The organism is Ancylobacter sp. 3268, assembly GCF_031456575.1.
Lineage (GTDB): Bacteria > Pseudomonadota > Alphaproteobacteria > Rhizobiales > Xanthobacteraceae > Ancylobacter.
In genome coordinates this window covers 54,730-110,880 of the sequence record NZ_JAVDUX010000018.1, presented here as the reverse complement: position 1 = coordinate 110,880, position 56,151 = coordinate 54,730, and the positions used below count along the sequence as shown (strand labels likewise).

The window sequence follows — 56,151 nt, the reverse complement described above, 5'->3', positions numbered from 1 at the left end:
GAACCTGTCCATCGGGATCAAGAATCTTGGCGATGCCTTGGGCCGACTGAGAAACATTTCTTATGGCGTCTACTACATCGTCTTTCTGGCGGAGTACGCGCAGGCCCTCGCGAAGGCCGGCGAGTTTGAACGTGCCGATGCCTGCCTGGCAGAAGCCCTGGCGCGCTCCGAGGAGAACGAGGAAGGCTGGTTCGCCTCCGAACTTTTCCGCCTCGCCGGCGAATTCGCCGTTCTAGCCAATCGCCAGGACGCCGCAGGCGAGGCAGAGCCTCGACTGATGAAGGCGCTGGCGATCGCCCGGGAACAGGAAGCCGTGTTCTGGGAGATCAAGGTTGCGGTCAGCCTCGCGCGCCTCTGGCAAGCACAGGGGCGCCCAGCTGAAGCCATCGCTCTCCTTTCGCCGCTGCTCCTTCGCTGCGGGAAGGAGGTCGACCAACCAGTGGTGCGGGAAGTCGCGTTTTTGTTGGACGGATTGGCACGCGGCCACTCAGCGTAGATTCATAACCGCGCTCCCTCCGAGCGGCGATAATTTGCAAAGTTTTACACGCGCCTTTGGAAGCCGCTGCTACCTTCCCGAAGGTCAGCTCAGTGTACGAGGAGTCCACTGGCATGAAACCTTTTGAGTGGCGATTCATGACCCAGCTCGAACGTCCAAGCCCCCTGATCGTGGACGAGGCGGCCGCACCGAAAGGCCCGGGCGCCGCTTATGGGTTGCCGGTAGGCAGGACGACACCCACATCCCCTGCGAATGTCGAACTGCATCGCCAGATGGCGGACGTGCTCACCGCGATCATGATGCAGGCTGAAGCAGTGCGCCGCAATTCCGTCAACTCGCGAGTAAACGAAGCCGCCATCACGGCCTCCTGCGAACATATCGTCGAATGCGCCAAACGAGCCTGGCAGTTGATCGCCGAGCAATCGGATTCGTCCGAAACCCGCCTGTGAACGAGAGACCGACCACTGGCCAGCTATACGGCTCGCACGGTGCCGCATCGTTGGCTCGGTCGGACAGGGGAATGAGCTTCTACGACTGGTGAGAGAGCAATCCAGGCGATTCTCAGAGATGGCGAGCCACCTCTGACTGTTGAGGTCGACAGCGATGTATTATGGACGCGAGGCCATTGTGCCGTATCGCTTCTCGCCGGCAACGGCAGGGATGGGAGCGGACCTCATCCGACTTATCGATGCCCTACCCGAACTCGTCTGGACCTCGATGGTTGACGGCACCTGCGGTTTCGTGAACCGACGCTGGTGCGACTATTCGGGTTTGACGGCGAACGAAGGGCGCGCGAGCGGCTGGATGTCGATCATACATCCCGATGAGCTTCCCCATATACGTACGATCTGGGCTGCCGCCGTTGCCGCCCGCATACCTGCCGAGTTCGAGGCATGCCTGCGCCGCTACGATGGGGTTTATCGACGTTTCAGCATCAAGGCGGCACCCTATTATGACGGTGCGGGGCGGCTCTCCGGTTGGTGCGGGATCAATTCCGACATCGAGCACCAGAGGCACGCGGAGGCCCAGCTCGCCGCCGAGAAAAGGTTGCTGGAACTGGTCGCCCAAGGAGAGCCCCTCTCGGATATTCTGCACGAACTCTGTTACGAGGTCGAAAGTCTCGGGCCGGGCTCCATGTGCAGCATTCTGTTTTCCGATGCAGGCGGGCAGCGCTTCCGCGTCGGTGCCGGCCCCAACCTTCCCCCGCCCTACAACGCCGTCCTCGACGGATTGAGGGTCGACCCGACCTTCGGGCCCTGTTCTCTGGCGATCGCCACGAAGTCCACCATCGTGGTTACCGACCCGCCCAACGATCCACGCTGGAGCACCTCGGCCTGGCCCGGCATGATGAGCGAGTTCGGCCTCGCGTCCTGCTGGTCAGCTCCGATCCTCGGAAGCCGAGGCGAGGTGCTCGGCATCTTCGCCATTTACCGGCGTCAGCCGATGGGACCGACCAGCGACGAACTGGAGCTCATCGACCGCTTCGCCAAGCTTGCGGGCATTGCCATGGAGCGAGCGCAATCGGATGCTCAGCTCACCGCCAGCTCTACCGAGCTGCTCAGAACGAACCATTTCCTGGCTGGCGCGCAACGGCTCAGCAAGACCGGCAGCTTCTCCTTGGAGCCGTTATCTGACACCCAGGTCTGGTCGGAAGAGAATTTCCGCATCTGGGAATTCGATCCCACCATCCGTCCGACGATGGACATGGTACTCGCAGCCATCCACCCGGAGGATCGAGCCTATGCCTTCGCAGTCTTCTCGGCGGCGGTCGAGGCCAAGCGGGATTGCGAAGTCTTCTATCGGATTGTGACGCCGCACGCGGGAGTGAAGCACCTGCACACGGTAATGGAGGTCATCCCAGACATCGCAGATCGCATCGTCTATCTGGGAAGCACCCGGGACATCACTGAAAACAGGCTCGCCGAAGCCGCGCTAAGAGCGTCCGAAGCCGATCTGAACCACGCCCGGATGGAGCTTGTGCATGTGTCGCGCGTAACCGCGCTCAGCACCCTGACCGCCTCGATCGCGCATGAGGTGAATCAGCCGCTCACCGGCATCGTCACCAACGCCAATACCTGCCTGCGCATGCTTGATGCGGATCCTCCGAACCTGGAAGGTGCCCGGGCCACGGCCCAACGCACCATTCGTGACGGCAATCGCGCCTCCGAGGTCATCCAGAAGCTGCGGGCGCTCTTCACCCGCAAGCCGCCGTGCCTCGAAAGCGTCGATCTCAACGGCGCCGCTCTCGAAGTGCTCGCCTTATGCTCCAGCGAATTGCAGCGACGGCGCGTGATCGTGCGTACTGCGTTGAGCAACGATGTTCCTTCCATACTGGCCGACCGTGTTCAGCTGCAGCAGGTCATCCTGAACCTCGTTCTGAATGCCGCCGACGCCATGGCAGACGTGCAGGATCGGTTGCGCGAACTGCGCGTTTCCTCCTCCATCGAGCCAGATGGCTCGACGCTGTTCTCGGTCAAGGACGTCGGCATTGGGATCGACCCGGCGAACGTCGACAAACTGTTTCAGGCGTTTCACACCACCAAGACGAATGGCATGGGCATTGGCCTGTCGATCAGCCGCTCCATCATCGAGGCCCATGGCGGGCAGCTCTCAGGGCAGCCGAACGAGGCCGGCTCGGGTGCCACTTTCTCCTTCTCAATTCGCGGCGAGCGGCGGGCACTCAGGGGGCTGCAGGATCGGAGCGCCGAAGACGGCACGAAAGCACCGCGCGCTTCCCTTGGCGGTCACCCGTTTGTTCGGGCAGGCGAACTGACGGCGGGCCGTTTGGCGTAGCCCTGCCGGCCTATGCCTCCGCCGACGGCAGATAACCGAGAAGCTCGTGCGTGGTCAGGATGGCGTGTGCGAAGGTCGGGCCGTTCAACTCATGGGCCGCGTGCATCATCTCCATCGAGAATGCGGCGGTCGCGTCCCGAACCAGCGTGACGTGAAAGCCCAGTTCCATCGCATAGCGGCCGGTGGATTCGAGGCAGGTATTGGCAAGAAGCCCGATGAGTATGACATGGGTTATGCCATGCTGCCGCAGTTGCTGGTCGAGGTCGGTATTGGCGAAGCCGCTCTGTGCCCAGTGTTCCTTGACGACGATGTCGCCCTTCTGCGGCGCGAAGTCCGGGTGCCAGTCGCCGCCCCATTCGCCGCGCGCGAAGGAATGCCGTTTCATGATGGCGCGCTGGGTTGGATTGGGATGGCACCAGCACTCGTAGTCGCCCGGCTCCCATCGCCGGTGCGGCACAATGAAGACTCTCACGCCCACCCGCCGCACCGCGGCATTGATGCTTTTGAGATTATCGATGAGGCCGACCGTTTCCGCGACCTCCTTAACGCGGGGCCAGATCTTGCCGCCCTCCGACAGGAAGTCGTTATAGGGATCGACAAACAGCAGCGCCGTCGAGCGCGGGTCATAGATGGGCGGTAACATTTCGGCTCTCCGGATTGGCGGTGTTTGGTTCAGTTGCCAAGCGCCGCGCGTTCGATGCTCGCGGCGAATAGCGGCGTCTCGCCCTTGTTGTGGGCGATCGACATCGGCTGACGCTGTGCGCGGAATACGTCGAACGGGATGCCCTGGCGGTCGAGGAACGCGCGGAACTCGTCCGTGGGCGTCGAGCGCACATGGTTGGTGAACTCGCATTTTCCGCCGTCGATCGCCTTGGCACTCAGCTCCCAGAGGATGTGGAGCGTCGTCCGTCCCGTGGGAGTGAAGACGTCGGAGATCGATTCGAGGATCAGGTGGTCCTTCTCGCCGAGGGTCTCGACATAGTGCTGAACCATCAGACTTCCGCCGATAACCTCGACATTGATCGACATGCGCCGGCCATCGGGCGTCGTGGTGAACCCTGCGGCGATGTGGGCGGGCGAGCAGTCCTGATAGTCCTTCTCACCCAGAGAGAAGCACCATTTCGGGATGTCGACCTTCTCGATCGGCGCGTTGATAATGGCGGTGAAGCTGGAATCGACGATTTCCATATCGCTCATGGCGTGTTCCTTCAGATTGTGGATGGCTGGCGCGAAGCGCCGCCGGAGATGAGGCGGCAAAAGCCCGTCACAGAAAGCCACTAACGAGGCGGGCGATATCGTCCGCTGCCGTATCGAGAGAGAAGTGGCCCGCTTCGAGAATGTGGATCTCGGCCTGCGGCACATCGCGGCGATAGGCTTCAGCTTCGGACAGGTCGAATGACGGGTCATATCGGCCCCACAGCACGAGAAGCCGCGGCTGGGTCCGGCGCAACCACGCCTGCCAGGACGGATAGGCGGCCACGTTGTTGCGGTAGTCGTAGAAGAGCTCGGTCTGGATGTCCGCCTGTCCGGGTTGGCTGAGAAAGGCGAACTCATCGGTCCACAGATCCGGATCGTAAAGCTCGGTACGCGGATCGCTGCCGACATGGCGCCGGCGGGTGGCCTCCAGCGAAAGCAGGTTGCCGCGCAGGGCTTCCTCATGGGCGGTACGGTCGGCCCAGAACACTCGGCGAGCGTCCCAGAGGTTGCTGAGGCCCGTTTCGTGCGCCACGGCATTCTGCACGATCAGCGCCTCGACCCGCTCTGGATGGCCCATCGCCATGCGCAAACCGACCGGACCGCCATAGTCCTGCATGAAGAGACTGTAGCGGGAGAGCGCCAGGCTCTCCGTGAACCTCGTCATGACGTCGGCAAGATGGTCGAAGGTATAGAAGAAGGCCGTAGGCGGCGGCGCCGCGCTGTGCCCGAACCCGGGATAGTCGGGGGCGATCAGGTGGTAGCGGTCCGCTAGCCGCTGCAACAGCGGCTCGTACATCCGCGAGGATGACGGCAGGCCGTGGAGCAGGAGAAGCGCCGGGGCCTCGCGAGGCCCCGCTTCGCGGTAGAAGATCGGCAGGCCGTCGACGTCGATCGTATGGTAGCTCGTCGGCCCTGCCGTCATCGCCGTCGGGCCAATGGCGCGACGGCAATCGGCCTCGATGGCGGCGTGCGGCGCTCTGCTCACCGGCGTTTCTCCTCGATCGGGGCCTGGTTTCAGACGTTCACCGTCGTCTCGACATCGATGTTGCCGTGCGTGGCGCGCGAATAGGGGCAAAGCGTGTGCGCTTCGTCGACCAGCGCCTGGGCCACGTCGCGCGGCAGGCCAGGCAGGTTCACGTTCAGCCGGGCGCTCAGCGTGTAGGCGCCATCCATCAGGCTGAGATCCACCTCGGCGTCGATGGTGAAGCCGGACGGAAGGACGACCTTGCCCTTGCGCGCAGCGATACCGATGGCGCTGTCGAAATAGGCGGACCAGCCCGCAGCGAAGAGCTGCTCGGGGTTGGTACCTGTGCCATGGCTTCCCGGCGGAGAGATGCGAATGTCGAGGTTGCCATCCGAACTGCGGGAGGTGCCTCCTTCGCGTCCTCCCGCGGTATGGACCTTGGCGGTGTACAGCAGCTTGGTCTGCGTGGTCATGGAGGCATCTCCTTAGGACGAACAATTGGGAACGAAGAGAACGAGGGGCCGACGCGATACGGGCACCCGAAGGTCTGCCGGGAGGCTCAGCCGCGAAGCGGCCGGAACGCGGCGCGAAGCTCGGCGCTAAAGGCGGCCGGCTGCTCCCAGGCGGCGAAGTGCCCGCCCTTGGGCAGACGGTTGAAATGGATGAGCTTGGGAAAGGCCTTTTCCGCCCAGCTCCTCGGCGCCGCATAGATCTCGTCGGGAAAGACGCTGACTGCCACCGGGATGGTGATGTGCTTCGGGGCGAAGAAGGCGAGCTTGTTTTCCCAATAGAGGCGAGCCGAGGAAACCGCCGTGCCGGTCAGCCAGTAGAGCGTGATGTTGTCGAGGATGTCGTCGCGCGTCAGGCCTTCGGGCGCACCATCGAAAACCCGGACGATGAGTTCGTAGCTGCGCGCGTCATGGTCGAGCATCCAGGCGGCCAGCCCGACCGGTGAATCCTCCAGCGCGTAGAGCGTCTGGGGGCGGTTCGCCATTTCCTGCGCGTAGCCGAGGCCATGCTTGTAGAAGAAGTCGAGCTGGGCATAAGCGTTCGCCTCATCCGGCGACAGGCCGGCAGGTGGCGCCCCGCCCGCGGCCAGCGCCGCCGCGATGTAATCGGGCACGGTCGCAGGCATGTTGGTGTGGATGGCGAGCAGTTCGGGCGGTGCCTGCACCGCCATCTGCTCGGAAACCGCATCGCCCCAGTCTCCGCCCTGGGCGACGAAACGGTTGTAGCCGAGGCGCTTCATCAGCACCGTCCAGGCCCGCGCGATGCGCTGGGGATCCCAGCCGGTAGCCGCCGGCTTGCCCGAGAAGCCATGCCCCGGCAGCGAGGGAATGACGACGTCGAAGGCATCCTCCGCCGTTCCGCCATGAACGGTCGGGTCGGTTAGCGGGCCGATGACCTTCAGCTGTTCGATCAGTGACCCTGGCCAGCCATGGGTGATGATCACCGGCAGGGCGCCGGGATGCTTCGAACGGACATGGATGAAATGGATCTCCAGGCCGTCGATCTCGGTCACGAACATCGGCAGCGCGTTCAACCGCGCCTCGACCTTCCGCCAGTCATGTTCGGCCTGCCAGTACTGGGCGAGTTTACGCATGGTGGCGAGTTGCACGCCCTGCGAGGCATCCTTGACCAGTTCGGGGCTCGGCCATCGCGTATTGGCGATCCGCCGGCGCAGATCGGCGAGCGCCTCATCCGGAAAATGTACCTTGAACGGCTTGATGTCGCTGGATTGGGCAGCGAGCGGCGATGGCATCATGGTGACGACTCCGGCGGCAGCGGCAACGGCCAGAAGGTCGCGCCGTGTGAGGGGGGACTGGATTTGCGGCATGACGGTTCTCCTCTGCGGCCATCGGCATGGCTCGGTGAGCAGGTTCGTCCGTCATTTTGGCCGGTCCGATGCCGCCGGCGATTGCACCTTGGTGTCGTCGATACCTTGATGTCAGTCGAGGGCGCGGTTGATCCGGCGCGTTTGACTTTCCAGGAGGTGGAAATCTTTAAATGGATACCAAGGTACTATGTGGCTTTGCCGCTCCAAGGGCGCATCCTGCCGTTGCAGGCGTGCGAAGGCGTCGCGCTTCGCAACGGACTTCGGATGGATCATGAAGACAGACTCTCCCTCTGTCGAAGGCCAACGGCTGCAACGCTGCGTCAGCAACATCGGGCGCCTTGTGGCGTTGCCCGCCCGCTGGGCGCGACACGAAACCGCACCGATCGCCGATGAGCTCGTCGCCAGCCTGTTCGGTATGCTGGAATTGGATTTTGCTTATCTTCGGTTCGCCACATCGGCGAACGACGTGCCAATCGAGGCGACGCGGCTCTCGCAATGGATCGGCAGCATCATCTCTTGGGAAGCGCTCGAGCCTCTTCTCTCGCCATGGTGGTCTCCCGCCGTGGAGAATTTTCCGAGCGAGCTCCGTCTTTCAGGGCACGATGTCCGGGTCCGGTCGCTTCGCCTCGGCTTTGCCGGAGAGATGGGCGTTCTGGTCGTGGGAGCGCGCCGACCGGACTTTCCGCATCGGACCGAGGATGTTCTTCTGAACGTTGCGGCCAATCAGGCAACCATCGGCCTCGAGGCAACCTCGCGACGGGCCGATGCATGTCGACCTGACATCACCCGGGGATCGCCGATCACCGGCTTGAAACCTCTCGTGGCCGAACTGGCGCATGATCTGAACCAGCCTTTGGCAGGCATCATGATCAATGCCAGCGCCGGCTTGCGCATGCTTGCAACCGACCCGCCGAATGTCGCAGGTGCGCGGGAGACGGCGCAGCGCACGATCCGCGACACCCAGCGCGCCTCCGAATGCATCGGGCGGCTTCGTACGCTGTGCGACAAGGTCGCCACGACATCGGCGGGTGTAGAAGCAGAGGCTGTCCTTCCGTTCTTACTTCCAACCGGCGCTGCGGGAGAGAACTGATGCCGCATCGCGAATATATCGCCGTCGTGGATGACGATGAATCCATCCGGGAAGCGCTACCGGACCTGATCGGCGTGTTCGGGCACAGGGCGCTGACCTTCCCGTCCGCCGAAGCCTTCCTGGCATCGGATCGCATCGACCAGACGAAGTGCCTGGTTCTCGATATCGCCATGCCGGGCATGTCCGGCGTCGATCTGCAATGCGAGTTGATACGGCTGGGGCGGGGGATCCCCATCGTCTTCATCACCGCGCATGGCGACGAAGAGTTCTGCCAGCACCTGCGCCGGACTGGATCCGTGGAATGTCTTCTAAAGCCGTTCACCGACACGGCTCTGCTCGACGCGCTGAATGCCGTGCTGCAGCCCGGGGCGCCAGCATGACGCGCTCCCCCTCGACACGTGGAGGCCTGACATGGAATTCCGGAACATGACGAGCGCAAAGGCGGGCCCAGTTACGAACGCCAATACCGCGCCGATCGTTTACGTGGTGGACGACGACATCTCGGTGCGGGAGGCGCTGGAAGCGCTGATCGAACAGGCGGGCTGGCGGCCACTCGTCTTCGCATCGGCACAGGCGTTCCTCTCCCATGCGCGCGCGAAGACGCCCAGCTGCCTGGTCCTCGATGTGTCGCTTCCCGATCTGAACGGACTGGACCTGCAGCAGCGGCTAGTCGCCGAGCGCAGCGATATGCCGATCATCTTCATCACCGGCTATGGCGATGTGCCCATGTCCGTGCGGGCCATGAAGGCCGGTGCCATCGAATTCCTGATCAAGCCATTCGGCGACGATGCACTGCTCGACACGATCCAGGGCGCCATCGAGCGCAGCAGCAAGGCCCTTGGGCACACGGCGGAGCTTCAGGCCCTGGAACAACGCCACGCCTTGCTCAGTACGCGCGAACGCGAGGTGATGGCACTCGTGGTTACCGGTCTTCTGAACAAGCAGGTCGGCGGCGAGCTCGGCATCAGCGAAATAACGGTCAAGGCGCACAGAGGGCGAGCGATGCGCAAGATGGGGGCTCGAACGCTTGCCGATCTGATTAATATTTCAGTGAAACTTGGAGTCCTTAAACGCGATTGATACCAAGGTGTCGCCGATACGTTGGCATAATAGAATTACACACCTCCCTCTGCCAATTGTTGCGTGCTCGATGAGCACAAGCATGGCAACAGGAGGCAATTGTGACCGAGAGCCAATTTTATCTTGAGAAGCGTTCGCCTGCATTCTGGCAAGTGACGTTTGACAATCCGCCCCTGAACATCTTCGGGCCGGAGAACCTCCCGCAGCTGAACGCCATCGTTACGGCCATCGAGACCGATCGGGATGTGAAGGTCGTCGTCTTCGACAGTGCCGTCGAGGGATATTTCATCACCCACTACAACTTCCTCGCCAAGCCCGAGGATACGCTCGGCCTGCCGCCGGGTCCGACGGGGCTGCCGCAGCTGCCGGACATGCTGGTGCGCATCAGTCGGGCACCCGTGGTGTCCATCGCCAAGATCCGTGGTCGGGCGACCGGTGTCGGCAGCGAACTCGCCCTTGCCAGTGACATGCGCTTCGCCATCCGCGAGAAGGCAATCCTGTCGCAATGGGAAGTCGGCGCCGGCCTCGTGCCAGGTGGTGGGCCGATGGCGCGGCTGCCGCGGCTCATCGGCCGCGGGCGCGCGCTCGAAGTCCTGCTGGGAGCCGACGATGTCCATGGCGATCTTGCCGAACGTTACGGCTATGTGAATCGCGCCTTCCCGGATACGGAGCTCGACGCCTTCGTCGACGGCCTCGCGAACCGCATCGCGACCTTCGACCGGCAGGCCATCGCGGAGACCAAGCGCTTGGTCAATATCGCCAGCCTTCCGCCGGATTCCGACATCGCGCCGGAATGGGATGCATTTCTCGGCTCGCTGAACCGACCCGCCGCGCAGAAGCGGATCCACAAGCTGATGGATCTCGGCTTCCACAAGCCCGGCGAACTCGAAACGCGGCTAGGCCACTATGTCGGCCAGATCGGCGCGTGAGGGGGCGGCTATGCACAGAAAAGTCGCCGTCGTCACCGGCGGCTCCCAGGGGATGGGGGCCGCTCTCGTCACTGCCTATCGCGCCCATGGCTACCGCGTCGTGGCGACGTCCCGCTCAGTGACGCCCTCCGACGATCCGGACGTGCTCTCGGTTGCCGGCGACATCGCCGACCCCAGCACGGCGGAACGCGTCATCTCCGAAGCCATCGCGCGCTTCGGGCGCGTCGATGCGCTGATCAACAATGCCGGAATCTTCATCGCCAAACCCTTCACCGAGTACACCGAGGCGGACTACGCGGCGGTGCTGGCGGTCAACACGGCAGGCTTCTTCCATATCACCCAGCGCGCCATCGCCGAGATGGAAAAGCGCGGCGGGGGCCATGTGGTCCAGATCACCACGACCCTGGCGGAACGGGCGGATGCACGGGTGCCCGCCGTACTCGCCGCGTTGACCAAGGGCGGACTGAACGCAGCCACTCGCGCGCTGGCCATCGAATATGCCACGCGCGGCATCCGCGTGAACGCCGTGTCGCCCGGTATCATCCGCACGCCCATGCACCCGCCGGAAACCCATGCAGCTCTCGATACCCTGCACCCGGTCGGCCATATGGGCGACATTTCCGACGTCGTGAACGCGGTGCTCTATCTTGAGACCGCTCCCTTCGTGACGGGCGAGATTCTCCATGTCGATGGCGGCCAGAGCGCGGGCCACTGACACCGACGGCAGCTAGCGGATAACCACCAACTCCCCGTGCCGCCCCTTATGGGGCGGTGCCAGCCATTGCCATTCGGCACACACCCGGAGCAGAGAGATGGCGCTTCATTCCGGCCATCCCGCCGCCATAGCGGGACTTTGTGCTGCCTGGCCCGAATACGCCGTCGAACCGATACTGCGTCATGTCCAGCATGGCTTCGCCCGCGATGAAGGCTGCGAGAGCTGGATCGCGCTCCGGCGCGAGGTCGACCAGTGTGCGCGGACGGGCGGCAGCCACGCGGACCGGGTCGCCCAATGGCTGCGCCATGGCTGGGATGGCGATCCGACACCCCCGGCGCATCCTGGACCGCTACCCCTCCATTGCCCGTAACAGCATCTTCACCGCCGCAGCCTGCGGCGACCTTGCCGAGGTCAAGGCGCGGCTTGCTCGCGATCAAGAAGAGGCCGTGCGGACGGGAGGACCCCGGGACGTGGACGGCGCTCTCGCATGTCGCTTACGGCTGCCTCGACGCGGAGAATGCGGTTGGCAGGGCACGGCTGTCGCTTGATGCCGGCGCTGATCTCAATGTCGGGTTCGACGCGGGATGGGGCGGCCTAGCGCGGAACCTTCACGAAGAGGTCTCTGAAACGGGACGGTTGGCAGCGCAGATACTGGTTGGCAGCGGCGACCTGACCGCCCAGCGCCGCGGCGGCATGCCAAGGCCAACGGGGATCGTAGAGGATGGTGCGCGCAAGTCCGACGAGATCGGCGTCGCCGGTGGCCACGATAGCCTCCGCCTGCTCGTAGCCGCTAATGAGCCCGACGGCCACGACCGGGATCGAGACCTGCGCCTTCACCGCGCGCGCCAGCGGGACCTGATAGCCGGGAGCGAGCGGAATCGCCTGCGCCGGGTGCAGGCCGCCGCTCGAAACATGGATGGCAGAGCAGCCCCGCGCTTCGAGCGCTTTGGCGAAGGTGATCGTCTGGTCCACGTCCCAGCCGCCTTCCACCCAGTCGGTCGCCGACACGCGCATCGTTACCGGGCGGTCGGCCGGGAACGCATCGCGCACGGCGTCGAACACCTCGAGCGGAAAACGCATGCGGTTCTCGAGAGTGCCGCCATAGGCGTCCTCACGTCGATTGGCGATCGGCGACAGGAATTGGTGAAGGAGATACCCATGCGCGCCGTGGATCTGGATGGCGTCGAGCCCCAGCCGGCCGGCTCTGGCGGCCGCCGCTGCAAAAGCGTCACGCACCCTCTTCAGGCCTTCGGCATCCAGTGCGTGAGGCGGCGCGTTGCTCTCGGCGAACGGGATTGCCGACGGTGCGACCGTCTGCCAGCCGTTCGGCGACGACGGTGCGATGTGCTGGCCGCCGAGCCAGGGCTTTTCGGTCGACGCCTTGCGACCCGCATGGGCAAGCTGGACAGCGATCGGTATGTCAGACCAGCGGCGCACGGCATCAAGCGTCCGGCCCATCGCGGCCTCGGTCGCGTCGTCGTAAAGCCCCACGTCGCCATAGGAGATGCGTCCCTCGGGAGCCACCGCGGTCGCCTCTATGATGAGCAATGCCGCCCCAGAGAGCGCTAGCTGCCCCAGATGGATGAGGTGCCAATCCGTCATGCGACCTTCTTCGGCCGAGTACTGGCACATGGGCGCGATGACAATCCGGTTGGCGAGCTTGAGCTTGCCGACAGCGAAAGGGGTAAAGAGCGTTGGGACGGTCAAAGGCTGCCTCTTTATGCTGCGGATGAGAGTCAGGCAGGCGCTGCCGCATCGCGATGGAACTCATCGCTAAAACGCCGCTCCTGCGCGTCGGCGGCTATGTGGAGCGTCCGACGTCGCTCGCTCGCCTCACGCAACCACAACCCACGCTACATCGAAAATGTCTCATGCAGCATCCATTTAGCACGGCAATCTTTCCCCGGTACATGCGGTGAGCCATGCCCGATCCATGCCCGCTGCCGGTGCTGCGGCTCGGCATTGTTCCGGTGAATCGGCTATGTCGGAGCGCGGTCGAGATCGGCCGTGAGGTTGCAGGGAAGAGAGGGACCATGTCCGACGAGATGCTGAACAGCCTGCGCGACGTGCTCGGCGAGGCCGGCGTGGTCACCGATCCCGAGCGGCTCGCGACCTATCTGGTCGACCAGCGCGATCTGGTGAAGGGACGCACTCCCGCGGTGCTGCGTCCCGCGACCACCGAGCAGGTGATGGCGATCATGCGCCTCGCCACCCGGCACCGCGTCGGCATCGTGCCGCAGGCCGGCAATACCAGCTATTGTGCCGGCGCGACGCCGGATCTTTCGGGCGACCAGTTCGTGCTCAGCCTCGAGCGCCTCGACAAGGTCCGCTCGGTCGATCCGCTCGACGCCGCGCTGTCGGTCGATTCCGGCGTCATCCTCAAGAACGCGCAGGAAGCGGCCGAAAGGGCAGGGCTGTTCCTGCCGCTGAGCCTCGGCTCGGAGGGAAGCTGCCGCATCGGCGGCGTCATCGGCACCAATGCCGGCGGCCTTTCCGTGCTGCGCTACGGCATGACGCGCGATCTGATCCTCGGGCTGGAGATCGTGCTGCCGGACGGCACCCTGGTCTCGGACATGAAGAAGCTGCGCAAGAACAATACCGGCTACGACATCAGGCAGAACTTCATCGGCGCCGAGGGCACGCTCGGCGTGGTCACCGGGGCGGTGCTCAAGCTCATTCCCACGCCGAGCCGCCGGGCGACGGCGTGGATCGCGCTGGCGCCGGGCGTGCCGCTGCCGGAGATGCTGGCGCTGGTGCGCCGCGAGACCAGCGAACTGGTCTCCTCTTTCGAGTTCATCACCGCGCGCTCGCTGGCGCTGGTGAGGGACCCGGGCGGACGCCTCAAGAGCGGCAGCGGCGGCGTCATCCTCGTCGAGCTGTCATCCTCCTCCCGGCACCTGCCGATCGACGAGGTTCTGGAAAGCACCATGGGCGAGGTGGCCGAGATGGGGTGGGCCGAGGATATCATCATCGCGCAGACCGAGGGCCAGCGGGCGGATATGTGGCAGATCCGCGAGACCATCCCCGAAGGCGAGAAGCGCGCCGGCGGCTCGGTGAAGCACGATATTTCCGTGCCGCTCAGCCGGACGGTGGATTTCCTCAAACAGGGCGGCGGCGCCGTCGCGGCCTATGACCCCCGCCTCGAATTGTCGGTCTACGGCCATGTCGGCGACGGCAATCTCCACTACAACATCCTGGTTCCCGCCGGCGAAGAGCGCCTCGCCTTCACCGATCGGATCGGCCGCGAGCTAGCGCCGACGCTTTACGACATCGCGGCGGAGATGGGCGGCACCTTCAGTGCCGAGCATGGCGTCGGGCGGTTCAAGCGGGCGCTGCTGCAGCATTATGCCGATCCCGGCCGCTACCGTGTGCTGCGCGGCATCAAGGGGCTGTTCGATCCGCACGGCGTGATGAACCCCGGCGCCATGGTGGATCCCACCGAAGGCTTGCCGTCCTAGACCGCCGGTATAGGCTCGAGGGCGAGCGCCGCGGCGCTCGTCTGCCGTGCCTGGAATGTGCAGGGAAATTCCATGATCGAAACGATATCGCTGATCCTGATTGCCGTGTTGGCGGTTCCGCTCATCGCCCTGGCGGCAGTGCTGCTTTATCTGCTGCTGGTCGGCGTCAGCGGTGTCTGGTGGGCGCTGAAGGGCAATGACTGATCCGGCGAGCACGCCGCAAAGCTAAGGCGTGCCGGCTCCCCCACTATTCGACGGAAGCCAGGCAGGGGTCGAGCATGACGTGGTGGTCGTCCACCCGGCTGTAGCCGCCGCCAAACACCACCATGTCGCCGCGCACCCGCCCATTGGCGCCGTAGGTGACGCACATCACCTGGATGTCGTCCGGCTCGCACATCAGCAGATAGGCCATGACGCCGTCGAAATGCACCCCGGTCAGCTTTCCCTTGATGCCGAGGGTGATCCGATCATCGGTTCCGGGCGCCCGGTCCGCCCAATGACGCAAAGTCTCGCAGGTGGCGAGCGTCTCCGGATACGCCTCGCCGAGGCCGAACGGACCGGCGGGATCGCAACATTGCTCTTCCGCCGATGACAGGGGCTGTGCCGCCAGCAGGAGAGCCGCGGCCAGCACTATCGGGCGGGCGACCCCTCTCGTGGTCTCCGGCGTCATCGGCTACGGCCGGTGAAGGGAATAGGGGCGACGACCTTGGCAGGCCGGGCGGCGCCAAAGGCAAGCCTCGCGATAGGAAGCGATCCGGGCGCTCGCATGTGTTCCCATCCGTGTTCAGTGGCCAGCGCGATGGTTGCCGGCGCCGGTGGGGCTAGCCGTCATACTCGGCGTCGGTGACCTTCTCCATCCAGTCGACCGCCTTGCCGTCGAGCCGCTCCTGGATGGCGATATGGGTCATCGCCACGGTGGAGGAGGCCCCATGCCAGTGCTTCTCGCCGGGAGGGAACCAGACGACATCGCCGGTGCGGATCTCTTCGATCGGCCCGCCCTCGCGCTGCACGCGCCCCACACCGGCGGTCACGATGAGCGTCTGTCCCAGCGGATGCGTGTGCCATGCCGTCCGGGCACCGGGCTCGAAGGTGACCGACGCGCCCGCCACGCGCGCGGGCGCCTCGGCGGAGAACAGCGGATCAATCCGCACGGTCCCGGTGAACCAGTCTTCCGGACCTTTGCCGGACGGCTGCGAGCCAAGTCGCTTGATGTCCATCATGCACCTCGCGCAATGCGACTCCACCGCCGCACCGCTTCTTCTATCCGTCACTGTAGACGCTTGCGATCGATCTGGTGAGCCCTTCGGCGTGCATGGACGTTTCGGCGAACAGCCGCAGTACGGCGAGGAGCAGGTACCCCCGATGATCCGCAACGTCTCCGGCGTCAGCGACACGGCGTGCAGCGTGAACACAGGCAGGCGGGAGGGAACTCGCCGGCATCGTCGACGGTGCGCACCGGCACCATCGATTATCGCGCCCTGGCGGACGACCGCTCATTGCGACCGAGATTGGGGAGGAACGCGGCGAGGATGCCGATCGCCGGCAGATAGGCGCATGCCTCGAAGACGAAGGAGATGCTTGTCCGGTCGGCCAGCACGCCGAGCACCGCCGCGCCGATTCCGCCGAGCCCGAAGGCCAGGCCGAAGAACAGGCCGGACACCATGCCGACGCGGCCCGGCATCAGGTCCTGCGCATAGACGACGATGGCGGAGAACGCCGACGCCAGGATCAGGCCGATGGCCACGCTCAGCACCAATGTCGCGACCAGTCCCACATAGGGCAGCACGAGCGAGAATGGCAGCACGCCGAATATCGAGCCCCAGATGATGGCCTTGCGGCCGATGCGATCGCCCAGCGGGCCGCCGATCAGCGTGCCGGCCGCGACGGCGGCCAGGAAGACGAAGAGGTAGAGCTGCGCCTGTTCTTCCGAGGTGCCAAAATGCTGCATGAGGTAGAAGACATAGAAGCTGGTGAAGCTGGCGAGATAGAACCACTTCGACACCAGCAGGCAGATCAGGATGGCGAGGGCGCCGAGGACCTTGCCTCGGCCGAGCCTGGCGGTGGCGACCGCCGGGGCGGTGCCTCGGCGCGCGTGACCGTTGGACTTGTACCAATAGCCGAGGCCGGCGAGCAGGATGATGCCGCCGAGGGCGGCGAGGGCGAACCATGCGAGGCTGGCCTGTCCGTGCGGCAATATGAACATCACCAGCAGAAGCGGCCCGAGGGCGCTGCCGACATTGCCGCCGACCTGGAAGGTCGACTGCGCCAGACCATGGGCGCCGCCCGAAGCCAGGCGGGCGATGCGCGAGGATTCCGGGTGGAAGATCGACGAGCCGATTCCGAGCAGCACCGCGCCCACAAGCAGCACGGAAAAAGAACCGGCAAAGGCCAGAACCAGCAGCCCCAGCAGCGACATGCTCATGCCGAAGGGCAGCGAATAGGGCTGCGGGCGATAGTCGGTATAGAGCCCGACGACAGGTTGCAGCAGCGAGGCGGTGACGTTGTACACCAGCGTCAGCAGCCCGATCTGAGCATAGTTGAGATCGAAATTGTCCTTGAACATCGGATAGGCGGCGATGAAGAGCGACTGCAGCATGTCGTTCAACAGGTGGCAGAAGCTGGCGGCGCCGAGGACGAGATAGGCAGCCCGGTTCTGCGCGGACCGTTCGGCAGCGATGTCGGACATGGCGAAAGCGGCCACCCTTGCTGGCGCCGCCGGACGGCGCATCGATGATGGGGCTGTCATAGCGGTTGGATCACGGCCCGCTACTGCGTTAAGGTCATTTTCTTACGCGAGTGGGCCAATGAACGCGAGCGATCGGGTCGAGAAGGCCTTCGTGGAGGTTGCCCGCCCGGTGATCGCGCTGGGCCGCGATTATTCCGACGGGCACATCGTCGCGCCGCATCATCATCGGCGCGACCAGCTGCTCTATGGCGCCACCGGCGTGGTGTTGGTCGCCACGGCCCAGGGCGCCTGGGTCATGCCGCCGGAACGCGGCATGTGGATCCCCGCCGGCATCGAGCATGACGTGCGCATCATGGGCACGGTCAGGATGCGGAGCCTCTATATCGAGCCGGGCGTGATCAAGCCCATGTCCGGCCATTGCCAGGTGCTGGGCATCACGCCGTTGATGCGCAGCCTGCTGGCCGAGGCGGTGACCATTCCGGCGGAATATGAGGAGCAGGGTCGCGACGGCGCGCTGATGGCGCTCATCCAGCACGAGGTCCCGCTGCTGCCGGTTCTGCCGCTGTCGCTGCCGCTTCCTGCCGGCAGGGCGCTGGCGCGGCTTTGCCGCGCCTTTCTTCTCGAGCCCACGCCGCATACGACGATCGAGGACTGGAGCGCCGCCATCGGCGTCAGCCGCCGCACTTTCACCCGGATGTTTCGCAGGGAGACCGGGTTGAGCTTCGTCGCCTGGCGCCAGCAGGCATGCGTAATGGCCGCGCTGCCGCGTCTCGCCGCAGGACATTCGGTGACTGCCGTCGCCATCGATCTCGGCTATGACAATCCGGCGGCCTTCACCTCGATGTTCAAGCGCATTCTGGGCACCCCGCCCGCCGCCTATATCGAGCGGCAGGCCTGAGAGGACGCATAGGCCACTGTCTTTGGCCTCGATGTCCACCCCTCAAAGGGGCTCCTGGTAGACGCCCCGCTGGGACATCGTCAGTCTTTAATGCGCGGGCACCGGTTGCTTGCCCTGCAATTGCTGGAAGCTGAAAGCATTGATCGGCCAGCCGGAGCCGCCGTTCTCGGCGAGATCGGCGAGTATCTCCCCGACGACGCTGGCGAATTTGTAGCCATGGCCGGAACAGGGCGAGGCGACGACGATATTCGGCTCGCCCGGAAGCTGGTCCAGCAGGAAATCTTCGCCCGGCAGCATGGTGTAGCGGCAGGTCGTGCTGGCGCGCCGTGCGCCGGCGGCCAGCGGCAGCCGGCGGGCGATGAAGTCGTCCAGCAGCGCCGTATCTTCCTCGTTGACGGGCGCGTTCGCATGGTCCGGGTCGCCAATGGCTTCACGGAAATGCGCGTGCTTGCCGACTTTCACGCCGGCGCCATCGAGCGCGGGAAAGCCGAAGAAAGAACCGACGGGTCCGGCATCGCGCAGAAACACCGGCATGGTGCCGAGCGCGGTGGCCGCCGCATCCTTCGGCTCGTACCAGGCGACGACCTGCCGGATCGGCGTCGCCAGCGCCGCCAGCGCCGGCACCAGTTCGGCGATCCACGGGCCGGTCGCCACCACCACGCGCCTCACCCGGATGCGCTCGGCGCCGAGCCGCAGGGTCACGCCGCCATCATCGGGTTCGAGCGCCGTCACGCGGGTCGCCATCCGCATGGCGGCACCATGCTGTCGCGCAAGCGCGAGATGCGCCGCCACCGCGGCTTCCGGGCGAAGGAAGCCGCCCTGTGCTTCGAGCACGGCGATTTCGTCGGGGTCAAGCGCGAAGGCGGGATAGCGCTGCGCCATCTCGCCCGCATCCAGCACCTGATGGTCGAGCCCATAGGCGCGGCAGGAGGCCAGCGTGCCGGAGACGATCGGGCTGTCGGGGCGGCCGATCTGCAATACGCCGGTGACGGTGAGAACGTCGGCGCCGGTGTCGCGCTCCAGTGCCCGCCAGTTGTCATAGGCGCGGCGCAGCAGCGGCACATAGCTCGGATCCTCGAAATAGCCGAGCCGGATGATGCGGCTGTCGCCATGCGAGGAACTGAGGCCATGGGCCGGCGCATATGCCTCGAAACCGATCACCTTTCGCCCGCGTGCGGAAAGATGCGCCAGCGCCGCGCTGCCCATGGCGCCGAGGCCGATGACCGCGGCATCGAAGTCGAAGGGGATCATGAAAGCCTCCCGGCAGTTTCAGGACGGTCCCGCACAGTTCCAACGCTTTTCGGCTTGCGACCCTCATCGCTACCGACAAAGATATTGCAACATGCTCTCCATGGCATAGGATTTGTATAGATATAAACACGTTCTTCCCGAAATATCGAAGAGGAGCCGTGCCATGCCGAAACTATTTAAATCATTGAATAAATTGAGAGAAGGCAGGGACGGACTGGAAAACGAGGTCATCGACCAGTTTCTCCTCGGGCAGCTGGATCGTCGTGCCTTCCTGCGTCATGGCAGCCGCGTCGGCCTGTCGATGGCGGTGATGGCCGGGGTGCTCCAGGCCACCGGTTTCGCGCCGCTCGGCCGCGCTTTCGCCCAGGGCAAGCCCGGCGGCACCATCCGGCTGGCGCAGATCACGCCGTCGGGCGCCATCGAGCCGGTCTCGGTCGCCGATCAGGGCGGGCTGCTGCCGTTGCAGCAGGCAGGCGACTTTCTTGTCATGGATGGGCCGGACCTGGTGCTGCGCCCGATGCTGGCGACCTCCTGGAAGCCGAATGAGGACGGCAGCGTCTGGACCTTCACCCTGCGGCCGGGCGTCAAGTTTCATGACGGCCGTACCATGACCGCCGACGACGTGGTGGCTTCGATCGACCGGCTCGCCGACCCCGCCAACGGCTCCAACGCGCTGTCCGCCTTCAAGGGCGTGCTGTCCAAGGGCGGCACCACCAAGGTCGACGACCTCACCGTGCGCTTCGCGCTCGACGCGCCGAACGGCAATTTTCCCTATTACGTCTCGTCCGACAATTACAACGCCATCATCGTGCCGGCGGATTACAAGGGCGACTTCGAGAAGACCTTCAACGGCACCGGCCCGTTCAAGATGGTGAGTTATACGCCGAAGGTCGGCGCGAGCTTCGTGCGCAATCCGGACTACTGGGCCGGTCCGGCGCTGGCGGAAAAGCTGGAACTCAGCTTCTATGCCGACCAGCAGCCGCAGGTGCTCGCCTTGCTCGGCGGGCAGATCGACCTGATCCAGCAGGTGGTGGTGCAGGGCTCGCAGAGCCTGTTCGACAATCCGGCGGTGAAGATCCTGCGGCTCAAGTCGAACGCCCACCGCCAGATCCACATGAAGAACACCGGCCCCTTCGCCGACAAGCGGGTGCGCCAGGCCATGGCGCTGACGCTGGATCGTCCGGCCATCGTCAAGGGCCTGTTCCGCGGCATGGCCGATCTGGGCAATGACAGCCCCTTCGCGCCGGTGTTCCCCTCGACCGACACCTCGGTGCCGCAGCGCGTCAAGGATATCCCCAAGGCCAAGGAACTCATGGCGGCCGCCGGCATGTCGGGCGGCTTCGACGTGACGCTCACCACCATGCAGCTGCAGGAACTGCCGGCGATCGCCAGCCTGATCCGCAACGCCGCCGCCGAGATCGGCGTCAAGGTGACGCTGAAGCTGGAGGATGTCGGCGCCTATTACGGGGATGCGGTGCCCGGCAAATCGGACTGGCTCGACAGCCAGTTCGGCATCACCGATTACGGCCACCGCGGCACGCCCAACGTCTTCCTCGCGGCGCCGCTGCTCAGCACCGGCACGTGGAATTCCGCGGAGTTCAAGAATCCGGAATACGACAAGCTGGTGGCTTCCTACATCGCCGCCCTGGATCCTGCCGCCCAGAAGGCCCAGGCCGGCGCCATCCAGAAGCTGCTGCTCGACGAGACGCCGATCATCTTCCCCTACTTCTACGATTACATGACGGCCACTTCGGCTACGCTTCAGGGCGTGGAGGGCACGGCCATGGGGCAGATGTTCCTTCACAAGGCCGGCTTCGCCTGATCCGGCGATGCGGGGCGCGTTGGGGCGTTTCTTCCTGAAAAGACTGGCGCTGAGCCTGCTCACCCTGTGGCTGCTCAGCGTCGTCGTCTTCTTCGGCTGCCAGGTTCTCCCGGGCGATCCCGCCCGGGCGATACTCGGCCCCTTGGCCGATCCGCGCGCGGTCGCGGCGCTGAACCAGAAGCTCGGCGCCGATCGGCCGCCGGTCGATATCTATCTTTCCTGGGTCGGCGGCCTGCTCACCGGCGATATGGGGCAGTCCTACGCCTATCGTGCGCCGGTCGCGCCGTTCATCGGCAGCGCGCTGGTCAATTCGCTGAAGCTGGCGGCGATGGTGTTCGCCATCGTGGTGCCGATCGGCATCGGGGCCGGGGTGCTCGCGGCTTTGCGGGCCGGCCGGCCGCTCGATCGGGTGATCAGCGTCGCCGGGCTGTCGCTGACGGTGATTCCCGAATTTGTGTCCTCGATCGCGCTGATCCTGGTCTTCGCGGTGCTGCTGCGCTGGCTGCCGCTTTCGGCGAGCTGGCCGCCGGGCAGCGGGGCGCTGGTGCAGATCCAGCATCTCATCCTGCCGGCGCTGCCGCTGGCGATCGTGCTGTTCGGCTATATCGCCCGCATGACCCGTGCCGGCATGGTGGAGGCGCTGGCCGCCGACTATACCCGCACCGCTGTGCTCAAGGGTCTGCCGTGGCGCACCGTGCTGTCGCGCCATGTGCTGCGCAACGCGCTGTTGCCGACCATCACCGTCATCGCCGCGCAGATGGGCTACGCGCTCGGCGGTCTCGTCGTGGTGGAATCGCTGTTCCGCTATCAGGGGATCGGCAGCCTCGTGCTCGGCGCCGCCCGTGCCAAGGATTTCGCCATGCTCCAGGCCGGTATCCTGACCGTCGGCGCCTTCTTCATCGTGACGACGCTCGCCGCCGATCTGCTGACGACCCTGCTCGACCCTAGGCTGCGCACGGGTGGCCGCCGATGACCGACAGCGTGCCTGTTGCCGAGCCGTCCTTGCCTGTCATTCCGGCGCCCGCTCCTGCCGAAAGACGGGGCCGCGGCATCCTCGGCGTGCTGCTGCGCTCGCCGGGTTTCCTGGTGGGTGCGGTGATCCTGCTGTTCTGGACCACCTGCGCCTTGTTCGCGCCGTCCTTCGTTCCCTACGATCCCTATGCCGACGACCTGCTCAACACCCTCCAGCCGCCTTCCGTCGAGCATTGGTTCGGCACGGATCAGCTCGGGCGCGACGTGTTCTCGCGCGTGCTGGTCGGGGCGCGCGACATCCTGACCATCGCCCCGCTGGCGACCATAGTCGGCACCGTCGCCGGCACCGCCATCGGCCTGATCACCGGCTATTTCGGCGGCTGGGTGGACGCGGTCGTCGGGCGGCTGCTCGAAGTGATGCTGTCGCTGCCGCTGATCATCGTCGCTCTGCTAGTTCTGGTGGCGCTCGGGCCGTCGACACCGACCGTGGTGGTGGTGGTCGGCCTGGTCTTCGCGCCGCTGGTCGCGCGCACCGTCCGCGCCGCGGTGCTCACCGAGCGGCATCTCGACTACGTCGCCGCCGCCGCGGTACGCGGCGAGGGCGCGCCCTACATCATGGTCGCCGAGATCCTGCCGAACATCCTGCCGCCGATCATCGTCGAGGCGACGGTGCGGCTCGGCTACGCCATCTTCACTATCGCGTCGCTGAGCTTTCTCGGCTTCGGCGTGCAGCCGCCATCACCCGATTGGGGGCTGTCGATCGCCGAGAATTACGGCGTGCTGGTCGGGGGCTACTGGTGGACGGTGGTGTTCGACACCATCGCCACAGCCTCGCTGATCGTCGGGGTGAATCTCGTCGCGGAATCGCTGCAGAGGGCGCTGGCCGAATGACCGATCTCACCGTTTCGCCGCCGGTACTCGAGCTTCGCGATGTGAGCGTCTGCTACCGCATGCGCGGCCGTGCGGTGCCGGTGCTGAGCCGTGTCAGCCTCTCCCTCGGCAAGGGCGAGGTCTATGGGCTGGTCGGCGAATCCGGTTCCGGCAAGTCCACCGTGGCGCTCGCGGTGCAGCGGGTGCTGCCGTCGAACGGCTATGTGTCGGGCGGGCAGGCGCTGGTCAACGGGCGCGACGTCGCGACCCTCGACCGCGCTGCCCTGCGCCAGATGCGCGCGCGCGACGTCGCCATGGTGTTCCAGGATCCCGGACGGGCGCTGAACCCCTCGCTCACCATCGGCCGCCAACTGGCCGAGGTGTTCGAGATTTTGGGATCGGCCGGCGGCGAGGCGCTGCGGCGGGCGGAGGCCATGCTCGAGCGCGTGCGCATCTCGGCGCCGGCGCGGGTCATGGAGCGCTACCCGCACCAGTTGTCCGGCGGCATGCAGCAGCGGGTGGTGATCGCCATGGCGCTCGCCAAGGACCCCTCGCTGCTCATCCTCGACGAGCCGACGACCGGCCTCGATGCCACTATCGAGGCGGAGATCCTCGACCTCGTCGACACGCTGCGGCGGGAATTCGGCGCCTCGATCCTGTTCATCAGTCACAATCTCGGCGCCATCGCCGGTCTGTGCGATCGGGTCGGCGTGCTCTATGCCGGCCGCCTGGTGGAGGAGGGGCCGGTGCGGCCGCTGTTCCGCGCGCCGCGCCATCCCTATACGGTGGGCCTGTTGCGCTGCCTGCCGCGACCCGGCCTGCGCAAGAATCTCGCGCCGCTCGACACCATTCCCGGCTTTCCGCCGGCGCCGGGCTCCATCGTTGCGGGCTGCGTCTTCGCGCCGCGCTGCGGGCTGGCGGACGAGACCTGCCGGACCGTCGATCCGCCGCAGGTGGCACTGGGCGAGGGGAGGGTCAGCCGCTGCCACCATCATGACCGGGTCGGCTCCCTGGTACATGAGGCGGTGCGCGCCATGCCAGCGGCGCAGCCGGCCGAGCACGCCAACGGGACGCCGGTGCTCGAACTGGCGTCGCTGTCGAAAACCTATGGCACCGCGCCCTATGCGGTGCACGCGCTGCGCGACGTCTCGCTCCGGCTGATGCCGGGTCAGACGCTGGGACTGGTCGGCGAATCCGGCAGCGGAAAGAGCACGCTGGCCCATGCGCTGCTGGGGCTCATCGCCCCCGATGCCGGCGGACGCATGGCACTCGACGGCGCGGTGCTGGCCCCTGAAGTGCGCCGTCGCGCGCCGGAGCAGATCAAGACGCTGCAGATCGTGTTTCAGAACCCGGATTCCGCGCTCAACCGCTCGCATACGGTGCGCCGGCTGATCGGCCGGGCGGTGACGCGCCTCGGAGGACTGGCAGGCGCGTTGCGCGAGGCACAGGTGACGCGGCTTTTGGAAGCGGTGCGGCTCACCGCCCGCCAGCTGACCGCCCGCCCGCGCCAGCTGTCCGGCGGCATGAAGCAGCGCGTCGCCGTCGCCCGCGCCTTCGCCGGCAATCCACGCCTCGTGGTGTGCGACGAGCCGACCTCGGCGCTCGACGTCTCCGTGCAGGCGGCGATCCTCAACCTGCTCGCCGAATTGCAGGCGGAACGGCAGGTCGCCTATCTGCTGATCTCCCACGATCTCGGCGTCGTCCGCTACCTGTCGGACGCCATTGCGGTGCTCTATCTCGGACGCCTGCTGGAGGTGGGGCCGGCGGCGAACGTCCTCGACGGCCCGCACCATCCCTATACCGAAGCGCTGCTCTCCGCCGCGCCGTCCGTCACCGGCGAACGCAGCGGCCGCATCCGTCTGACCGGCGCAATTCCCAGCGGCATCAATCCGCCCTCCGGCTGCCTGTTCCATACGCGCTGCCCGCGGCGTTTCGGTCCGATATGCGAGACCGAGGAGCCGCCCTTCGTCGCCGATTCGGCCGGCCATGCGATCCGCTGCCACCTGCCGCGGGAAAAGCTGGGTCGCAGCATGGCCGCGTTGCCGGCCTGACGCGCGGCCGGTCAGGCTTCCGCGCCGTGGCCCTCCGGCGCGTCGCGCTCGTCGCGCCGGGCGCCGAGGACGACCAGCACGGCCGAGGCGCCGATCAGCACGGCGCCGATCAGCGCCGGAGGCGCCGGCCATTCGGCATAGAAGACGGCGCCGAACAGCAGGGCCCACACCAGGCGGGAGACGTCGAGCGGAATGACGATCGTCGCGCTGGCGCGGCGCATCGCCTCGAGAAAGAACACCTGGCCGAGCACGTTGCACAGCGCGAAGAAGCCGAGCCAGGCGAACTGCTCCGGGCTCGGCCAGGCCCAGACGGGCACCGCGAGCACGCCGGCCAGCGCGCCCATGCCGAGCGCCAGCAGCAGCGCGCTCACCGCGCTGCCGTCGCCGCGGGATTGCAGCTTGGCAACCAGCATCGATGCGGCGAACAGCACAGCCGAACCGAGCGCCGCCGTTACCCCGAACGCGCTGGCGTTCTCAAGGCCGGCATTAAGGCCGAGACCGGGCCCGACGATGAGCGCGGCACCGACGAGACCGGCGGCGATGGCGATCCATTGCAGCGGGAACACCCGCTCGCCGAGCACCGCGCGGCTGCCCATAGCCGCGAACAGAATGGCGGTGAAGCCGAGGGCGGTGGCCTCGGCAAGCGGCAGGCTGCGCAAGGCGAGGTACCACGTCAGTATGGCGCCGCCATTGAGCAGCGAACGCAGCAGGTGCAGCGGCAGCCGGCGCCGGGCGACACGCGGCCGGCCGACGCTCATCCACAGCGGCAGCAACAGCAGGACGCTGAACAATTCGCGCCAGAACACCAGTACGAAGGGGTGTAGCGTCTGGCTGACGCCGCGCACCGCCGCCTCCATGAAGGCGACGACCGCGCCCGAGGCCAGCATGAAGGCGACGCCGGTCAGGGTGCTGCGGGAGACTCTGCCGCGAGAGGTCGTGCCAGGCCCGGCGGTAGATCTCATTGATCGAGAGGCGCGCGGCCGAGGGGATGTTCCGGCTGGTCGTGCGGCCTCACCAGGAAACGGCGGAACACGTCGCCATAGCCGCGATAGAGCAGGCCGCCATTGCCCTCGAGGATGGCCGCGCGATGGGCGCGGTAGTGGTCCGGCAACCGGTACCACGGCAGGGTCGGATGCCTGTGATGCACGGCATGCAGGTTATTGTTGAGGAACAGCAGGCCGAGCACCGGCGAGTTCTCCACGATAGCGGTTCGCCGGGAGACCTCGCTCTCCGCCTTATGTTCGGCGAAGGAGCGGACCATCTGCAGCGCCGTGCCAGGATAGAGGAACAGCAGCACATAGGCGAGCGGATCGAAGTCGCAGACCAGCACCAGCCACAGCACGATGCCGACGCAGCCGGCAAGGTGATGCGCCCAGATGCGGATCAGCAGCCGGTCGCCGGCCAGCATCGCCCTGGCTTCCGACAGCAGGAAGCGCCCGACCGACCAGAACGGGCCGATCACCAGCCGGCCGATCAGCCGCGTCTGTGCCTTCACCAGCCAGCGCCCGACCATCCCGAGCCGCGCCCAGTCCGCCTCGGTCCAGTAATAGGATTCCGGGTCGTCGAGCGGATCGGTGAGCCGCTCGTCCCGATGGTGGCAGAGATGCAGCATGCGGTAGCGCTGGAACGGCAGCCAGAGCGACAGCGGGATCGAGCCCAGTACGCGGTTGAACACGCGCCAGCGGGTGGGATGGCCGTGGATGATCTCGTGCTGCAGCGATCCCTGCCAGGCGATGATCCAGGCGCCGAGCGGAATCAGCACAAAAATGGGCAGGCTGGCGTGGACGAAAGTCAACAACCCCCATCCGCCGTAAATGGCAATGGAAAGACAGAGCGTCGGCCATTCGACGGCGGCGCGGAGGGTTGCTCTGGTGCGGGTTCGGGGCAGGGATTCGCTGATCGACATGGTACGATCATCCTTCCCTCCCTCGCCTCATACAATGCGGGATAACGAAGCGGGGCGAGGGAATTGTCGCACAAAATGGGCAATTGTTGATAATATGCAGCATCTGCTGAGAATTATGCGAGGACGCGGTGCGGCGACAGGTTGTCCATATCTTCCGGGAGCGGCTGGCGCTGGTGATGCAGCGCTCGCATCTGACGCCGGCGGCGTTCGCCCGCTCGCTGGGTATCGATCGCTCCACCCTGTCGCAGGTGCTCTCGCCGAGCCATGACCGGCTTTTGCGCGCCGAGACGCTGGCGGTGCTCTCCAGCCGCTATGGCGTCTCGGTCGACTGGCTGCTCGGCCTGACCAGCCAGGAGCGGCCCGGCGCCGATGTCGTCGAGCAGGTGCGGGTGGAAGGGCAGGCGGGCTCGCCGACCGACGACCGCTTCCTGCGCTGGTATGCCGAGGCCGAGAACGCCGGCTACCCGATCCGCACGGTGCCGCGCAGCTTTCCGGATTTCCTCAAGCTCGCCGACGTCATCGCCTATGAATATGCCGGCTGGCCGGAGATCGACACCGATGCCAGCGTGCGCTGGGCGCAGGAGCGGCTCGCCAGCATGCGCTCGTCCGATCTGTCGCAGGAGGCCTGCCTGTCGCTTCAGGGGTTGCAGCTCTTCGCGCGCGGCGAGGCGCAGTGGAACAAGCTGCCGGCGTCGCTGCGCCGCGAGCAACTGCGGGCGATGAGCGAGACCTGCCGCGCGCTCTATCCCGGCCTGCGGGTGCATCCCTATGATCTGCGGCACACCTACTCGGCGCCGTTCACGGTATTCGGGCCGCAGCGGGCCATCCTCTACACCGGCGGCCTGTTCTTCGTCTTCACCGCCTCCAAGCATGTGCGGCTGCTCAACCAGCGCTTCGACGACCTGATCCGCGCCGCCGTGGTGCAGCCGGCCGACGTGCCGGACCTGCTCGCCGGGCTGGCGCGGGAGGTGGGGTGAGGGGCGTCCAACCGGACCTGCGTCCCCACAAGATCACCCTCAGCCTGAGGTGCCCGGCCGCAAGCCGCCCTCGAAGGATCCTCCTCCCTCTGCGCTTCACCGAGCCACCTTCGAGGCGCGCGGCGTGCGCACCTCGGGATGAGTGGGGCTCTGTCGGGGGAGAAGGTAGCTCAGCCCAGCGCTTCGGCGGTCTCGAGCTCTGCGAGGTCCAGCGTCCCCGCCGCCCAGCGCGTCGTCTCCTCCGCCGTCCGCTCGCCGGCGATCGCGGCGGCGACGCCGTCGCCGATCAGCGGCCCGAGCTTGAAGCCGTGGCCCGAGCAGGCGCTGACCACCCAGGCCCGCGCGCCCCATGGCCGCACCGCGAAGCGCTCGGAATCGTCGCGGGTGACGGTGTAGAAGCAGATCTTGCGCTCCAGCACCTGGTAGCGGTCGAAATCGCGATAGGCGAGCCGCGCCGCGCTCTCCAGCCGGGCGACATCCGCCGCGATGGCGAGGCGGTCGCCATCGGCGTCGCCCGAGCGGGTGAACACATGGTCGCCGATCTTCAGCCGCGTGCCGCGGCGCGGCGGCAGCGTGTAGGTGCCGCTCCGCAGCCCCATGTCGATCAGCACCGGCATCTCGGCCCAGAGCTTGGCCAGCTCCGGCGGCGGGGCGAGATACATCACCGCCTGGCGCGAGGGCACGACGGTGTCCTGCAACAGCGGCGTCAGCTTGTTCACCCAGGCGCCGGCGGCGATCACCACATGGTCGGCATGGTGTTCCGCCCCATTGGCGACCACCTTGCCCGCCTCCGGATCGACCTCGGTGACGCGGCTGTCGGCGTGAAAGCGCACGCCGCGCGCGCCGAGCGTGACGGTGAGATCGGTGAGGATGCGGATCGGGAACAGCATGCCGCCGTCATCGGTCTCCACGACGCGGGTGAGCCCGGCGGTCTCCACCATCGGGAAGCGCTCCGGCACCTCGGCGAGCGGGATGTCGCGGTAGCCGGCGCCGAGGCGGGTGAGCGAGCGCGCCGTCGGTTCGTGCCAGCCCACCTCTTCGCGCAGGAAGTACACCACCTTGGAGCGGGCGAAATGATCGGCGCCGATATCGGCGAACATCTGCTCGTACAGGGCGAAGGCCTGAGGCATCAGATAGGCGTAGCCCTCCAGAGCCCCATAGGCGTAGCGGGTGATGCGGTGCTCGTCATGCGAGGTGGCGCGGGGGTTCGGAATCGGTCCCTGTTCGAACACCGAGACGTCGAAGCCCCGCCGGTTCAGGGCCCAGGCGGTCGACAGGCCGGCAATGCCGGCGCCGACGACGATGGCGGTTCCACGCGGTCCGGGCATCAGTGCAGCTCTCCCGCGGTCGTCGCGGCGGGCTGCGGCGGCAGCCAGTTCAGTTCGCGGCGCCAATCCGGCGACAGCTCGGCGAAGCGGGCCAGCGACAGCTTGGACAGATCGGCGAAGGAGCAGACGCCATCGACGACGAGGTCGCGAATGGCATGCCCGCTCGCCGGCGACAGCCCGAAGCCGACGCTCGACATGGTGGCGAGCGTCACATTGTCCGGCGACGACAGGCGCTCGATCACCGGGCGTCCGTCCGGGGTGTTCTCGATGACACCGGCCCAGGAGCGGATCACCCGCGCATGCGCCGCGCGCGGCAGCAACTCGGCGACACGCTTGGCGAGGCCGCGCAGCACGCTGCCCGAGGGGCGCGGCGGCGGGCCGTCGAGCGGCGTGTCGTCGTACCATTCGTGCGGGCCGCCGCCATAGGCGAGGTTGCCGCGCAGCGTCTGGCGGCCATAGAGGCCGTGGCCGTCGACGCCGCCCATCGGCATCAGCGGCAGCGGCTCGGTGACGATCATCTCCGCCCGCGCCGGCGCCATCGGCACATGGTGGCCCAGCATGGCGGCGAGCGCGCCGGTCTGCGGGCCTGCGGCGATTACCAGCGCGTCGCAGCCGAAGCGCCCCTGCGAGGTCTCGACCGCGCTGACGCGCCCGCCGGCCATCTCGAAGCCATGCACCGCGACATGCTGGCGGATTTGGGCGCCATGGTCCTGCGCCGCCCAGGCATAGGCCTGCGAGGTGCGCTGCGGATTGGCATGGCCGCCGAAATGCAGCCGCACGCCGGAGATCGCGTTGTCGCCAGCGAGCGGCACAAGCTCGCGTACCTGCTTGCCGTCCAGCACCTCCCACGCGTAGCCGGCCGGGATGCGCATGGCGAGGCCCTCGTGGAAATTGGCCTTGCGCTCGTCGACCTGGAACACGATGCGGCCGGGCCGGTGCTCGGTGGGATAGCCGAGTAACTCATCCATCAGCGGCCACAGCCGCTGCTCCTCATGGAACAGCGGGCTCTGGTAGTGCGTGCAGCCGCCGCCATTACGGCCCGAAGCCTCGAAGCCGACAATGCCCTTCTCCAGCACCGTGACCTCGACGCCGGAGCGCGCCAGCCACCAGGCGGCTGACAGCCCGGTGACGCCGCCACCGACCACCACCACGGAAGACCCGGTCTTCGCCATGTCGCGTCTCCTCAATAGGGCATGCCGGCGCGAAGCTGCTCGGCCTCGCGCTCGGTGCCGATGTCGTCATAGGAGATCCACTGGGTGACGATGCCGAACCACACGTTCCAGTTCTCCGCCATCGCCGCCGGCTCGTCGGCGTCGGCGAGCACGGAGAGCGGCAGCGGCCGCACCGGCGCCCGGTAGCCAGCGAGCGGGATCGATTGCGCCGGCACCCCGGCCCCGAGCGCCATCATCAGCGCCACCTGCTCGCGGCAGCGCCGCGCCTGGCAGGCGCCCATGCAGGCGCGGGTGAGGCGCTTGATCTGGTCCTGGTCGAGCGGGCCGTCCTCGGCGAGGGTGCCGAGATCGCGGCGGGCGATGGCGTTGGAGCTCCAGCCGAGATAGCGCGGCGGCTGCACGGCGAGCAGTTCGCCGCGGGTGACCTCCTCGCAGAGACAGGCCAGCACCTCCGGTCCGCCGGTCGACAGCAGCGCCCGCGCCCAGTCGAGATGATAGGCGAGGGCGTCCGGGCCGGGTGGGACGAGGCGCGGCAGCTCGGCGTCCACCGGCCGGCCGAGCGAGCGGAGCGCGCCCCGCGCCGCCGCGCCGCCGGCCTCCACCGCATTGCTGCCGAGGCCGGTGCAGTCGCCGGCGGCGAACACCTCGGCGAGCGAGGTGGCGCCATCGGCGCCGACCACCGGTACATGGCCGCCGCGTTCCGTCACCAGGGTGCGCTTCGCCCCGAGCACGTCGAACAGCTCGATGACGGGCACCGCGCCGATGGCGAGGCACACCGTGTCGCAAACGAGGACGCGATGGCGCTCCGGCGCGGCGACATTGGCGAGCACCAGGCCGGTGACGCCATCCGGCCCGCCCTCGGCGGCGAGCGGCACATGGCCGGCGATGATCTCGACACCCCGCGCCGCCAGCGCGGCCAGCCGCGCGGGATCGCCGACGCCCGTTTCGCGGGCCTCGACAAGCGCCACCACGTCCAGCCCGTGCGCGAGGGCGAGCTCGGCCGTATCGAGGGCGAGCGCGCCGGTGCCGAGGATCGCCAGCCGCCGTCCGGCGAAGGCGCCGTAGCGGGCGATCAGTGCATGCAGCGCCTGCGCGCCCATCACGCCGGGCTGGTCGGAGCCGGCAAAGGAAAGGTTGAGGTCGCGGGCACCGGTGGCGAGGATCAGCCGGCCGAATCCCAGCGTCCAGCTTCGCGTCTCGTCGGCGAGGCCGACAATGCCGGTGGCAAGGCCCCGCAGCCCCGGCCCGTTCACCCAGGCACCCCAGGCATAGGTCGAGAGGCGGACATCGACGCCGAGCTCGAAGGCCTCGCCCAGCGCCGGGTTGGCTTCCAGCACCCGCTCGACGAGACGTTCCGGCGTCTGCACCGCAGCGGTGGCACGGCCGCCATAGTGCAAGGGCACGTCCATGCCGATGAGGCCGGGCGCCACCGGGTTCTCGTCGATCAGCACGACCTGCGCGCCGGCCTTCGCCGCCTCGATGGCGGCGGCGCAGCCGGCCGGGCCGGCGCCGATCACCACGATTTCCGCCCGTTCGTCCGGTGCGGCCGTCTTGCCGGCGATCGAGAAGCGGTCGGGAGCGGGCAGGGTCAGTTTCATGGAAGGGCGTCCAGCGCTGAAGCGAGGTCGGCGACGAGGTCGTCGGGGTGTTCGATGCCGATGGAGATGCGCAGCGTCGCGTCATCGACGCCGACCTCGCGGCGGATCTCCGGAGGCACCGAATAATGCGTGGTGCTCGCCGAATGGCAGATCAGGCTCTCGGTACCGCCGAGGCTGACCGCCATGCGGAACACCTTCAGCCGGTCCAGCATGGCGAAGGCTTCGGCTTCGCCGCCGCGGATGCGGAACGAGAAGGTCGAGCCGGCGCCGGCGCATTGCCGGTCGAATACGGCCCGCGCGGGCGTTCCGGCTTCGAGGAAGCCGAGATAGCTGACGCCGGCCACCTTGGGATGGTCGCGCAGGAAGTCGGCGACGATGGCGGCATTGGCATTGGCGCGGCGGTTGCGCAGCGGGAAGGTTTCCAGCGAGCGCAGCGCGAGCCACGAGGTGAACGGGTCGAGATGGCTGCCGAGCAAGGTGCGCAGCCGCCGCAGCGGGCCGATCATCGCCTTGCCGCCGGAAACCGCGCCGCCGATCAGGTCGCTGTGCCCGCCGGCATATTTGGTCAGCGACGTCATGGCGAGATCGGCGCCATGCCTCAGCGGTGCCTGCAGCAGCGAGCCGAGGAAGGTGTTGTCGACCACCACCACCGGCCGCCGGCCGCCCTGCCGTTCGGCCAGCGTAGCGGCGGTGCGGGCGATCAGCGCGATGTCGGCAATGCCGTTGGTCGGGTTGGCCGGCGTTTCCACGAAGATGAGCGCGACCGGGCCATGGCGGGACGCCGCCTCCGCCGCCTCGGCGAGGCTGGCGGCATCGAGCGCATCGCCTATGGCGACCGGCGTCACGCCGATTCCGGCGATCGGGCCGTGCAGCAAGCCATGCGTGCCGCCATAGAGCGGGCGGGTATGCAGCACGCTGTCGCCGGGCTTGAGATGCGCCAGCAAGATGGCGGAAATCGCCGCCATGCCGGAGGCGAAGGCGGCGGCCTCCTCGGCGCCTTCCAGCGCGGCGAAGCGCTTTTCCAGCAGGGCGAGATTGGGATGATCGAGCCGCGCATAGATGAAGGCGGCATCGCGACCCGGCGCGGCGCCGTCGAAATAGTCCCGATGCGCCTGCTTGGCTGCCGCAGCGGAAGGGTAGGCGAAGGTCGAAGTGAGCATGACCGGCGGCTTCACCGCCCCGGACGCGTCCTGCGGATCATAGCCGAAGCCGACGGCCAGCGTGTCGGGATGGAAGGCGTCCGGTGGGTCGTCGTGCCGGTCGGTGCTCACGCGGGCTCGGCCTTGGACGGGGCATCGGAGGCGGGCTTGGCGGCAAAGGCCGGCAGGTGCTCGGAGGGTGGCGCCGCCGGCACCGCCGTGCGCAGCGCGATCGGCCGCCCGTCGACGCCGGTGCGGGCGGCGATGTAGTCGAGCGCCTTGTCGCAATACCAGTCGATGAAGCGCAGCACGTAGGATTCGTCGCTTTCGCTATAGGGACCAGGCAGGTAGCCGACCGAGTTCACCCCCCGCTGATTGTTCTCGACGAGGTCGCGATCCTGCAGGTTGGTGACGTTCCACAGCGCGGTGAGATGCTCGACATCATAGTCGACCCCCTCCACTGCATCCTTGTGGACCAGCCATTTGCAGGTGACGAGCGTCTCGCCGGTCGCGGTCGGCATGGCGCTGAAATAGACCGTGGTGTCGGCCGTCGAATGGCAGAAGCTGTGCGGCTCGATGGCCCAGCGCAGCGAGCCGATATCCGCCTCGTCGCCAGCGGTCATCAGCTTCTTGCAGGCCAGCGCGCCGTCGATGGTGAGCGACAGCTGTCCCTCGTTGAGCGGGAAGCGCTCGACCTGCCACCATGGGCCAATGAACGGACCGCGCGCGAGCCCGGCCGCGGCGATGCGGGCGGCGAAGGCATCGTGGCGCGGGTCGCCGTCCTGGGCGAAATGACCGCCGGAGGCGTCCTCGATGGGGAAGGTGAGGCACAGCTCGGGATGGCCGACGCCGCAGTGATAGCACTCGCGGGCATTCTCCATCACCAGCTTCCAGTTGCCCTTCTCCACCAGCGTGTTCTGGAAGGCCAGCTTGGCCTCTTCCAGCCGGTGCGGGGCCAATAGCGGCTCCAGTTCCTCGCGGAAGCGGGCGAAGGAGGGCGGCGTCTCGGCGAGGCAGACGAACAGCGCGCCGGCGACGTTCTGCACATGCACGGGCCTGAGGCCGTGCTCGGCGGAATCGAAGCTCGCCTGCATGTGGCGGGCATGCACCAGCTTGCCGTCGAGGTCGTAGACCCACTGGTGATAGGGGCAGGTCAGCCTTCCGCGCGCGCCCGCGCCCTCGGCGCAGATCTGCGCGCCGCGATGGCGGCAGGAATTGTGGAAGGCGCGATAGGTGCCCTCGCGGTCGCGCGTCACCACCACCGGCGACTGGCCGACGGTGACGGCGAGATAGCCGCGCGGCTGCGGGATCTCGCAGGTGAAGCCGACCAGTATCCAGGATTGGCCGAAGATGGCGTCGAGATCGAAGGCCAGAACGTCGGGGCTGTTATAGAGTGCCTGCGGCAGCGAATATCCCGGCCGGCGCCCGGCGACGAGCGCGCGGATTCTCTCAAGATCGAGCATACCTGTTCCCCTTTTCGGCGATCTTGGCAGAGCGTCTGGAACCGTTCAAATTACGTTTTTCGATAGCCCTATCGCATGGAGGCAAAGGCTTGCCGTTTCCACGTCCGGATGTCGCCGAGCCTGCGCGGCCCACAGAAGCGGAGCTGCCGGACGGCGGGCGGGTCTGGCTGCCGCTGAACGCGCTCCGGGCCTTCGAGGCGGTCGGCCAGCGTCTCAGCTTCACCGGCGCGGCGGCGGCGCTGCATATTTCGCAAAGCGCGCTGAGCCGCCATGTCGGGCGCCTCGAGGAGTATCTCGGCTGCCGGCTGCTGGAGCGTCGCTCGCAGGGCATGGTGCTGACCGCCGCCGGCGCGGCGCTGCTGCCGGTGGTGGCCGATTCCTTCGACCGCATCGAAGAGACGCTGAAGGGGCTGCGGCGCGAGCCCGGCCAGGGCGGGCGGGTGCTCAGGGTGCACATGCCGCCGACCTTCCTGCACGTGGTCGGCCTGTCCTTGCTCGCCGAATTCCGCCGCGCCTTTCCCGGCGTGCCGATCGACGTGTCGAGCAGCAACGGCATCGGCCTGCCGGCGGGGCGCAGCGTCGATCTCGCGGTGGTGTTCGACCGGCCGCATCTCGGCGATGCCATTCGCGATCCGCTCTGGATGGTCAGCCAGACTCCGGCCTGCGCGCCGCACGTCGCCGCCCGCGCGACCGGCCTCGATCTCGCGGCCTTCCTGCGCGCCAACGAGCTGCTGCATGTGAAGCTGGAAGGCGAACCCTTCGGTACGCTGTGGTCGGTCTATACCCGCCAGCGCGGCATCGATATCGCGGTATCGCGCGGGCTGGCCTTCGAAACCGAAGCGCTGGCGGTGCAGTGCGCGGTGGCGGGCGGCGGGGTGACGCTGGTCGATGTCGACATGTTCGCGGCCGAGCTCGCCGATGGGCGCCTCGTCACGCCGTTCGCCAATGCCACCAGCCCCAGCGGCTTCGGCTATTACCTCGCCGTCCATCCCGACGACATGGCCGATCCCGCGGTGGCGCTGTTCCGCTCCTGGGTGGTGCAGCGCTACGCGCAGTTGCCATCCGTGCCGGGCTGATCCCGGGAGAGGGCGCGGCAGCCCGCGCGGTCGCCGGGCCGCCCACGGCGCGGGGCGGGCGCGGGATCGGGGCTGGCGCGGAACATGCGTGTTGACGATGTCGCCATGGCGCGGTCTTAACAGGCAGGACAGGATCGTCAGGGCAGGGGCGCCACGCATGACCAGCTCGCATTCGACACCCGCACCCGCCCTGCTCTGCGTGGGCGAGGCGCTTATCGACATGGTCCCGCGACAGACACCGGAAGGGCAGGCGTTCCTGCCGCTGCCCGGCGGGGCGGTGTTCAACACCGCCATCGCCGCCGCCCGCCTCGGCCTGCCGACGTGGTTCTGGTACGGCCTGTCGACCGACATGTTCGGCGATCGGCTGCGTGGGGCGCTGGCCGCCGCCGGCGTCGATGCCAGCCTGTGCCGGCCGGCGGACCGGCCGTCGACGCTGGCCTTCGTGACGCTGGTCGCGGGGCAGGCGCGCTATCTGTTCCTTGACGAGAACACCGCCGGCCGGATGCTGACCCCGGCCGACATTCCCGCGGTGCCGGCCGAGGTCGGCGCGCTGTTCCTCGGCGGCATCAGCCTGGTGGTCGAGCCGGTCGGCACCACCATCGAGGCGATGGCCACCGCCTTCGCCGGTGACGGGCGCGGGCGGCTGATCATGCTCGATCCCAATGTGCGGCCGGGGTTCATCCGCGACGAGGCCGCCTATCGCGCCCGGATCCGGCGGCTGATCGGCCTCAGCCACATCGTCAAGCTCTCCGACGAGGATCTCGGCTGGCTGATCGGCGCCGGCGGCCTCGCCGATCAGGCGCGCACCGTGCTGGCAATGGGGCCGCGCCTGGTGCTGGTGACCCTGGGCGGCCGGGGCGCGCACGCGTTCACCGCCACCTTCGACGGCCATGTCGCCGCGCCGGCGGTGGCGGTCGCCGACACCGTGGGCGCCGGCGATACCTTCAATGCCGGCTTCCTTGCCGCGCTGGCGGAGCAGGGCGCGCTTGATCCCGCCGCCGTGGCCGGCCTCGGGAGCGAGGCCCTGCTCGCCGCGCTGGCCTTCGCCGTCCGGGCGGCGGCGGTGTCCGTCACCCGGGTCGGTGCCGACCCGCCCTGGCGGCACGAACTTGCAGGGGAGCCCGGCTCTCAGGCGCCCGCCGCCTCCTCGACGGGGACGTCGTAGTTCACCGGCGTGGCGTGCCAGCCCTCGGCGCGCCGCGCCCAGAACAGGTCCTTCAGCTTCGACGAGATGACGCCCGGCCGGTCGTTGCCCATGATGCGGCCGTCGATGCGCGACACCGGCATGATGCCGCCGGCGGTGGTGCAGGTGAAGATCTCGTCGGCCTGGCGCAGCTCGTCCGCCGGCACCGCGCGGGCGACGCAGGGAATGCCGAGTTCCTCGCACAGCTCGAACACCGATTGCCGCGTCATGCCGTCGAGCCCGCCGCGGATCGGCGTCGCCACCACCCCATCGGTGATCGAGAACACGTTGAAGCCCGGCCCCTCGGTGACGTTGCCGTCGGTATCGAGGAGCACGGCGGTGTCCGCGCCCTGATCCAGCGCCTCGAACAGCCCGGCGGTCAGGTCGCCCCAGTGGAAGTTCTTCACCCGCGGGTCGAAGCTCTCCGGCGGAATGCGCAGCGTCCTGGCGATGATCATGTGCACCCCGCGCTCATACTGCTCCTCGGTGACGATGGAGATCCACGGCACCGCATAGGCGACGAGGTAGTTGCGCGCATTGGCGGGGTGGCGCGGCTTGCCGGGCACGGGCACGCCGCGCAGGCAGTCCATCGCCACATAGGCCGAGCGCAGGCCGGTGAGGCGCACCAGCCTGTGCAGGATCTCCTTGATGTCGTCGTCGCTCTCCGCCGGCTTCAGCCGCAGGGCATTCATCGAGGTGCGGAAGCGGGCGATGTGGTCGTCGAGGCGGAAGAAATTGCCTTCCCACACGCCGACGACGTCATAGGTGACGTCGGAGCGGCGATAGCCGAAATCGTTCACCGGAATGACGGCCTCGGCCATCGGCTTGAACACGCCGTCGACATAGGCGGCGCCGGCGGCAAAGCGGTTGGTCTGCATCTGCTCATCTCGTGCTGGTTCTGTGATGCAATGTCGGGAGCGGCGGAGGGCGCCTCCGCCGCCTGTCTCGCCACCGGCCTCCCCGGTGGTCCGGCCTAGCCGCCGGCGCGCAGCGCCGCGGTGGCGGCGCCGTCGATGGCGAGGCTGTCGTCTTCGGCGGCGCCGCTCACCGCGAGGCCGTAGACCGCGCGGGCGCGTTCCGGCGATATCCAGCCTTCCCGGACGTCGGCGAGCACGCTTTCGGCCTTGCGCTGCTTCGGTTCGCCATAGCCGCCGCCGCCGGCCGAGACCGAGACGACGGTCTCTCCCGGCTTCAGCTCGACGCCATGGCAGCCGGGCAGCCGGGTGAGGCTGCCATCCAGCTCGCGCTTGAAAGCGTCCGACAGCCCGCCGGGCCCGCCGCCCAGCGCGCCGACCGCCGGGTTGATCGTGCCGTCGGCGGTGTAGATCACCTTCATGGTGCAGCCCTCGATGGGACCGAACTCGGCCCGCATCGAGGGCGCGCCGCGATAGGTGCCGGCGCCCTCGGTGTCGGCCAGCAGGCGACGGTCGGCGACGAACAGCGGATGGTGCAGTTCGTCCACCTCGACGCTGTCCTGCCGGCACAGGCCGGCGTTGCCGCAATGGATGATGGTGAGGAACCCGTCGGTCACCGGCGTGCCGGCACCGCCGGTGACGCCGAGGAAGATCTGATTGACGAAGGACTCGCCGGTGCGCGGGTCCTTGCCGGAGATCACCCCCATGGCCGGCGGCATGATCGGCCCGGTCTCCGCCATGCCGAAGCCGGGCGCGATCTCGGCGATCGCCCGCTGCACCGGCGTCGAGACGCGGTCGGCGAGGTTGGTGGTGGCCACCGAGCAGGAGTGCGGGTGGCTGGGTATGCCGACCACGCAGTTCTCGCGCAGCCTGATGTCGACGCGGCGGAAGCTGCCGGCATTGGGCGGCACGCTGTGGTCGATCAGCCCGTTATAGATGCCGATCATCGCCGCGGTGCGGGCGCAGCCTTCCGACAGGTTGAGGCCGCTGGGCTGGCAGTCGATATTGTCGGTGAGGTCGACGGTGATGCGCCCCGCCGCCGCGTCCACCTCCACCGTGACGTTGACCGGGATGCCGTCGGGCACGCCGGGGAACGGGTCGTGGCCGGAGTGCACCGTCACCTTGCCGGAGGGCAGCCGGGAGATGGCCTGCACCATCTTGTCCTCGGAATACTGGAACCACGCCTCGGCATAATCCTCCAGTGCCGCCCAGCCGATCTCCTTGCCGAGCGCCAGCAATTCGCGCTCGCCGATGCGCACCGCGCCGAGGGTGGCGAGGTAGTCGCCCCACCATTGCTCGGGCACCCGGATGCGCGAGCGGCACATGCGGATCAGGTCCTGATTGTCCTCGTAGCCGGACTGGATCTTCGCCGCCGAGAAGATCAGCGCGCCTTCTTCGAACACGTCGCGGGCGCCGCCCATATAGGTGGTCGGCTGCGAGTTGCCGCAATCGGCCTGGTGCGCCTTGGCCAGCACGAAAAAGCGGGTGATGCCCTGTTCGTCGACCACCGGCACGATGAGGCAGTGATCGGCGGCATGGGAATCGCCCTCATAGGGGCTGTTGTGCAGGTAGCAATCGCCGGCCTTCAGCACCGGGTGGTACTTCTTGACGTATTGGCACATCAGGTCGGGGCCGATCAGCGTGTGGATCGGCAGGCTTTCCGCCGTGGCCAGCAGCCGGCAATCGGCGGTGAGGATGACGCAGGAGAAGTCATGCGCCGTGTTCAGCACGCCCGACCGCGCGGTGCGGAACAGCGTGTTCTGCATCTTCCGCGCGATGCCCTCCATGCGGTTGGAGATGATCGCCATCCGCACGCCGGTGGCCGGCGCCTCGAGCGTCTTGGTGATGATCGACATGGAACCCTCTCCCTTCACGCGACGGCGGCAAGTTCGGCCCGGCGGGCCGTGGTGGCGGCGAGGTCGACGGCCAGTGTGTCGTCCTCGGCGCGGCCGGTGGTGACGAGGCCGTAGACCTCGAAGGCGCGGCCGGCGGTGATCCAGCCCTCGCGCAGATCGTGCAGCACCCGCTCGGGGTCGCGCTCCAGCGGCGAGCCATAGCCGCCGCCGCCGGAAGAGTAGGAGACGATCATCTCTCCCGCCGCGAGCTCGGCGCCATAGCAGGCCGGCAGCTCGGTAAGGCGGCCGTCCAGCTCGCGCTTGCGCGCCTTGGTCTTGCCGCCCTCGCCGCCGCCGCGCGTGCCCAGCGCCGGGGTGATGGTGCCGTCTGCGGTGTAGAGCACCTTCATCGCGCAGTCGTCGATCGGGCCGAACTCGGCCAGCATGGAGGGGGCGCCGCGAAAGGTGCCGGCGCCTTCGGTGTCCGGCACCAGCCGGCGGCCGGCGATGAACACCGGGTGGTGCAGCTCGTCGACCTCGATGCAGTCGAGATGGCACATGCCGGCATTGCCGACATGGATGATCGACAGGAAGCCGTCGGTCACCGGCGTGCCGGCGCCGCCGGTCACGCCGATATGCACCTGGTTGACGAAGGGCTCGTTGTCGTGGCGCGGGTCGCGGCCGGAGATGACGCCCATGCCGGGCGGCATGATCGGCCCGGTCTCCGCCATGCCGTAGCCCGGCGCGATCTCGGCCAGCGCCCGCTGTACCGGGTTGGCGACGCGGTCGGCGAGATTGGTGGTGGCCACCGAGCAGGAGGCGGGATGCCGGGGGATGCCGACGCAGCAATTCTCGCGGATCTTTATGTCCAGCCGGCGGAAGCTGCCGGCGTTCACCGGCACGGTATGGTCGATCAGGCTGTTGAAGATCGCCACCATGGCCGCGCTCATCGAGGTGCCCTCGGTGAGGTTGAGGCCGCAGGGCTGGCAATCCGGGTTGTCGGTGAGGTCGACGCGGATCATGCCGGCCTCGCTGTCGATCTCCACCGCCGCCTTCACCGGGATGCCGTCGGGAATGCCGGGGAAGGGGTCATGCGCGGTGGTCACCTGCCGCTTGCCGGAAGGCAGCTTGCAGATGGCGTCGGCCATCTTGCGTTCGGAATAGTCGAACCAGCTCTCGGCATAGTCCTCCAGCCCGTCCCAGCCGAAGCTCCTGCCGAGCTCGAGGATCTCGCGCTCGCCGATGCGCACCGAGCCGAGCGTGGCGAGGTAGTCGCCCCACCATTGCTCGGGCACGCGGATGCGGGCGCGGCACATGCGGATCAGGTCTTCATTGTCCTGGTAGTCGGACTGGATCTTCGCCGCCGAGAAGATCAGCGCACCTTCCTCGAACACATCGGCGACGTCGCCGAGATAGGTCGAGGGGCGGGAATTGCCACAATCGGCCTGGTGCGCCTTGGCGAGCACGAAGAAGCGCAGGATGCCGTCCTCGTCGATCACCGGCACGATCAGGCAATGGTCGGCGGCGTGCGAATTGCCCTCATAGGGGCTGTTGTGCAGGAAGCAGTCGCCGCGGCGCAGCTTCGGATGATAGTTCATCACGTAGCGGCACATGATGTCCGGCCCGGTCAGCGTGTGGCTGGGCAGGCTCTCCGCCGCCGCCAGCAGACGGCAGTCGGCGGTCAGGATCACGCAGGAGAAATCGTGCGCGGTGTTCAGGATGCCCGAGCGGGCGGTCCGGAACAGGGTGTTCTGCATCTTGCGGGCGATGCTCTCGAAGCGGCTGGCGAGGATCGCCGTCTTCACGCCGTCGGTGCGGCGGATGCTGACGTTCACGTTCATCCGTTCCGCCCCCTCAGAAGGTGATCTTCAGGCCGCCGCCATCGGTGCGCAGCGCATGCGTGCCCGGATCGACGACGACGGTGGTGAAGGAGGATTCGATGATGGCAGGGCCGGTGAGCGGGGCGTTGGGCGGCATGCTCTCGAAGCGCACCACCTGGGCGTTGGTCCAGCCGGTCTGGCTGAAATAGATCGGCCGCTTCTCGGTCTGCGCCGCCACCTCCTGCGTCGGCAGCCGCCCGGTGCCGCCCTCGCGGATCTTGCAGCTCACCTTGGCGCGCCAGGTGACGAACTCGATGTCGGAATCCGGGTCGGTGATCTCGAAGATCATCTTGTGGGTGGCGTGGAACGCCTCCTTCAGCGCTTCGAGGTCGGCCTCGTCCTTGACGCGGCTCATCCCCATTGGCACCTCGATCTCCCAGATCTGGTGCATGTAGCGCGCCTCGACCGAGAACTCGGTGGTCACCTTCAGCGCGCCGGCGCCCGGTCCTTCGGCGAACGCCGTGCAGCGCGCCTCCAGCTCGGCGAGCACGGCGTTCACCTGGTCGAAGGCGAAGCGCCGGCTGGTGGTGTAGTGCATCTGCGCATAGTCGGAGGAGATGTCCGACATCAGCGCGCCGGCCGCCGACAGCACCGAGCCGGCCTCGGGGATCAGCACGCCGGCGCAGCCGAGGCGGCGGCCCACCGCCACCGCGTTCAGCCCGGCCGCGCCGCCGCCGCCGATCAGCACGGCGTTGGAGGGGTCGATGCCTTGGTTGATCGTGATCTCGTCGATGGCGCCGACCATCTTCTCGGTGGCCAGCGTCAGCACCGAGGCCGCCGCCTCTTCCACGCTGAGGCCCAGCCGGTCGGCGATCTTCTCCTTCAGCACCTTCCGCGCCGCCTCGCGGTCGAGCACCATGGTGCCGCCGAGAAAGAAGTCGGGGTCGATATAGCCGAGGATGATCGAGCAATCGGTGACGGTCGGCTCGGTGCCGCCCTTGCCATAGGCCACCGGGCCGGGGGTGGAGCCGGCGCTCTGCGGGCCGACCCGCAGCAGCCCGCCATCGTCCACCCAGGCGATCGAGCCGCCGCCGGCGCCGATGCTCTTCACGTCCACCGAGGGGAAGCCGGTCATGTGGCCGCGGAAGCGCTGGCCGATCCAGGTCTCGCGGGTCCACGGAATGCGGCCGTCGCGCACCAGGCTGACATCGTAGGTGGTGCCGCCGGTATCGGCGACGATGGCCTCGGCGTGGTCGAAGTCGCGGTCGGTGTAGAAGCGCCCGGCGATCGGCGCCATGGCCGGGCCGGAATTGATCGAGTGGATCGGCGCCCGCGCCACCGCCTCCGCGTCCATGATGCCGCCGCCGGAGGTCACCATCAGCGTCCGGCCGGCGAAGCCCGCCTCGCGCAGGCGCCGCGTCAGGCTGTCGAGATAGTCGAACATCAGCGGCTTCAGCGAGGCGTCGATGGCGGTAGCGGACGCGCGGCGATACTCCCGCAGCGTCGGGTTGAGCGCGTGCGACAGGGTGAACGGCACGCCCGGCAGATGCTCGGCGAGCAGTTCGCCCATCCGCTTCTCATGTTCGGCATTGACGATCGACCACAGGAAGCAGACGGCCACCGCCTCCACCTTCAGCGTCTTCAGCTTCTCGATCACCTCGAGCGCGGCCGCCTCGTCCAGCGGCGTGCGGACATGGCCGGTGGCCTCGATGCGCTCGGGAATCTCGAAGGTCAGCCGGCGCGGCACATAGGGCTCGGGATAAGGGACGGTGAAGTTGAACGGCTCGATGCGCCCGCCCTCGCGGATCACCAGCACGTCGGGATGCCCCTCGGTGGTGAGGAAGGCGGTGCGCGCGGTGTTGCCGGTCAGGATGGCGTTGATGGCGCGGGTGGTGCCGTGGATGAACATGTCCGCACGGGCGAGGAAGTCCGTGCGGTCCTCGCCGAAATGCTCGGCGGCCAGCGTCAGGGCGTTGAGGACGCCGCGCACCGGATCGTCCGGCGTCGTCGACGCCTTGAAGAGACGGATTTCCTCACCGTTCTCGACGACGAGGTCCGTGAAGGTACCTCCCGTATCACACGCCAGACGCATCGCTTTCGACCTCATCTCGTAGTGAATTCTGGGCAAAATCGGAATAACTGTGATCACAGTTTTCCCTTGAAATCGAAAGCAACCATCGTGCCATATTGCCCGCCGATATGTCGGCGGCAGCGAGCGGCGTGGCTGAATCAGCTGGAAAAGGAGTGGGGCGTGGGCGGAGCGACGGTGCGGTTCGACGCGGAGGCGAGGCGGCCGCTCATGCGGGGCATCGATAGGCTGGCCGATCTGGTGGCCTCGAATATCGGACCAGCCGGGCGGGCGGTACTGTCGTCGCGCCAGCATGCGGCGCCGGTCCTGCTGCGCGGCGGCTATGCGATCGCCAAGGAGGTCGAGTTCGATCGGCCGGGGCTGCGGGCGGGAGCGGTGGCGATGCGCCAGCTCGCTGCCGACGTTCATGCGCAGGCAGGGGATGGAACGTCGCTCGCCCTGCTTCTCGCCCGTTCGCTGCTGCATGGCGCAACGTGCCGGCTGCAAACGGGAATTTCCGTTCCGGCCCTGCGCGAGGCGATGCTCGCCCATGGCGCGCTCGTCGCCGGCGCCATCGAGGCGGCGGCACGCCCGGTGACGGCCTCCGAAGATCTGGAACGGGTTGCGATGCGTGCGGCAGGCGGGGATCGCCTCGTCGGCCGGCTCGTCTCCCAGGCGCATGAGCGGGCAGGGCCGGAGGGCATGGTCGTCGTCGAGCCGGGGCATGGAACGGGCGACGATCTCGCCGTCGAGGCCGGCATGAGCTTCCCGCAGGGCTGGCTGTCGCCACACTTCCTCACCGATGCCGCGACCGAGCGCGTCGAGCTGTCCAACCCGTTGATCTTGCTGCATCACGGCGCCATCGACAGCTTCGCCGAGGTCGCCCGGATCCTTGAAATGATCGCCCGATCCGGCAAGGAGTTGCTCATCGTCGCCGATAGCTTCGAAGCCGAGGCGATGGCGACGCTGATCGCCAACCGGCGCGAGCGCGGGTTCAAGGTGGCGCCGATGAAGGCGCCGGGCGCCGGACCATGGCGGGCGCTTCAGCTGGAAGACCTTGCCATTGCCACCGGTGCGACGGTGATCGGTGCCGCGCTCGGCACCACGCTGCAGGGCTTGCGCCCGACCATGCTGGGGCGGGCGGATGCGGTGAGAATGACCCGTCAGACCACCAGCCTGATGGGCGGAAAGGGCGACCCATCCGCCATCTCCGCGCGTTGCGAGGCCATCCGGCAGTCAATCCGCAAGGAGCTCTATCTCGGCTTCGATCGCGAGCAGCATCAGGCCCGGCTGGCGCGGTTCGGTGCCGGTATCGCCCGGCTGCGGATCGGCGGCGCCACCGCCACGGAAATCGCCGTCCGCGACGCGCGCGCCAGGTCGGCCGCGGCGGCGCTGCGCGCGCTGGGCGCCGGCGGCGCCGTGCCGGGCGGCGCAGCCGCGCTCATTCATGCGGCCCGGCGCGGGCAGGGAGCGCTGCCGCCCGGCGATCTCGGGCGGGCGGTCGGCAGCCTGTTCGCCACGGCGGCGGTGCAGCCCATGGCCGCCATCGTGTCGAATGCCGGCCTCGATGGGTCGTCGATTGCCCGCATCCTGATGGCGGATGACGAGGACCGTTCCTTCGATGTCGAGACCCGGCAATTTGTCGATGGCGCTTCGGCGCCGGAACCGGCCCGGCTTCTCGCCGGCGCCTTGCGGGCGGCGGTGTCCTTCGCGGCGAATTTCATGGCCGTCGAGGTGTCGATCTCGAACTAGGCGTGGGCGGTTGTGCGAGGGAGACCGGCTCTTCGGCAGGGGCGGAGAGGCGAAATTGCCTTCCAGCCTTAGGCAAATGACTATTTATGAGGCAAATATCCTTAAGCTCATGAAATAGACAGAAACGGTACCGAGGGCGTGGTTTTGCGAAGGGCTCATTTTTAGCCGCTGGCACGATCGTTGCCTTGTGATCACAGATAGCGATGCCCACGCCGTCTGGAGGTCCGTATCCTTGTCCAGTTCAACGACGTTCGCAGATGCCGCTTCCGCTCCCCGGCATGCGCCTCCCATTCTCGAGATCGTCAACGCCGTCCATGCCTATGACGGCGTCGTCGCGCTGGACAATGTGAGCGTCTCCGCGGCGCCCGGCGAGTTCCTCACCATTCTCGGCGAGAGCGGCTCGGGAAAGACCACGCTGCTGCGGCTGATCTCCGGCCTGGAGAAGCCCTACCGGGTCGGCACCCTGAAGCTCGAAGGCGTAGATGTGCGCGAGGTGCCGGCCTTCCAGCGCAACTGCACCACCGTGTTCCAGAACTACGCGCTGTTCCCGCACATGACGGTCGGCGCCAATGTCGAATACGGCCTGAAGGTGCGCGGCCTGCCGGCGAAGGAGCGCGAGGCGCGCGCCCGCGAGGCGCTGCGGCTGGTGCAATTGCAGGAGATGTACGACCGCAAGGTCCACCAGCTCTCCGGCGGCCAGCGCCAGCGTGTGGCGCTCGCCCGCGCGCTGGTGCCGCGCCCGGCGATCCTGCTGCTCGACGAGCCGCTGGGCGCCCTCGACGAGAAGCTGCGCGTCGACATGCAGGTGGAGCTGATGCAGCTGCACAAGCAGCTCGGCATGACCTTCATCTACATCACCCACAGCCAGGAAGAGGCGCTCACCATGAGCGACCGCATCATCCTGATGCGCAAGGGAAAGATCGAGCAGGCCGGTCCGCCGGCAGAGATATTCGACAGCCCGATCAGCAGTTTCGCCGCCCGCTTCATGGGCGTCGACAACTGCTTCGAGGGCGAGCTCGACGCGCTGGCCGATGGCTGGGCGCGCGTGTCGGTCGGCGGCCGCCGCATCGAGGGGCGCTGGACCGGCAAGGCGGCGCCGAAGCCGGGCGGCAGGGTGGCGGTCGGCATGCGCGCCGAATGGCTGCAACTGGCCGATTCCCCGCTCGAACCATCCGCCGGGCACAACGTGCTCGACTGCGTGGCGGAGGCCTCGATCTACAAGGGCAAATATCTCGACCGAACGGTCAAGACCCCGCTCGGCCCGCTGAAGGCCCGCATCTGGGATGCGGCTTCGTCGGCCCGGAACCCGTCCTTCGTCCGGTGGAAGAAGGGCGACTGCATCGTGATGAACGCCTGACGCGTACCGATTTCGCGAAAAACAACACCCTTCCAGCACGCCTCATCGGCGAAGGAGACCGTAATGACAGACGGCAAGATCGCAAAACCCGACTTCGACATGTCACGCCGCGACTTCATGAGTACCGTGCTTTCGGTGTCCGCCCTCGGCGCCGCCGCTTCCATCATGCCGGGCCTCTCGCAGCAGGCCTGGGCGGCCGGGCAGGCGGTCAAGGGCTACGGCGTCACCACCGCCCAGCTCAAGGACTGGTCGATCATGACCAAGTCCACCGGCGTCGGCATCGACTACACGCCGACCAATGCCGATATTGGCGTGTTCATGCGCGACGTCATGGGCAATAATCTCGGCCAGACCCACGATATCTTCATCTTCGACGGTGGATCGGAAGACATCCTCGGCCCCGAGGGCTTCTTCGCCGAGATCGACGAGAAGCATCCGGAACTGACGCTGTGGGAGCGCACCCCCGACAGCTGGAAGCGCGCCGCCTATCTGCGGGCGAACGACAAGCAGTATGGCGTGCCGGTAATCGGCAATGGCGACTGCTTCGGCTATTTCCCCGCCGCGATCGATGCCAACCCGAACGGCATGGACGAGATCCCCTGGACCACCTTCTTCGAGGGGGAGAAGGTTAAGGGCCGCGTCGCCATCGACCGCAGCTGGCTGCAATCCATGTCGGAGACGGCCAACTTCCTCAAGCATCACGGCCGGCTCGACGTCGAGGATCCCGCCGACCTGCCGGCGGAAAAGGCGCGCGTGGTCGCCGACTATCTCGTCGAGCGCAAGAAAGCCGGCCATTTCCGCACCATCTTCTCGGCCTTCGAGGAGCAGGTGCAGCTGCTCTCCAACAAGGAGGTCGACATGATAAACTGTTGGGAGCCGGCCACCAAGGAGGCGAACAACGCGCTGGGGCCGAACGCCACCATCTACGCCTTCACCGTCGAGGGCTATTACCTCTGGGGCCATGGCGCCAACGTCGCCACGGCGGCGATGCAGCGCGACAATGTCGACAACATCTACAAGCTGCTCAACTATTTCCTCGGCGGCGAGTACCGCGCCTACCAGGCGAAGGAGCGCGGCTATGCCGGCCCGAACATGGATCTCGGCGTGCAGTACGCCATCGATCACGGCTGGTCGCAGGCCGACATCGACAACCTGAAATGGACCGATGAGAAGGTGAAGCGCAAATTCCAGAAGCCCTTCTATTGCAAGGTCGTACCGGAAAATGCGGCGGTGATGGAAGAGGAGTGGCAGCGCTTCCTCAACGCCTGAAGCGCGGCCCGCTCCGGGCCGCCGGGGCGGGCTGGCCGCCTCCTTGTGCCGCCGGGAAGCTGCGCCGCCGCGCGCGGCAGCGGCAAAGCGGGGGGCCGTGGGCCCCTCGTCCGCGCCCTTCTTGTTTCGCCCCACCCTTGCCAGGAGCCCTGCCGATGGCCGCGATACTGGATCATCAAGAGGTCGGTCCGCGCCGACCGTTCCTGCAACGCGCGCTCGACAGGCTGGCGCCCTCGAAGCTGCTGGTGCCGGGCTTCCTGCTGGCGTGGTCGCTCCTGGTCATCGTGCCGCTGGTGGTCATCGTCCTGTTCAGCTTTCTGCAGGTGCGGCAGTTCCGCGTCGTCTACGAGCCGACGCTGGCGACCTGGGTGTCGCTGATCGATTCCGGCCGCTGGATGGCGGTGGTGCGCACGCTGCGCATCGCCATCACCCTGACGGTCCTGGAATTCCTGCTCGCCTTTCCCTTCGCGCTGTGGCTCGCCAAGGGGTGCCGTTCGAAGACGTTCAAGGCGGCGGTCATCACCCTGCTGACCATCCCGTTCTTCCTCGATGCGGCGTCGCGGATCATCGTCTGGCGCTCGATCCTCGGCACCAACGGCGCCATCAACACGGCGCTGCTCTGGCTGGGCGTCGTCGACCAGCCGGTGGAATGGCTGCTCTATTCCGAGTTCGCCGTGCATTTCGGCCTGCTCGGCACGCATTTCCCCACCATGGTGTTCCCGATCTTCATGTCGATCGCGCTGATCGACGACGACTTCATCCAGGCGAGCAGCGATCTCGGCGGCAGCCCGGCGCAGACGCTGTTCCACGTCATCGTGCCGCTGGCGCTGCCGGGCATCGTCGCCGGCGTGGTGTTCACGCTGGTGCCGCTGATGGCCGCCTTCGTCGAGCCGCAGCTGCTCGGCGGCGGCTTCGTCGATCTGCTCGGCAACTCGGTCAACTCGGCGCTGCAGCAGCTGAAATATCCGACGGCGGCGGCGCTTTCGACGCTGGTGATCCTGCTGCTCGGCATCTGCCTGGCGGCGTTGATCCTCGTCGCCCGCCGGCGAACCGATCTCGCCGCCATGTTCGTCGCGATGCGCCGCTGAGGGAGGGTCTCATGTCCACCGCCGCCATGGAAACCTACTCCGAGCGCGCCGTCGCGCCGCCCCGCGCCCGCCGCCGGCTGGGAACCTCCCGCCACTGGACGACGCTGGCCACGTTCGCCGGCGGCTTCGCCATCGTGATGATCTACATCCCGCTGGTCTGGCTGGCGGTGATGTCCTTCACCGCCAACCCGCTCTCGGGCGTGCCCTATCCGTTGACGCTGCAGAACTACGCCACGCTGTTCGCCGATACGCGCTGGCGCCCGCCGCTCAACACCAGTCTGCTGATGAGCGCCGGGGTGGCGCTGGTGTGCATGGTGCTGTCGACGCTGGTCGGCCGCTCGCTGACGCGGATGCCGCGGCCGGGCGCCCCGCTGCTGCTGGTGCTGATGCCGCTCTTCGTGCCCGGCCTCACCATGGGCGCGGCGCTGTTCATCTTCCTGCGCACCATGCTCAACCTGACGCTCGGCCTGTGGTCGATCTTCCTCGCCCAGCTGGTATGGGCGCTGCCCTTCTGCATCCTGCTGGTGCTGGTGGTCGCCAGCCGCTTCGACCTCCGGCTGCTCGACGCGGCGGAGGATCTCGGCGCCTCGCCCTGGCGGCGCTTCTGGGACATCGAGATGCCGATCCTGCGCCCGGGCATCCTCGGGTCCGGCATCTTCGGCTTCCTGCTGTCGTTCAACGAACTGCCGCGCTCGCTGTTCGTGCGCGGCATCGAGACGACCATGCCGATCTACAATTGGGCGATGGCGGCGTCTCAGCAGTCGCAGGTGCCGATCATCTTCTCGCTCACCACCATCCTGCTGGCGGTGACGCTGCCGGTGATGGGCGCGTTCTTCTGGGTGCTGTTCGTGAAGCTCGACAAGAACTGATCCCCACCCCTTCCGATTTCCCTGAGCCGGTGCCGCAAGGCCCGGCCCTCTCATGCCGCGCGCCACAGAAAGCCGGTGAAATGCTCGATCTCGATACGCCCGACAGCAATTATTCGCTCGAGGAGATGGACCGCAACAGCCTGTTCCATCCCCTGACCTCCATCTCCCAGCACATGGCCAACGGGCCGCAGATCATGGGCACCGCCAAGGGCGTGCGCCTGACTGACCACAAGGGCAAGCCGATCCTCGATTGCTCCGGCGGCCTGTGGTGCGTGAACATCGGCTATGGACGGCCGGAGATCGCCGAGGCGGCCAAGCAGGCGATCCTCGACCTCAATTACTGGCACCTGTTCGGCTCGGCCTCCAACGAGGCCACCATCCGGCTGTCCGACCGCATTCTCGGCCTGTTCCACGACCATGCCGGCGCCGATCATCTGGCGCGGGTGTTCTACGGCACCTCCGGCTCCGACGCCAACGACACCAATTTCAAGCTGGTGCGCTACTACGCCAATCTGCGCGGCACGCCGGAGAAGAAGAAGATCATCTCCCGCATGGGCGCCTATCACGGCCTGACCATGGCAGCGGCCCAGCTCACCGGCATTCCGTCCTACCACAAGGCGTGGAGCCTGCCCGAAGGCGAGGTCTTCTACACCGATTGCCCGCACTATTACCGCTTCGCGGCGGCCGGCGAGAGCGAGGCCGCTTTCTGCGACCGGCTGATCGCCGATCTGGAGGCGCTGATCGCCCGCGAGGGCGCGCACACCATCGGCGCCTTCATCGCCGAGCCGATCATGGGCACCGGCGGCGTGCTGATCCCGCCGGCCGGCTATTTCGAGCGGGTGCGGGCGGTGCTCGACCGCCACGACATCCTCCTGATCGCCGACGAGGTCATCACCGGCTTCGGCCGCACCGGCGAATGGTTCGCCACCGGCCTCTACAAGCTGAAGCCGGACATCGTCACCCTGGCCAAGGGCCTCACCAGCGCCTATTTCCCGATGTCGGCCTCGGTGATTTCCGAGCGGATGTGGAAGGTGTTCGAGGCCGGCTCGGCCGAATTCGGCCCGGTCATGCACGGCTTCACCTATTCCGGCCATCCGGTCGGCGCCGCCATCGCCATGGCCAATCTCGACATCATGGAGCGGGAAGGGCTGGTCGCCAATTCCGCCGGCACCGGCGCCTATCTGCTCGCCGGCCTGCGCGAGCGGCTCGCCGAGCATCCCCATGTCGGCGAGGTGCGCGGCGAGGGGCTGATGATCGGCGTCGAGTTCACCGCCGACCGTGCGACGCGCCGTCCCTTCCAGGCTAGCGACGCGGTGCATCGCCTGGTTGCGTCGAAGGCGCAGGAAAACGGGCTGATGATCCGCGCGCTGCCGTTCATCGAGGTGGTGTCGTTCTCGCCGGCACTCTCCATCACCCGGGCGGATTGCGACGAGGCCATCGATCTGTTCGCCAGGACGATGACGGAGCTCACCCCGCAGCTCGCCGCCAAGGCCGGTACATAAACGCGGATTCCGTGATATTGCCGCCGGCAAAGGCAATATCCTGGAGGGAGCGGCATGGTCGAAGACAGCGTGGTGGATCGACCCGGACTGTCGAGCTCGACGCTTGCGCATCACACCTATCGGGAGCTGGAAAGCCGCATCGTCGACGGTGCCTGGCTGCCCGATACCAGGATCAGCCTGCGCAAGCTCGCCACTCTCCTCAACACCAGCATGCAACCGGTCCGCGAGGCGGTCAGCAAGCTGGTGGCCGATTCCGCGCTGGAGGTGATCCCGGGACGATCGGTCCGCGTGCCGCAGCTCTCGCGCGAGCAGGCGGACGAGATCTGGACCATCCGCATGCTGCTGGAAGGCGAGGCCGCGGCGCAGTTCGCGGCCCGCAAATGCCCGGAGGAGGCCCAGCCGCTCTACGGGCACACCAATACCATGCGGGTGCATTATCCCGAGAGGGACCACCTTGCGACCATGAAGGCGATACGGGGATGGAACATCGCGCTGGTGCATGGCTCGAAATCGCCGGTGCTGATCGACATGGTGATGCGGCTGCGGCTGCGCTACGCGCCGTTCATCGCCTCCTGCCTCGCGGTGGACGTGCCGCACGATCCGGATTTCGTCAGCTTCACCCTGCACATACAGGACGAACTTGTGATGGCGATCGAAGCCGGCGACGCCGCTGCGGCGCGGCATCTGCGCTGCTCCGACCTGCGCTCGTTCCAGCGCTATCTCTACAGCCGCCGGGGATGGCGGTAGAGCCGCCCCGGCCCTCACACATAGATGACAGGTCATGACGAAAGAACGCATCGGCTTTATCGGCGTCGGCCTCATGGGCCATGGGATGGCGAAGAACCTCGTCACCAAGGGATGGCCGCTCACGGTGATGGGGCACCGCAACCGGGCGCCGGTCGACAGCCTCGTCGCGCTCGGCGCCGTCGAGGCGAAGACGCCGCGGGAGATGGCGGCGCAGGTCGACGTGGTGGTGCTCTGCGTCACCGGCTCGCCGCAGGTGCAGGCGCTGTTCGAAGGCGCTGACGGCCTGCGCGCCGCCGGCCGGCCGCTGCTGGTGATCGACTGCTCCACCTCCGATCCCTCGGTGACGCTGAAGCTGTCGGCAGCGCTGGCGGCCGACGGAATCACCCTGATCGACGCGCCGCTCGGGCGTACCCCGGCCGAGGCGGAAGCCGGCACGCTCGACGTCATGGCCGGCGGCAGCGACGAGGCGTTCGCCCGCGCCGCGCCGATCCTCCACGCCTTTGCCGGCAAGGTGGTGCATACCGGGCCGACCGGCTCCGGCCACACCATGAAGCTTCTGAACAATTTCCTGTCGATGGGCTATGCCGCGCTCTATGCGGAAGCGCTGATGATCGCCGACAAGACCGGCATCACCGACACGACCTTCGACAGCGTCGTCCGTGGCGGGCGGATGGATTGCGGCTTCTACCAGACCTTCTCCAAATGGTTCCTGGACAAGGATCCCGAGGCGCACAAATTCACGCTCGACAACGCCTTCAAGGACACCACCTATCTGGTGAGCCTCGCCAATGCGCTCGGCAGCGGCAATCCGGTGGGGGCGGCGGTGCGCAATTCCTTCGCCCTCGCCGTCGGCCTCGGCCATGGCGACGAGTATGTGCCGAAGCTGGTCGACATCGTCAGGAAGGCCAATCGAGGCTAGGCGGCTCGGCGCGCGCCGCTATTCGGCAGCGTCGGCGGTGGCGCGTGTGCCGGCGCGGAGGGCGCCCGGCGCGCGTCCCACCACCCGCTTGAACGCCCGGCTGAACGCCGCCTGCGAGCCGTAGCCGAGGCGATGGGCGGCGTCCTCGATCGAGACGCGGTCGCGGGTGATCCACTGCGCTGCCAGCCGCATGCGCAGATCGGTGAGGTAGCGCAGCGGCGTCACGCCGGTCACCTCGAGGAAGCGTTCGGCGAACACCGAGCGCGACGCGCCCATCTCGGCGGCGAGATCGGCGACGGTCCAGTCGCGGCCGGGATCGCGGTGCACCGCGGCGATCACCCGGCCGAGGCGCGGGTCGCGCAGCGCCGCCGCCCAGCCGGTGGCGGCGCCGCAGCCGCATTCGATCCAGGCCCGTACGACGAAGGCCGACACCACCTCGGCGAGCCGGGCCAGGATACCGGCAAAGCCGGCGCGGTCGCCGCGCGCCTCGCGCTCCATGGCCTCCAGCATCGGCAGGATTTCCGGATAGCGGTCCAGCAGCGTGGCGACGGACATCACCTCCGGCATCATCGCCACCAGCGGGTTGAGGCTGCCGAGCTCGAAGCCCATGCAGCCGCTGAAGATCACCACATCCCTGCTGCGGCAGACATCCTCGGCGCACTCCTTGATGTCGCCGACCGTCCGGCACAGCGGCGCGGCGCAGAAGTCGGCGATCTCGCGGCTCGGCACATCCGGCTCGGAGACGAGGTCGTGCGCGCCGCCATGCGGCAGCAGAACCGCCGAGCCGGTCTCCAGCTTCTGGTCGGGTTCGCCCGGCCGGCGCAAGAACACGCTTCCCTTGGCGACGAAATGGAACTGTGCCCGCGCCTCCGCCCGGCCGAAGCCGAGGCCGAAAGGCGGTGAGATCTGGATCCGCCGGTAGTTCAGCCCGACGAGGCGCATGCCCACCAGAAGCTCGCTCACCACATCGGGCGACGGCGTCACCGAGCGCAGCGCAGCACTATCGGACGAATGATCAAGCATGCCGGACACGCTGGCATATATCGTCCGGCAAATCCAGCCTAGCGTGCTGCCATGCAACATCAATCCTTCGAAAGGATTCGTGAATGAGCGAATCGCTCACCCTTGAAGACGTCGCCGAGGCACAGGAGCAGCCGGCCTGGGCTGCGGTCGGCGCGATGACGCTCGGCGTGTTCGGGCTGGTCACGGCGGAGTTCCTGCCGGCGAGCCTGCTGACGCCGATGGCGGCGGAACTCGGCATCACCGAGGGCGCCGCCGGCCAGGCGGTGACGGCGACGGCGCTGGTGGCGCTGGTGGCCAGCCTGCTGGTCGCCGCCGTCACCCAGCGCATCGACCGGCGGCATCTGCTGATCGGTTTCTCCGTATTGCTCGTGGTTTCCAACCTGCTCGTCGCCTTCGCGCCGGGCCTGACGCTGCTGCTGGTGGGGCGGGTGCTGCTCGGCATCGCCATTGGCGGCTTCTGGGCGATGTCGGCGGCGCTCGCCATGCGGCTGGTGCCGGAGGCATTGGTGCCGCGGGCGCTGTCGATGATCTTCTCCGGCGTCTCGGCGGCGACCATCTTCGCTGCGCCGGTCGGCAGCTATCTCGGCCATCTCATCGGCTGGCGGGCGGTGTTCCTGCTGGTGGCCGGCCTCGGCGTGCTGACCATTGTCGCCCAGCTCATCACCCTGCCGCGCATGGCGCCGACCGGCTCGGCCGGGCTGCGCACCCTGGGCGAGGTGCTGCGCCGGCCAGGTATCGCGCTCGGCATGCTGGCGGCGATGCTGGCCTTTGCCGGCCACTTCGCCGTCTTCACCTATATCCGTCCGTTCCTGGAGACGGTCACCGGCGTCGGCATCAGCGCGATGTCGGGCATGCTGCTCGGCTTCGGCCTTGCCAATTTCGTCGGCACGCTGCTGGCCGGACCGCTGATCGAGCGCAGCCTGAAGCTGGCGCTGCTCTCGATGCCGCTGTTGATGGGCGCGCTTGGCATCGGCCTCGTCACCCTGCATGGCAGCCCGATGGGGCATGCGGCGCTGATCGCGCTGTGGGGCCTCGCCTTCGGCGCGGTGCCGGTCGCCTGGTCCACCTGGCTGACCCGCACGGTGCCCGATCAGGCGGAGACCGCCGGCGGCCTGCTCGTCGCCGCGGTGCAGCTGGCGATCTCGGTCGGCGCCGCCGGCGGCGGCCTGGTGTTCGAGTTCGACGGTGCCGCCGGCGTGTTCGCCGTCGCCAGCGTGGTGCTGCTCTCCGCCGCGCTCATCGTCCTGCTCGGCGTGCGCACGCGCCAGACGGCGGTCGTTTGAACCGGGCGGCGTTGCCCGTCCACGGCGCGAACCTCGCGGCGGCCGCTCCTTAACGGGATCGGCCGCCGCTCCGGCAACGGCGGGCGGAGCTCAGAGCGGCGCGGCCAGCAGCGCCCCGTCGGCCCGCGCCAGCACTTCCATCCGCACGCCGTAGATCGCCTCCAGGCGCGGCGGCGTGACGATGTCGGCCGGCGTGCCGCGGGCGATAAGGCGGCCCTGGCGCAGGGCGAGGATCTCGTCGCAGAAGCGCGCCGCCATGTTGATGTCGTGCAGCACCGCGATCACGCTGAGCTGCTTGACGGCGGAGAGCCGCCGCACCAGCGTCAGCACCTCGAGCTGGTGGGCGATGTCGAGCGCCGAGGTCGGCTCGTCGAGCAGCAGGCATTCGGCATCCTGCGCCACCAGCATCGCCAGCCAAGCGCGCTGGCGCTCGCCGCCGGAGAGCGTATCGACCAGCCGGTCGGCAAAGGGCGCGATGCCGGTCAGCTCGATCGCTTCGTCGACCTTGCGCCGGTCGATGTCGGAGAACTGGCCGAGCGCGCCGTGCCAGGGATAGCGCCCGAGCGCCACCAGCTCGCGCACCAGCAGGCCGGCGGCCGGCGGCGCGGCCTGCGGCAGATAAGCGAGCTTGCGGGCGAAGCCGCGGTCGGTCCACTCGCCGAGCGCACGGCCGGCGAAGCGCACCGTGCCGCCGGAGGCCGGCTGCTGGCGGGCGAGTATCTTCAGGAGCGTCGATTTGCCGGAGCCGTTATGG

General features: G+C 67.5%; 52 protein-coding genes (2 of these 52 cut by a window edge). 27 read left to right on the top strand and 25 right to left on the bottom strand.

From position 1 onward, the window contains the following. The 3 genes from J2X65_RS22220 to J2X65_RS22210 form a co-directional block, all read left to right on the top strand. Positions 1–496 carry the 3' end of a winged helix-turn-helix domain-containing protein gene (locus J2X65_RS22220; RefSeq protein ID WP_310205983.1) on the top strand. Its footprint begins 2,387 nt before the window's first position, so only the last 496 of its 2,883 coding nucleotides appear in the window; its start codon lies off the left edge, out of view; the stop codon is at positions 494–496. Positions 497–609: 113 nt separating this feature from the next. Then, positions 610–945 (top strand): hypothetical protein, encoded by a 336-nt coding sequence (locus J2X65_RS22215; RefSeq protein ID WP_310205979.1) that lies wholly within the window; start codon positions 610–612, stop codon positions 943–945. Positions 946–1,099: 154 nt separating this feature from the next. Next, entirely contained in the window at positions 1,100–3,289 is a 2,190-nt protein-coding gene (locus J2X65_RS22210; protein ID WP_310205976.1) for an ATP-binding protein, read from the top strand. Between the two features lie 10 nt (positions 3,290–3,299). Here the strand turns inward: J2X65_RS22210 and J2X65_RS22205 are convergent, their stop codons facing one another. From J2X65_RS22205 to J2X65_RS22180, 6 genes are all read right to left on the bottom strand, one after another. Beyond that, positions 3,300–3,932 (bottom strand): isochorismatase family cysteine hydrolase, encoded by a 633-nt coding sequence (locus J2X65_RS22205; protein WP_310205973.1) that lies wholly within the window; start codon positions 3,930–3,932, stop codon positions 3,300–3,302. Between the two features lie 29 nt (positions 3,933–3,961). Continuing rightward, positions 3,962–4,486 carry a hypothetical protein gene (locus J2X65_RS22200; protein ID WP_310205970.1) on the bottom strand — a complete coding sequence of 175 codons (525 nt, stop codon included), beginning with the start codon at positions 4,484–4,486 and terminating at the stop codon, positions 3,962–3,964. A gap of 67 nt (positions 4,487–4,553) precedes the next feature. Continuing rightward, complete coding sequence (locus J2X65_RS22195) at positions 4,554–5,408, bottom strand: alpha/beta hydrolase (RefSeq protein ID WP_310206038.1); 855 nt, start codon at positions 5,406–5,408, stop codon at positions 4,554–4,556. 92 nt (positions 5,409–5,500) lie between these two features. Continuing rightward, the gene (locus J2X65_RS22190) at positions 5,501–5,923 is read right to left on the bottom strand and encodes an organic hydroperoxide resistance protein (RefSeq protein WP_310205968.1); all 423 of its coding nucleotides are present in this window, start codon (positions 5,921–5,923) and stop codon (positions 5,501–5,503) included. 86 nt (positions 5,924–6,009) lie between these two features. Next, positions 6,010–7,287: an epoxide hydrolase gene (locus tag J2X65_RS22185; RefSeq protein ID WP_310205964.1), complete on the bottom strand. Its 1,278-nt coding sequence runs from the start codon at positions 7,285–7,287 to the stop codon at positions 6,010–6,012. Between the two features lie 111 nt (positions 7,288–7,398). Next, positions 7,399–7,560 carry a hypothetical protein gene (locus J2X65_RS22180; protein ID WP_310205961.1) on the bottom strand — a complete coding sequence of 54 codons (162 nt, stop codon included), beginning with the start codon at positions 7,558–7,560 and terminating at the stop codon, positions 7,399–7,401. Between J2X65_RS22180 and J2X65_RS22175 the strand changes: the two genes are divergently transcribed. The 5 genes from J2X65_RS22175 (at position 7,559) to J2X65_RS22155 (ending at position 11,101) form a co-directional block, all read left to right on the top strand. Next, entirely contained in the window at positions 7,559–8,377 is an 819-nt protein-coding gene (locus tag J2X65_RS22175) for a histidine kinase dimerization/phospho-acceptor domain-containing protein (RefSeq protein ID WP_310205958.1), read from the top strand. The two genes, J2X65_RS22180 and J2X65_RS22175, sit on opposite strands and share 2 nt — an antisense overlap. Next, entirely contained in the window at positions 8,377–8,757 is a 381-nt protein-coding gene (locus J2X65_RS22170) for a response regulator (RefSeq protein WP_310205954.1), read from the top strand. The genes J2X65_RS22175 and J2X65_RS22170 overlap by 1 nt, the downstream gene beginning before the upstream one ends. A gap of 31 nt (positions 8,758–8,788) precedes the next feature. After that, entirely contained in the window at positions 8,789–9,457 is a 669-nt protein-coding gene (locus J2X65_RS22165) for a response regulator (protein ID WP_310205951.1), read from the top strand. A 98-nt stretch (positions 9,458–9,555) separates the two neighbouring features. Beyond that, on the top strand, positions 9,556–10,386 hold the full coding sequence (locus J2X65_RS22160; protein WP_310206035.1) for an enoyl-CoA hydratase/isomerase family protein: 831 nt from the start codon (positions 9,556–9,558) through the stop codon (positions 10,384–10,386). 10 nt (positions 10,387–10,396) lie between these two features. Beyond that, on the top strand, positions 10,397–11,101 hold the full coding sequence (locus J2X65_RS22155; RefSeq protein ID WP_310205948.1) for an SDR family oxidoreductase: 705 nt from the start codon (positions 10,397–10,399) through the stop codon (positions 11,099–11,101). Between the two features lie 46 nt (positions 11,102–11,147). On the opposite strand, the gene J2X65_RS22150 is transcribed toward J2X65_RS22155, so the two are convergent. Both J2X65_RS22150 and J2X65_RS22145 read right to left on the bottom strand, forming a co-directional pair. Next, on the bottom strand, positions 11,148–11,408 hold the full coding sequence (locus tag J2X65_RS22150; RefSeq protein ID WP_310205945.1) for a hypothetical protein: 261 nt from the start codon (positions 11,406–11,408) through the stop codon (positions 11,148–11,150). A gap of 287 nt (positions 11,409–11,695) precedes the next feature. Further along, entirely contained in the window at positions 11,696–12,808 is a 1,113-nt protein-coding gene (locus J2X65_RS22145) for an NADH:flavin oxidoreductase/NADH oxidase (RefSeq protein ID WP_310205942.1), read from the bottom strand. Between the two features lie 326 nt (positions 12,809–13,134). On the opposite strand from J2X65_RS22145, the gene J2X65_RS22140 reads away from it, so the two are divergent. Continuing rightward, positions 13,135–14,559, top strand: a complete 1,425-nt coding sequence (locus J2X65_RS22140; RefSeq protein ID WP_310205939.1) for an FAD-binding oxidoreductase — start codon at positions 13,135–13,137, stop codon at positions 14,557–14,559. Positions 14,560–14,631: 72 nt separating this feature from the next. Then, on the top strand, positions 14,632–14,763 hold the full coding sequence (locus J2X65_RS22135; RefSeq protein WP_310205937.1) for a hypothetical protein: 132 nt from the start codon (positions 14,632–14,634) through the stop codon (positions 14,761–14,763). Between the two features lie 43 nt (positions 14,764–14,806). Here J2X65_RS22135 and J2X65_RS22130 read toward each other — a convergent pair whose 3' ends face one another. The 3 genes from J2X65_RS22130 to J2X65_RS22120 form a co-directional block, all read right to left on the bottom strand. After that, a complete protein-coding gene (locus J2X65_RS22130) occupies positions 14,807–15,229 on the bottom strand; it encodes a hypothetical protein (protein WP_310205933.1) in 423 nt (140 codons plus the stop codon). A 151-nt stretch (positions 15,230–15,380) separates the two neighbouring features. Beyond that, positions 15,381–15,776: a cupin domain-containing protein gene (locus J2X65_RS22125; RefSeq protein ID WP_310206031.1), complete on the bottom strand. Its 396-nt coding sequence runs from the start codon at positions 15,774–15,776 to the stop codon at positions 15,381–15,383. Positions 15,777–16,027: 251 nt separating this feature from the next. Next, on the bottom strand, positions 16,028–17,245 hold the full coding sequence (locus tag J2X65_RS22120; RefSeq protein ID WP_310205929.1) for an MFS transporter: 1,218 nt from the start codon (positions 17,243–17,245) through the stop codon (positions 16,028–16,030). 118 nt (positions 17,246–17,363) lie between these two features. Between J2X65_RS22120 and J2X65_RS22115 the strand changes: the two genes are divergently transcribed. Further along, complete coding sequence (locus tag J2X65_RS22115; RefSeq protein ID WP_310205927.1) at positions 17,364–18,143, top strand: helix-turn-helix transcriptional regulator; 780 nt, start codon at positions 17,364–17,366, stop codon at positions 18,141–18,143. An 87-nt stretch (positions 18,144–18,230) separates the two neighbouring features. Here J2X65_RS22115 and solA read toward each other — a convergent pair whose 3' ends face one another. Continuing rightward, positions 18,231–19,394, bottom strand: coding sequence for an N-methyl-L-tryptophan oxidase (gene solA / locus J2X65_RS22110; protein WP_404977780.1), 1,164 nt, complete (start codon positions 19,392–19,394; stop codon positions 18,231–18,233). Between the two features lie 163 nt (positions 19,395–19,557). Between solA and J2X65_RS22105 the strand changes: the two genes are divergently transcribed. From J2X65_RS22105 to J2X65_RS22090, 4 genes are read left to right on the top strand one after another with little or no spacing between them, the layout of a single operon-like run. Beyond that, complete coding sequence (locus tag J2X65_RS22105) at positions 19,558–21,216, top strand: ABC transporter substrate-binding protein (RefSeq protein ID WP_310205924.1); 1,659 nt, start codon at positions 19,558–19,560, stop codon at positions 21,214–21,216. 7 nt (positions 21,217–21,223) lie between these two features. Further along, positions 21,224–22,189 carry an ABC transporter permease gene (locus J2X65_RS22100; protein ID WP_310205919.1) on the top strand — a complete coding sequence of 322 codons (966 nt, stop codon included), beginning with the start codon at positions 21,224–21,226 and terminating at the stop codon, positions 22,187–22,189. Continuing rightward, positions 22,186–23,079, top strand: coding sequence for an ABC transporter permease (locus J2X65_RS22095; protein WP_310205916.1), 894 nt, complete (start codon positions 22,186–22,188; stop codon positions 23,077–23,079). Before J2X65_RS22100 ends, J2X65_RS22095 begins: the two co-directional genes overlap by 4 nt. Further along, positions 23,076–25,109 (top strand): ABC transporter ATP-binding protein, encoded by a 2,034-nt coding sequence (locus J2X65_RS22090; RefSeq protein ID WP_310205914.1) that lies wholly within the window; start codon positions 23,076–23,078, stop codon positions 25,107–25,109. The genes J2X65_RS22095 and J2X65_RS22090 overlap by 4 nt, the downstream gene beginning before the upstream one ends. Before the next feature lie 11 nt (positions 25,110–25,120). Here the strand turns inward: J2X65_RS22090 and J2X65_RS22085 are convergent, their stop codons facing one another. Next, complete coding sequence (locus J2X65_RS22085) at positions 25,121–26,071, bottom strand: DMT family transporter (protein ID WP_310205911.1); 951 nt, start codon at positions 26,069–26,071, stop codon at positions 25,121–25,123. Beyond that, positions 26,068–27,015, bottom strand: coding sequence for a fatty acid desaturase (locus tag J2X65_RS22080; protein WP_310205908.1), 948 nt, complete (start codon positions 27,013–27,015; stop codon positions 26,068–26,070). Before J2X65_RS22080 ends, J2X65_RS22085 begins: the two co-directional genes overlap by 4 nt. A 128-nt stretch (positions 27,016–27,143) precedes the next feature. On the opposite strand from J2X65_RS22080, the gene J2X65_RS22075 reads away from it, so the two are divergent. Then, positions 27,144–27,992, top strand: a complete 849-nt coding sequence (locus tag J2X65_RS22075) for a transcriptional regulator (protein ID WP_310205904.1) — start codon at positions 27,144–27,146, stop codon at positions 27,990–27,992. A 170-nt stretch (positions 27,993–28,162) separates the two neighbouring features. On the opposite strand, the gene J2X65_RS22070 is transcribed toward J2X65_RS22075, so the two are convergent. The 5 genes from J2X65_RS22070 to J2X65_RS22050 are packed head-to-tail and all read right to left on the bottom strand — an operon-like array spanning position 28,163 to position 34,692. Further along, positions 28,163–29,320 carry an FAD-dependent oxidoreductase gene (locus tag J2X65_RS22070; protein WP_310205901.1) on the bottom strand — a complete coding sequence of 386 codons (1,158 nt, stop codon included), beginning with the start codon at positions 29,318–29,320 and terminating at the stop codon, positions 28,163–28,165. Continuing rightward, the gene (locus J2X65_RS22065) at positions 29,320–30,492 is read right to left on the bottom strand and encodes an FAD-binding oxidoreductase (RefSeq protein WP_310205898.1); all 1,173 of its coding nucleotides are present in this window, start codon (positions 30,490–30,492) and stop codon (positions 29,320–29,322) included. The genes J2X65_RS22070 and J2X65_RS22065 overlap by 1 nt, the downstream gene beginning before the upstream one ends. 11 nt (positions 30,493–30,503) lie before the next feature. After that, entirely contained in the window at positions 30,504–32,090 is a 1,587-nt protein-coding gene (locus tag J2X65_RS22060; RefSeq protein WP_310205896.1) for an FAD-dependent oxidoreductase, read from the bottom strand. Next, positions 32,087–33,361 (bottom strand): cystathionine gamma-synthase family protein, encoded by a 1,275-nt coding sequence (locus J2X65_RS22055; RefSeq protein WP_310205893.1) that lies wholly within the window; start codon positions 33,359–33,361, stop codon positions 32,087–32,089. The genes J2X65_RS22060 and J2X65_RS22055 overlap by 4 nt, the downstream gene beginning before the upstream one ends. After that, positions 33,358–34,692: an aromatic ring-hydroxylating dioxygenase subunit alpha gene (locus J2X65_RS22050; protein WP_310205889.1), complete on the bottom strand. Its 1,335-nt coding sequence runs from the start codon at positions 34,690–34,692 to the stop codon at positions 33,358–33,360. The genes J2X65_RS22055 and J2X65_RS22050 overlap by 4 nt, the downstream gene beginning before the upstream one ends. Before the next feature lie 89 nt (positions 34,693–34,781). On the opposite strand from J2X65_RS22050, the gene J2X65_RS22045 reads away from it, so the two are divergent. Both J2X65_RS22045 and J2X65_RS22040 read left to right on the top strand, forming a co-directional pair. After that, positions 34,782–35,768: a LysR substrate-binding domain-containing protein gene (locus J2X65_RS22045; RefSeq protein ID WP_310205886.1), complete on the top strand. Its 987-nt coding sequence runs from the start codon at positions 34,782–34,784 to the stop codon at positions 35,766–35,768. A gap of 157 nt (positions 35,769–35,925) precedes the next feature. Next, complete coding sequence (locus J2X65_RS22040; RefSeq protein ID WP_310205883.1) at positions 35,926–36,933, top strand: carbohydrate kinase; 1,008 nt, start codon at positions 35,926–35,928, stop codon at positions 36,931–36,933. Here the strand turns inward: J2X65_RS22040 and J2X65_RS22035 are convergent. From J2X65_RS22035 to J2X65_RS22020, 4 genes are all read right to left on the bottom strand, one after another. Further along, complete coding sequence (locus J2X65_RS22035) at positions 36,897–37,829, bottom strand: aminotransferase class IV (protein WP_310205881.1); 933 nt, start codon at positions 37,827–37,829, stop codon at positions 36,897–36,899. The genes J2X65_RS22040 and J2X65_RS22035 overlap by 37 nt on opposite strands. Positions 37,830–37,924: 95 nt before the next feature. After that, complete coding sequence (locus J2X65_RS22030; protein ID WP_310205878.1) at positions 37,925–39,721, bottom strand: hydantoinase B/oxoprolinase family protein; 1,797 nt, start codon at positions 39,719–39,721, stop codon at positions 37,925–37,927. 14 nt (positions 39,722–39,735) lie between these two features. Beyond that, positions 39,736–41,535, bottom strand: coding sequence for a hydantoinase B/oxoprolinase family protein (locus J2X65_RS22025; protein WP_310205875.1), 1,800 nt, complete (start codon positions 41,533–41,535; stop codon positions 39,736–39,738). 19 nt (positions 41,536–41,554) lie between these two features. Further along, the gene (locus tag J2X65_RS22020; protein ID WP_310205872.1) at positions 41,555–43,612 is read right to left on the bottom strand and encodes a hydantoinase/oxoprolinase family protein; all 2,058 of its coding nucleotides are present in this window, start codon (positions 43,610–43,612) and stop codon (positions 41,555–41,557) included. A gap of 159 nt (positions 43,613–43,771) precedes the next feature. Between J2X65_RS22020 and groEL the strand changes: the two genes are divergently transcribed. The 8 genes from groEL to J2X65_RS21980 all read left to right on the top strand — a co-directional run bounded on the left by groEL (position 43,772) and on the right by J2X65_RS21980 (position 53,091). Then, the gene (gene groEL, locus J2X65_RS22015; protein ID WP_310205869.1) at positions 43,772–45,340 is read left to right on the top strand and encodes a chaperonin GroEL; all 1,569 of its coding nucleotides are present in this window, start codon (positions 43,772–43,774) and stop codon (positions 45,338–45,340) included. Positions 45,341–45,572: 232 nt separating this feature from the next. Further along, positions 45,573–46,697: an ABC transporter ATP-binding protein gene (locus J2X65_RS22010; RefSeq protein ID WP_310205866.1), complete on the top strand. Its 1,125-nt coding sequence runs from the start codon at positions 45,573–45,575 to the stop codon at positions 46,695–46,697. Positions 46,698–46,760: 63 nt separating this feature from the next. Beyond that, entirely contained in the window at positions 46,761–47,966 is a 1,206-nt protein-coding gene (locus J2X65_RS22005; protein WP_310205863.1) for a twin-arginine translocation signal domain-containing protein, read from the top strand. Positions 47,967–48,121: 155 nt separating this feature from the next. Continuing rightward, positions 48,122–49,054 carry an ABC transporter permease gene (locus tag J2X65_RS22000; RefSeq protein WP_310205860.1) on the top strand — a complete coding sequence of 311 codons (933 nt, stop codon included), beginning with the start codon at positions 48,122–48,124 and terminating at the stop codon, positions 49,052–49,054. A gap of 11 nt (positions 49,055–49,065) precedes the next feature. Then, positions 49,066–49,923: an ABC transporter permease gene (locus tag J2X65_RS21995; protein ID WP_310205857.1), complete on the top strand. Its 858-nt coding sequence runs from the start codon at positions 49,066–49,068 to the stop codon at positions 49,921–49,923. 80 nt (positions 49,924–50,003) lie between these two features. Further along, positions 50,004–51,425 (top strand): aminotransferase, encoded by a 1,422-nt coding sequence (locus J2X65_RS21990; protein WP_310205854.1) that lies wholly within the window; start codon positions 50,004–50,006, stop codon positions 51,423–51,425. Between the two features lie 54 nt (positions 51,426–51,479). Further along, positions 51,480–52,172 (top strand): GntR family transcriptional regulator, encoded by a 693-nt coding sequence (locus J2X65_RS21985; RefSeq protein WP_310205849.1) that lies wholly within the window; start codon positions 51,480–51,482, stop codon positions 52,170–52,172. A 34-nt stretch (positions 52,173–52,206) separates the two neighbouring features. Continuing rightward, entirely contained in the window at positions 52,207–53,091 is an 885-nt protein-coding gene (locus J2X65_RS21980) for an NAD(P)-dependent oxidoreductase (RefSeq protein WP_310205847.1), read from the top strand. An 18-nt stretch (positions 53,092–53,109) separates the two neighbouring features. Here the strand turns inward: J2X65_RS21980 and J2X65_RS21975 are convergent, their stop codons facing one another. Then, positions 53,110–54,114 carry an AraC family transcriptional regulator gene (locus J2X65_RS21975; protein ID WP_310206025.1) on the bottom strand — a complete coding sequence of 335 codons (1,005 nt, stop codon included), beginning with the start codon at positions 54,112–54,114 and terminating at the stop codon, positions 53,110–53,112. A gap of 83 nt (positions 54,115–54,197) precedes the next feature. Here J2X65_RS21975 and J2X65_RS21970 point away from each other — a divergent pair, with 83 nt between their 5' ends. Further along, positions 54,198–55,397: an MFS transporter gene (locus J2X65_RS21970; RefSeq protein ID WP_310205842.1), complete on the top strand. Its 1,200-nt coding sequence runs from the start codon at positions 54,198–54,200 to the stop codon at positions 55,395–55,397. 90 nt (positions 55,398–55,487) lie between these two features. On the opposite strand, the gene J2X65_RS21965 is transcribed toward J2X65_RS21970, so the two are convergent. Continuing rightward, positions 55,488–56,151, bottom strand: partial view of an ATP-binding cassette domain-containing protein gene (locus tag J2X65_RS21965; RefSeq protein ID WP_310206023.1) — the 3' portion only. It continues 143 nt past the right edge of the window; 664 of the gene's 807 nt are visible here — the last part of the coding sequence; the start codon falls outside the window, past its right edge — the gene reads right to left on this strand; it ends in the stop codon at positions 55,488–55,490.

What these genes read in the sequence shown, in the direction of transcription:
- J2X65_RS22215 (WP_310205979.1), top strand. Translation starts at nt 610, where the DNA reads ATGAAACCTTTTGAGTGGCGATTCATGACCCAGCTCGAACGTCCAAGC.
- J2X65_RS22210 (WP_310205976.1), top strand. Translation starts at nt 1,100, where the DNA reads ATGTATTATGGACGCGAGGCCATTGTGCCGTATCGCTTCTCGCCGGCA.
- J2X65_RS22205 (WP_310205973.1), bottom strand. Translation starts at nt 3,932, where the DNA reads ATGTTACCGCCCATCTATGACCCGCGCTCGACGGCGCTGCTGTTTGTC.
- J2X65_RS22200 (WP_310205970.1), bottom strand. Translation starts at nt 4,486, where the DNA reads ATGAGCGATATGGAAATCGTCGATTCCAGCTTCACCGCCATTATCAAC.
- J2X65_RS22195 (WP_310206038.1), bottom strand. Translation starts at nt 5,408, where the DNA reads ATGACGGCAGGGCCGACGAGCTACCATACGATCGACGTCGACGGCCTG.
- J2X65_RS22190 (WP_310205968.1), bottom strand. Translation starts at nt 5,923, where the DNA reads ATGACCACGCAGACCAAGCTGCTGTACACCGCCAAGGTCCATACCGCG.
- J2X65_RS22185 (WP_310205964.1), bottom strand. Translation starts at nt 7,287, where the DNA reads ATGCCGCAAATCCAGTCCCCCCTCACACGGCGCGACCTTCTGGCCGTT.
- J2X65_RS22175 (WP_310205958.1), top strand. Translation starts at nt 7,559, where the DNA reads ATGAAGACAGACTCTCCCTCTGTCGAAGGCCAACGGCTGCAACGCTGC.
- J2X65_RS22180 (WP_310205961.1), bottom strand. Translation starts at nt 7,560, where the DNA reads ATGATCCATCCGAAGTCCGTTGCGAAGCGCGACGCCTTCGCACGCCTG.
- J2X65_RS22170 (WP_310205954.1), top strand. Translation starts at nt 8,377, where the DNA reads ATGCCGCATCGCGAATATATCGCCGTCGTGGATGACGATGAATCCATC.
- J2X65_RS22165 (WP_310205951.1), top strand. Translation starts at nt 8,789, where the DNA reads ATGGAATTCCGGAACATGACGAGCGCAAAGGCGGGCCCAGTTACGAAC.
- J2X65_RS22155 (WP_310205948.1), top strand. Translation starts at nt 10,397, where the DNA reads ATGCACAGAAAAGTCGCCGTCGTCACCGGCGGCTCCCAGGGGATGGGG.
- J2X65_RS22150 (WP_310205945.1), bottom strand. Translation starts at nt 11,408, where the DNA reads ATGGCGCAGCCATTGGGCGACCCGGTCCGCGTGGCTGCCGCCCGTCCG.
- J2X65_RS22140 (WP_310205939.1), top strand. Translation starts at nt 13,135, where the DNA reads ATGTCCGACGAGATGCTGAACAGCCTGCGCGACGTGCTCGGCGAGGCC.
- J2X65_RS22135 (WP_310205937.1), top strand. Translation starts at nt 14,632, where the DNA reads ATGATCGAAACGATATCGCTGATCCTGATTGCCGTGTTGGCGGTTCCG.
- J2X65_RS22130 (WP_310205933.1), bottom strand. Translation starts at nt 15,229, where the DNA reads ATGACGCCGGAGACCACGAGAGGGGTCGCCCGCCCGATAGTGCTGGCC.
- J2X65_RS22125 (WP_310206031.1), bottom strand. Translation starts at nt 15,776, where the DNA reads ATGGACATCAAGCGACTTGGCTCGCAGCCGTCCGGCAAAGGTCCGGAA.
- J2X65_RS22120 (WP_310205929.1), bottom strand. Translation starts at nt 17,245, where the DNA reads ATGTCCGACATCGCTGCCGAACGGTCCGCGCAGAACCGGGCTGCCTAT.
- J2X65_RS22115 (WP_310205927.1), top strand. Translation starts at nt 17,364, where the DNA reads ATGAACGCGAGCGATCGGGTCGAGAAGGCCTTCGTGGAGGTTGCCCGC.
- solA (WP_404977780.1), bottom strand. Translation starts at nt 19,394, where the DNA reads ATGATCCCCTTCGACTTCGATGCCGCGGTCATCGGCCTCGGCGCCATG.
- J2X65_RS22105 (WP_310205924.1), top strand. Translation starts at nt 19,558, where the DNA reads ATGCCGAAACTATTTAAATCATTGAATAAATTGAGAGAAGGCAGGGAC.
- J2X65_RS22100 (WP_310205919.1), top strand. Translation starts at nt 21,224, where the DNA reads ATGCGGGGCGCGTTGGGGCGTTTCTTCCTGAAAAGACTGGCGCTGAGC.
- J2X65_RS22095 (WP_310205916.1), top strand. Translation starts at nt 22,186, where the DNA reads ATGACCGACAGCGTGCCTGTTGCCGAGCCGTCCTTGCCTGTCATTCCG.
- J2X65_RS22090 (WP_310205914.1), top strand. Translation starts at nt 23,076, where the DNA reads ATGACCGATCTCACCGTTTCGCCGCCGGTACTCGAGCTTCGCGATGTG.
- J2X65_RS22085 (WP_310205911.1), bottom strand. Translation starts at nt 26,071, where the DNA reads ATGAGATCTACCGCCGGGCCTGGCACGACCTCTCGCGGCAGAGTCTCC.
- J2X65_RS22080 (WP_310205908.1), bottom strand. Translation starts at nt 27,015, where the DNA reads ATGTCGATCAGCGAATCCCTGCCCCGAACCCGCACCAGAGCAACCCTC.
- J2X65_RS22070 (WP_310205901.1), bottom strand. Translation starts at nt 29,320, where the DNA reads ATGCCCGGACCGCGTGGAACCGCCATCGTCGTCGGCGCCGGCATTGCC.
- J2X65_RS22065 (WP_310205898.1), bottom strand. Translation starts at nt 30,492, where the DNA reads ATGGCGAAGACCGGGTCTTCCGTGGTGGTGGTCGGTGGCGGCGTCACC.
- J2X65_RS22060 (WP_310205896.1), bottom strand. Translation starts at nt 32,090, where the DNA reads ATGAAACTGACCCTGCCCGCTCCCGACCGCTTCTCGATCGCCGGCAAG.
- J2X65_RS22050 (WP_310205889.1), bottom strand. Translation starts at nt 34,692, where the DNA reads ATGCTCGATCTTGAGAGAATCCGCGCGCTCGTCGCCGGGCGCCGGCCG.
- J2X65_RS22040 (WP_310205883.1), top strand. Translation starts at nt 35,926, where the DNA reads ATGACCAGCTCGCATTCGACACCCGCACCCGCCCTGCTCTGCGTGGGC.
- J2X65_RS22035 (WP_310205881.1), bottom strand. Translation starts at nt 37,829, where the DNA reads ATGCAGACCAACCGCTTTGCCGCCGGCGCCGCCTATGTCGACGGCGTG.
- J2X65_RS22030 (WP_310205878.1), bottom strand. Translation starts at nt 39,721, where the DNA reads ATGTCGATCATCACCAAGACGCTCGAGGCGCCGGCCACCGGCGTGCGG.
- J2X65_RS22020 (WP_310205872.1), bottom strand. Translation starts at nt 43,612, where the DNA reads ATGCGTCTGGCGTGTGATACGGGAGGTACCTTCACGGACCTCGTCGTC.
- J2X65_RS22005 (WP_310205863.1), top strand. Translation starts at nt 46,761, where the DNA reads ATGACAGACGGCAAGATCGCAAAACCCGACTTCGACATGTCACGCCGC.
- J2X65_RS22000 (WP_310205860.1), top strand. Translation starts at nt 48,122, where the DNA reads ATGGCCGCGATACTGGATCATCAAGAGGTCGGTCCGCGCCGACCGTTC.
- J2X65_RS21995 (WP_310205857.1), top strand. Translation starts at nt 49,066, where the DNA reads ATGTCCACCGCCGCCATGGAAACCTACTCCGAGCGCGCCGTCGCGCCG.
- J2X65_RS21990 (WP_310205854.1), top strand. Translation starts at nt 50,004, where the DNA reads ATGCTCGATCTCGATACGCCCGACAGCAATTATTCGCTCGAGGAGATG.
- J2X65_RS21985 (WP_310205849.1), top strand. Translation starts at nt 51,480, where the DNA reads ATGGTCGAAGACAGCGTGGTGGATCGACCCGGACTGTCGAGCTCGACG.
- J2X65_RS21980 (WP_310205847.1), top strand. Translation starts at nt 52,207, where the DNA reads ATGACGAAAGAACGCATCGGCTTTATCGGCGTCGGCCTCATGGGCCAT.
- J2X65_RS21975 (WP_310206025.1), bottom strand. Translation starts at nt 54,114, where the DNA reads ATGCTTGATCATTCGTCCGATAGTGCTGCGCTGCGCTCGGTGACGCCG.
- J2X65_RS21970 (WP_310205842.1), top strand. Translation starts at nt 54,198, where the DNA reads ATGAGCGAATCGCTCACCCTTGAAGACGTCGCCGAGGCACAGGAGCAG.